Source organism: Ramlibacter aurantiacus, from assembly GCF_016722895.1.
Taxonomy (GTDB): Bacteria; Pseudomonadota; Gammaproteobacteria; order Burkholderiales; family Burkholderiaceae_C; genus Ramlibacter; species Ramlibacter aurantiacus.
In genome coordinates, this window is the sequence record NZ_JAEQNA010000008.1 from 110,788 (window position 1) to 167,325 (window position 56,538).

Below are 56,538 nucleotides of genomic sequence, written 5' to 3' on the forward strand. Positions count from 1 at the left end.
CGTTCCGTGCCCGCCGATCCAGGTGGGGGCGCAGGACGGCGGCTGCTGCGCCAAGTCGGGCGAGTGATTTCACAACCGCGACCCAAACAAGGTCGATGGGGTCTCTTATCTCAGCCCAGAAAGCTCTTGTCCTGCCGTCTGCTGGGACCTCATGAAAGCTGGGTGGTCGTTGTGAACGACCCCGAGCGGATGTAAGCCAGATCCTCCGAAGTGATTGCGGCTACAGAACTATTGTGATGGAATTCCACCACCACTAGTGGGGAAATAGCATGAAGAAACTCCTGATTGGTTTGTCTGTCGCCCTGGCATTTACTTTCGGCGCGCAGGCCCAAACCGCGCAGCAGACGAAGATGGCCACCTGCAACAAGGAGGCTGGCGACAAAAAGGGCGATGAGCGCAAGGCGTTCATGAAGGAATGCCTGAGTGCCAAGAAGGAAACCCCTCAACAGGCCAAGATGAAATCCTGCAACGTCGAGGCCAAAGGCATGAAGGGCGATGAACGCAAGAAGTTCATGTCCGAGTGCCTAAAGAAAGGCTGAGGTCGCGAGTCAATCGTTCGCGGTGTTGACCGCGTACGGCCCGCGATCAGTGCCTGCTGCGGCCAGTCGCTGCGGCGCGACCGCTTCACGCTGCGGGAGGCTCAGCGCTGCCACGTCCTTTCACCAACGATATTGGAGAAGAAAAGAGCTTCGCCTCTGAATTCAAAGAGTTTGCCCTGAAGGGCAACGTGATGGATCTGGCCGTGGGCGTCATCATCGGCGCGGCATTCGCCAAGATTGTTGATTCGCTGGTCGCTGACATCATCATGCCGATCGTCAGCAAGGTGTTCGGTGGCCTGGACTTCAGCAACTACTTCGTGCCGCTCGCGGGGCAGACGGCAACAACGCTGGTGGAAGCAAAGAAGGCCGGCGCCGTCCTGGCCTACGGCAACTTCATCACAGTCGCCTTGAACTTCGTCATCTTGGCGTTCGTGATCTTCCTGATGGTCCCTCTGTGTCAGGCTAGTTGTCGCTCTTGAATCTCAACCTTGGCGGGAGATCTGGAGCGGCAAGAGATGCCACCGAAGCGATACACACCTGAGCAGAAGAGATGGGCCCTGGAGCAGCTGGGGCCGCCGCACAATCGGCAGTTGAACGACGTTGCACGCGAACTGGGCACCACCGCGGTGAGCATTCGCACTTGGCGCAATGAGCTGGCCGAAGGAGAGGACGCCATTCGAAGCAAGGACAAGAGCAGTGCTCGCAAATTTCACGCCGTGCTGGAGACGGCGCACCTGAGCGAAGCGGAGGTGTCGGAGTACTGCAGGAAGAAGGGCATCGAGCCACAGCAGCTGGCGCAGTGGCGATTGGCCTGCGAGCAGGCCAATCGCACCGCCCCTGCCAAGCCCGCAGACTCAAGCGGCGATGCAGCGTCAAAGGATCGAATCCGGCAGCTCGAGCGCGAACTGCGTCGCAAGGAAGCGGCTCTGGCCGAGACGGCAGCGCTGTTGGTGCTACGAAAAAAAGCCACTGCGATCTGGGGCAAGGACGAGGAAGAATGATCAACACCTCGGATCGCACGTTGGCCATGACGTTGATCGATGAGGCGGTCGCAGCTGGGGCGCGGCAGGAGCGCGCCTGCCGTGAGCTGGGGCTCCAAGTGCGGACGCTGCAGCGCTGGCGCAAGCGCCCGCAGGACGGCAGACCAGCGGCTGTGCGGCCCAGGCCTGCCAACAAGCTTGACGAGGACGAGCGCCAGGCGGTACTGATGGCGGTGAATCGACCGGACTGCGCCAGCCTCACGCCGCACCAGATCGTGCCCAAGCTGGCCGACGAGGGCATCTACCTGGCCTCTGAATCGACCTTCTACCGGGTCATGCGCGCTGCCGGCCAGGCTCACCGGCGCAGCCGGGCGCGCGCTCCGCGCAAACGGGTGCTGACTACCCACATGGCCAGTGGCCCCAACGAGGTCTGGTGCTGGGACATCACCTGGATGCCCAGCATCATCAAGGGCCGCTTCTACTACTGGTACATGGTCAAGGACATCTACAGCCGCAAGGTGGTGGCCAGCGAGGTCCATGAGATCGAGGCGGCCCACCATGCAAGCCGCCTGCTCGCGCGGGCTTGCCTTGCCGAACGCACCGCAGGCAAGCCGCTGGTGCTGCACTCGGACAACGGCTCCGCGATGAAGGGGGCCACCCTGCTGCACACGATGCGCACACTGGGCGTGGTTCCGTCCTTCAGCAGGCCGCGCGTGAGCAACGACAACGCCTTCGCCGAAGCGCTGTTCCGCACCGCCAAGTACTGCCCCCTCTGGCCTGAACGGCCCTTCACATGCCTGCAGCACGCCCGTGAGTGGGTCATGCAGTTCGTACGTTGGTACAACGAGGTCAATCTGCACGGCAGCCTGCAGTACGTGACACCTGTGCACCGGCATCAAGGTGCCGAGGCTCCAATCCTCCAGAGCCGACGTGCCGTGTACGAACAGGCGCGCCAGCGCAGGCCTGAACGCTGGTCCGGTGAATGCAGGAGCTGGACGCTGCCGAAGTCTGTCTACCTGAATCCAGAGCGCGACACCTGATGGCCGGTCGCTGATCGGCGCAGGCGACAACTACCTTGACACAACCCGTGGTCAAGCAGATCAACCGCCTGAAGCGACGGGAGCCGGAAGTAGCGGCCGCCCCTGCCGCACCGGCCGAAGAAGTTGTGTTGCTGCGAGAAATTCGCAATGCGCTCGTGAAGAGCTGAGCACCCCTGGCGCACCGGCGTCGGTCGGCGCGATTGTTCGGCGACGCTACTTCAATGCGCCGAAGACTTTGCGCAGCACGGCGCTGCCGGCCGCTGCGGGATTGGAGCGGATCTTCTTTTCCTCTTCACCAATCATGAAGTACAGGCCATCGAGTGACTTGCCTGTCACGTAGTGCTCGAGATTGGCATCTTGTTTGCCGACTAAGCCGGTGCCAGCAATCTTGCCTGCTACGGCGTTGTACTTCTGCGCGAGCCCGACCTTCTGAATTGCGGTCTTCACCACCGGCAGGAATTTGATGGTCAAGGGCTCCCGTGTTTTGCCCGCAAAGAAATCTGTCACGGAGGTCTCTCCGCCGGTCAGGATGCCTCGCGCGTCGTTGACGGTGATCGACCGGGCGGCGTTGACCAACATCTCCTTGGCCATGGGCACGGCGGCCTCGGCCGCCCGGTTCATGGCGACTTCCAGCTCCTCGATCTGCTGGCCGCGCCCCATTGCTTTAAGAAGTCCGGCCCCTTGTTGCAGGATCCCCGGCAGGGGAATCCGAACCTTGGGGTTGCCCAGAAAGCCGTCAGGTCTGCCGAGCAGCCCCACAGCGGCAATGGCACCTTGCTCCAGCGCAGTCTTCACGCCCTGGTCAACCTCCCGGTTGGACAGGTCGGCCAGCCCGAAGGCATGACTGCTCGTGGGGGTGAGGCATGTGAAGATTCCAGCGCCGGCGAGCATGAGATTGAACTCGCGGCGATTCATGGGCGCTGCTGGATGACGTTCTTTCATGATGCGTGCCCTATGAGAATGCGCGCCAACCGACCGCGCCCAGCGGGCGCCGTGCCGACTTAGCGACTTGTCTTGCCCGCCATGCGCAGGATGTCGTCAAGCGCGTTGCCGTCCCCGTTTGCGTCGAGCATGGCACCGAGGCCCCCCAATGCCCCCATCGCGCCCCCTGCGCCTGGAGTGCCCGCTCCCCCGCCACCGAACAGGCCGCCCAGGCTGCCCACCAGGCCACCAAGCCCACCCGATCCGCTGCCCTCTGGCGCCTGCCCGGCGCCACCTGCCTGCTTGGCCATGTAGCCGGTCACCAACATCGCCAGCAGCGGCAACATCTTGCGCAGCAAGCCCGAATCGAGGCCCGATTGCGAAGCTGCGTTGTCGGCCACGGTGCGGCTCACGTCCTTGGAGCCGAAGATCTGCCCCAGCACGGCATTGCCCTGACTCGGGTCCGTCGGCTGCGGGCTCAGGACCTGGTCGAACAGGCCGCCGCCGCCAAGTTGGCCAAGTAGGCCCCCCAGACCTGCGAGACCGGCGGGCTGGGCCTGCGCCTGTTTCTTCATGCCGCCCATGATTGCGGGCAGCAAGGCTTCCGCGCCGGATGCTGCCTGCTCTTCGCTGATCCCCAGGTCGCGTGCGACCGATTGCAGGCCGCCGGCCTGCGCCAGGATATCGGTGAGGTTCATGGTTGTCTCCGTGCTCAATCGAGCAGTTCCTTGGGCACGTTGCCGCCGTTGGCGGCGAGCTTGGCCAGCACGGTCTTGTGCAGCCACATGTTCATCTGGGCCGAGTCGCCCATCAGGTTGGCCGGGCAACCCAGCTCGGTGGCAAGCTCCTTGCGCGCGGCCAAGCTGCTGTCGATATCCAGCAGTTTGAGCAAATCAACGATGGAGGTGCGCCAGTTCAGCTTCTGCGGGTTGGCGGCTGCCTTCTTTTCAAGTTGCGCCACGACATCGACCTCTTTCATCGGCGTGACGGCAGGAGCGCCACCAGGCGCTCCCATTGTGCCGGTGGCAGGTGCTGCCGGCGCCGCGGGGGCTGCCGGCGCGACCGGCGCCTTGAGCATTGCCTCAACCTTGCTGGCACCGGCATCGAAACCCAGCTTGTCCAAGATCTTGCTGAAAAAGCTCATGCTGATCCTCCTGAAGTGATGCACGCCATCGGCGTTGTCCGCGAACATGCCCCTATTGGCTGTGCGGATCACCTACTTTACGCCTTCAGGCCGACGCACCCACAACGCGAGCGAGGCCGGAATCCGGGAGGAGTGCTGTCCACTTGGCGGCCGGTAAGTCGACCCACAACAGCCGCAGCATCAGGGGGCAGATGAGTTGGGCTTCACAGCCTGCGGCAGGGCGCCGGCCGGCCTTTGGTCAAAACAGCCGGATCTCGCCTACATCCCCATGGTGGGCCAATTCGCGCAGGATGAGCAGATCGGCAGCGAACGCCCGTCTGCCTTCAAGCGCTGGACTGGCGATCCTGCCGGTCGCCAAGTCCACCATGCGCAGAAAGAGCTGCTCGAGGTCTGCAACGCTCCAGCTCGTTGCCGATTCCGACATAACGTCCATCAAGCCCGATGTGAGCCGCCCCGTGGTGTCGCTCACTTCAAGGACGTCGCCCCGGAGATGGCGCGCGTGTGGCATCAACCAGTTCTCTGCCACTTCGATGGCCATCTCCAGGCTGGCCTCATCCAGGGGGCGCATGGCGGGCAGAAGCGCGCTGGCGCCTCCATTGAGCACCGCCCGATCATTCCAACCCGCCTCAGACTCCTGCTGCAGGACGTACGTGGCCTCGGAAATGATCAAGCGCGCTGTCATATGCGGTCCCGGCGGTTCAGGGACGATGGGGTCCGTCAAGATACCCGATCGCCAGCCGCAGCGCGCGCGCGTCGATGCCGTGACCAAGCCCAGGCAGCAGATCCAGGGTCACATCGGCGCCGGCACCTTGCAACTCGCGCGCGGCCTCCACGGACGATCGGGTCGGCACGACAGCGTCCTGCTCTCCATGGATCAGGTGGAACTTCAGGCCTGCCGGTGCGCGGCGCACTGGTTGGGCAAAGCGCCCGGCCATGGCAACCACGCGCTGCGCCGGCGCCACTTGCGTCTCTCCTTGCGTCGATTCGAGCGCCATGATCGCTCCTTGGGAAAAGCCCACGAGCACCGTTGCTGCGGGGCCGATCGCGCTGGCCTTCTGCCAGTGGGCGACCGCCTCACGGAACAGCGGCATCGCCTTGGCGATCCGCTCGGGCCGGTTCTCTTCGGTGATCCCCACGACCGAGAACCATTCGCGGCCGCTGCCCAGGGTCGACGGATGCGGTCCATTGACGCTGACGACGAAGGCATCAGGACGCGCTTGCGCAATCGCGCCGCCAAGGGGTGCCAGGTTGTCGGCTGAGGAGCCCACGCCGTGGAACAGCAGCACCAGTTGCGCAGCCCGCGGCGGCCTGGCGATCACGATGGATCCGTCATGCATGGTTGGTCTCCTCGACTTGCAAGGACACGCTCTGGCCGAAGACGTACGACTCCATGGCCAGCACGCCGTGGCGGATGCCGCCATCGAGCACGGTCGACGGTGTGAGGTCGGACGCCGCACCGGCGGCCACCAGCAGCGGCAGGAAGTGCTCCGGGGTGGGGTGCGCACGCTGGGCGTGCGGCGCCTGCTGCAGGGCCTGCTCGAGGCGGCGGATGTCGCCCCGCGCGACCGCGTCACGGATCCACTCGGAGAACTCACGGGCGTAGCTCGCCTCCTTCGCATCCCCCATGCGGAATTCGTACAGGTTGTGCGTGAGGCTGCCGGAACCGACGATCAGCACGCCCTGCGCTGCCAGCGGGGCGAGCGCGCGTCCGAGTTCCAGTGCCTTGGCTTCGTCCGTATCGAACGGAATCGACACCTGCACCACGGGAACATCGGCGTCCGGGTACATGTGCAGCAGCGGCACCCAGGCGCCGTGGTCCAGGCCGCGCCGCGTGTCCAGCGAAGCGGTGATGCCGCGCGACTTCAGTACTTGCTGCGTGCGCGCCGCCAGTTCCGGGGATCCCGGTGCCGGGTATTGAATCGAATAGAGCGCACGCGGGAAGCCACCGAAGTCGTGGACGGTTTCCGGGTCCGCATTCGCCGTGATCTCCACGCCGCGCGTCATCCAGTGGGGCGACACGACCACGATGGCTTCGGGCTTGCCCAACGCGCGTCCGAGGGCGCGCAGTTGGGCCCCGGCCAGGCCGGGCTCGATCGCGAAGGTGGGCGCACCATGCGAGACAAAGACGGTAGGCATCGTGGTCATGAGGTTCTCCTTGAGTCTTGTTTCTGGTCAGGCCAGCCGGCGGCTGATCGTCCGGTCCAGCGAGGCGCGGCCGGCGCCGGCAAAGACGAGCGCCACCGTGACGGCGAGCAGTGCCAGTGCGAACTCGTAGCCGTTGTTGGCGACGAACAGGCCCTTGTCGATGTGGGCGCTGAAGATCGCGATCACCATCGCGAAGGCCAGTGCCGCAGAGGCAGGGCGCACCAGCAGGCCGGCGATCAGGGCCAGGCCACCGAAGAACTCGGCGGCGCCAGCCAGAAGCGCCATCAGGTAGCCCGGCGCCAGCCCAATGGAAGCCATCCACTGGCCGGTGCCTTCCAGGCCGTAGCCGCCGAACCAGCCGAACAGCTTTTGCGCGCCGTGAGCGGCAAAGATGATGCCCACGGGAATGCGCAGGGCCAGGGTTCCCCAGCCGGCGTCGGTGGCCAGCACGCGTTGGGCGATGTTGGTGTTGCTCATGATCGTTCCTTTCAGTTCTTGCGGATCCAGGTCGGCGCGATGCTGGTGCCCAGCCCGGCGCCGTAGCCCAAATAGATGTTCAGCCCCGCGACGGGCTCGAGGTAGCGAGCGTTCTTCAGACCGCCCACATCGATCACGTCGAAGCCCATGCTCTCGGCCAACGCCCGCGCAGTCTGCTTGGCTCGCTCGCTGTCGCTGGCCACGAACACCGTGACCTTCTGGCCGTTCAGCTTGGCGCCTTCGGCCAGCACCTGGGCGAAGACCGTGTTGAAGCCCTTGACGACCTCCGCACCGGGCACGGCCTGAGCGATCTGCTCGGCGGCCGACGTGTTGTGGCCCACCGTGAGGCCCATGTAGTCGGCCGTCAGCGGGTTGGTGATGTCGATCACCGGCTTGCCGTCGAGCTTGCCGACGCTGCGCAGGGCCTCGGCGGCCTGCTCATACGGGGTGGCGACCACGATGGCGTCCACGCCATCGGCTGCACCCGCCGTCGAGACGGCCTTGGCACCGTACTGCTGCGCGACCGCCTGGGCCTTGGCCGCATCGCGTGCCGTGACGCTGACCTGGTGGCCTGCGGCTCTGAGTTGCTTGACGAAGCCGGAGCCCATGTTGCCGGCGCCAATGACGAGTACTTTCATTTTTCATTCCTTTGAAGTGGATGACTGACTGTGGGATGCCGTCAGTGGCGGCATGGAAAGAAGTGTATTGACCCAGATCAAAGAGATAAACTGCCGTTCTTGTGATTGTTTGTTCAGAAAATCGGGACGATGGATAAGTGCCAGGAGATGCGGGTGTTCACGGCCGTTGTGGACGCCGGAAGCTTCGTGGCTGCTGCGGATGGGCTTGGGATGTCCAAGGCGGCTGTCTCGCGTTACGTGTCCGACCTGGAGCAGCGCCTGGGCGCGCGGCTGCTGCATCGCACCACGCGCAAGCTGTCGCTGACCGCGGAGGGTGAGGTCTTCCTGGCCCGCAGCCGCGACATCCTGGCGAGCATCGAAGACTCGGAGGCGGAGATTTCCACCCGCAGCCACACGGCCAGCGGACTCCTGAAAGTGAGCGTCCCGGTGAGCTTCGGCATCCAGCACCTGGCACCCCTGTGGAGTGACTTCGTGCGAGCGCACCCACGGGTGTCGCTGGATGTGCAATTGGCCGACCGGATCATGGACCTGGTCGACGAGGGGTTCGACCTGGCGGTGCGGATCGCGCGACTGCCAGACTCCACGCTCGTCTCGCGCAAGCTCGCCTCCACGCGGCTGGTGCTGTGCGCCTCGCCGAAGTACCTGCAGGCCAGGGGAGCGCCCCAGCTTCCGAACGAGCTCCCGGAGCACGACGTGATCGGCTACAGCCTGCTGGCCATGGGCGATCAATGGCAGTTCACCGGCCCCGCGGGCCCCCTCACCGTCAAGGTGCGGCCGCACATCTGGTCCAACAACGGTGACACCTGCGTGGCGGCTTGCTTGCGCGGAGCCGGCATTCAGCTGCAGCCGACGTTCCTGATCGCGCGCGAGCTGGCATCTGGCGATCTCGTCGAGATCCTTCCACAGTACCGCTCGATCGAGCTGGGGATCTACGCCGTCTATCCCAGCCGCAAGTTCGTCATGCCCAAGGTGCGTGCCGTGGTGGAGTTCCTCTCCGCGAGGTTGGCCGATGCGCCGTGGGCCGCGATGTAACAGCGGCTGCAGACCTCAAGACAAGGTCGCCACTGCGCTGCTGATCGCGGCTCCCATCACACCTGGCGCCAGTGCATAGGTGCCCGCCCGCTGATTCGTTTTCACGAGCGCCTTGTAGGCCCGCAGCGGTCCCTCGTAACGCTCGTTCCCCTTGTGCTGCGCCTTCACTTTGAAGACATCGATCGGCTTGTCGCTCGCGAGCCCAGCGCGGGACATGACGAGGTGCGCTTCTTGCGACTGGCCGCCAAACTCCCACAGCGCCTTGAGCACCGCGGCTTGTGCTTCGCTGAGTTCGATGGAAGCGCCCTCGCCCTGCAGCCGGACCCAACGGAAGTCAGCTGAGAACGGGCCGTAAACCGGATCTGCCGAAGCGATCGCCTCGTCACCGCGTGACGTGTCGGCGTCGATGAAACTGACGTTGCCGCCATACAAGGTGAATCGCTCCTCCATCGGCAACCAGCGGGCAGCACCGGCGACAGGATCGTCATCGCCCTCGCGCAGCCGCTTCGGCGTAATCAGCCACAGCACCGTCTCGCCTCGGCCGCGCGCCAGTACCGACGGTTGCTGTAGCAGCAGATCGAGTCGCCGCGCCAGCAGCACCGCTGTCCGCTGGTGCAGGCCGATACGCCAGACGCCCGCGGTGATCCGAACCACCTCCTGATGGGTGGGAACGCTGAACGCGGCGCGTAGCTTCCGAATCAGCCATTCCTCATCCACCACCCACGCCTTCAGGTCGCGCGCCGCGACGGCGACGGGCCCACACTCCGGGCATTGCATTCGCAGTGCCGCCTTGTCGCGAAAGATCGGCGCGGTGTGCAATCCGCAGTGGCCGCACAGCGCAAACTGCTGGTTCACCGCGACGGGCTTGACCGCCTTGAGTTCGACGAGATGCTCGTGCGCTGTCCTCTGCACGGGCGGGATCGCGTCGTCAAACCAGTGATGGCCGCTTTGCCAGCGTTGGCAGACGAGTTCCCACGCCGCGGCATTGCGCGACAGATTCATTCGACGGCGACACCCACCAGTTCCACAGGCGCCACCACCTGCGGCGACAGGCGCTGCTGCGGCTGCATGATGCCGAGCTCAATCAGATAGCCCTCGAGCTGTGCGCGCAACTTCTCGTCGTACTTGTGCAGGTTCAACCGCCCGCGCCGCGTGACCTCCACCGCGATGACCTTGCCACGGCTGCGCCCTGCCTCGGGCGGGTAGTACAGGTTGATCCGGGCGGCTTGGATCTCCCAACCTCGCTGCAGCGGATTGTCCGAAGGGAAGTGATCGGCGGCGAGCTCCGTGACGCAGGCGTGGTCGGCGGACGCCATCGCGGTGAGCTCCACCTTGAAACTGCGGTCCGGCGCCAGCATCGTCAGGCTCTTCACCTGCAGGGTCAGAAAGCCATCGTCCAACGCCTGCGGCACCTGAAACCCGAGACGCAGCCCCGTCAAATCCAGTGTCGGCTGCTTGATCCGCTCGGCATGCACCTGGTCGACTCCAAGCAGGTGGATCGCGAAGGCATCGACCAGCATCTGCTGGTACTTGGCACCGCCCTTAATGACGGTGCGCACTACGCCAGTCGTTTCGGAATACTCCAGAACCATGTGGATGGTGGGACTGCCGACGCGCCGCTGCAGCTCGGTGCCGTCGAACTCGACCCGCTGCGTGGCCAGATCCTTCGCGTGCACGCTCAGGAGCTGGGTGCCACTCGCGCGGTCCATCAGGTGGGCGATGCACACCTCGCCGCAGCCCAACTCCTGCTGGTAGAACGCCTTGATCGCAGCACAGAAGTCGGCGAGCGATTCGGCATCGCGACGCACCGGAAGCTGCACGCCCACATCATGCTGCTGCGCCTGCGGGATGTACTGGTCGGCGTACTCGATGTCGCCGGCCTGCTCGAACAGCAACGGCTGGTGCACGAACATCCAGAAAGCCCGGTGCATGTCGCTGCGGCACTGAATGAGCGCCAGCAGCACGGCGCTGTCCGCGCGCGCCGCCTGGAAAAGCGCCTGCTTGCCGGATTGCCCTGACAGCTGCGCGCTGGTGTGCAGGCCGGCGGCGATGCGGTCGCGCACGCCCTGATCCGGGCAGGCCTGGATGGCCGCGATCAGCCGCTTGGTGCAGGCCGCGTCGTCGCTCCAGGCGAAGCCCTCCGGCAACGGCAAGCCCGCGCGCGTGAGAAAGGTCGTGAGGGTCTCGTCTACGGGGAGGCCGAGCAGGATGTCGGGGTAGGAAAGCGGCTTCAGCACGGGAGTCTCCTTTGTGGTCGTGCGGGTTTCTTTCGATGTGGTTCGATACTGGTTATTTATCCAGTATTCTACGGCTAACCCTACCGTTCGCCACCACCTCCGCGCCAGCCCTGTTTGCCGCGCGGTGCGCCGCGCATGGCCGCCAAAACAAGTTACTCCGACCGGGGTCGGCTTCTAGCATCGACGGCGTTTTTCACCAGGAACGCCACCCCATGACAGATATCGAATCTCCCTCTGCCGCCCGCCGACCAGCGGCCGAGGTGTTGCCCCGGCACCCGCAACGGGAGATCGCCGAATTGCTCGCCGCTGCCATCCTGCGCATGCGCGCCAGGAAAGAGCCGGGCGTGCCCGCCACGGACAGCGAAGTTAGTGTTGGCTTTCCTGGCGACCAGCGCCTGAATGCGAACCCCGTCTACACACAAGGAGTTCGGATTTGACGACGCAACACGCCACGGTGGTCGCGCAGATGGCGCAGCTGCCGCACCTGCCGATGTCGCGCCTGTGGGCGCTCTGGGACGCGCTGTTCGACCAGCGGCCCGGCCATCACCACCGCACCTACCTGGAAAGCCGCATCGCTTACAAGCTGCAGGAGCGCGCCTTCGGCGGCCTGCCCGTCCACGTGCGCCGCAAGCTGGAGCTGATTGGCAAGACCGGCGAGGTGCCGAACCACAAGCGCCGTGCCGACGTGGGGCTGGTGCCCGGGACCACCCTGGTGCGCGAGTTCAACGGCATCACCTATCGCGTGCAGGTGCTGGAGGACGGCCGCTTCGAGCTGGAAGGCCGCCCGTTCAAGAGCCTGTCCGCGGTGGCGCGGGCGATCACCGGCTCGGTGTACTCCGGTCCGGTCTTCTTCGGCCTGAAGCCGACCAGCCGCGAAAGAAAGGCAGCCCAGGCATGAAGGCGGAAACCCCACGCACGCCCGCACTCACGCCGAAGAAGCGCTGCGCCATCTACACCCGCAAGTCCACCGACGAAGGCCTGGACCAGGAGTACAACAGCCTGGAGGCGCAGCGCGATTCCGCCTTGGCCTTCATCAGCAGCCAGCGGCATGAGGGCTGGCTCGCGATCGACGACGGCTACGACGACGGCGGATTCTCCGGCGGCAACATCAACCGCCCCTCGCTCAAGCGCCTGCTGGCCGACGTCGAGGACGGCTGCATCGACGTGGTGGTGGTCTACAAGATCGACCGGCTGTCCCGGTCCCTGGCGGACTTCGCCAAGATCATCGACCTGTTCGACCGGCACGGCGTCACCTTCGTGTCGGTCACGCAGCAGTTCAATACGACCACCAGCATGGGGCGGCTGACGCTGAACATCCTGCTGTCATTCGCGCAGTTCGAGCGTGAGGTGACCGGCGAGCGAATCCGCGACAAGATCGCCGCCAGCAAGGCCAAGGGGATGTGGATGGGCGGCACGCCGCCACTGGGGTATGACGTCCGCGACCGGAAGCTGGTCGTCAATGAGCGGGAGGCGGCGCTGGTGCGAGACATCTTTGCGCGCTACGCCGAGACCGGCTCGGCGGCGCAGCTGGTGCGGGAGCTGCAGATCGAGGGCCACACGACCAAGGTGTGGGTGGCGCAGAACGGCCGCCGGCATGAGGGCAAGGTGATCGATCAGCAGTGCCTGTTCACCATGCTGCGCAACCGTCTGTACCTGGGCGAGATGACGCACAAGGGGCAGACCTTCCCCGGCCAGCACGAGCCAATCGTCAGCCAGGAGCTCTGGGCGGCGGTGCAGGCGGTGGTCGACGAGCGCAAGCGCGGTCCGCGCACGCAGTACAAGAAGGAACCAGCGCTGCTCACCGGGCTGCTGTACGCACCGGACGGTCAGCGGATGCTGCCGACCTTCACGCAGAAAAAGAACGGAAAGCGCTACCGGTACTACGTGCCGTATCTGGAGAAGCGGCAGGCCGCCGGCGCCACTCGCGATTCGAGCCGACCCAGCATCGGACCGCTGCCTGCACTGGAGATCGAGGCCGCCGTGCTCGCGCAGGTGCACAAGGCGCTGCAGGAGCCGGAGATGATCGTCGGCGTCTGGCAGGCCGGGATGGCGCTGCGGGACAAGCAGGACCTGGACGAGCCCACGGTGCTGGTCGCGATGCGGCAAATGAGCCAAGTCTGGGAAAACCTGTTCCCCATCGAGCAGCACCGGATCATGCGGCTCCTGGTCGAGCGGGTCCAGCTGCATGAGGACGGGCTCGACATCATCTGGCGCGATGACAGCTGGCAGCGCTTCAGGCGGGAGCTGGAACGACAGGCCTTCGTGGCGGAGCAGCGCGAGGCCGAATTGGCGGCCCGTGACGAGGAGATGGTCTGATGGGCGATCCGAAGACTCACGGCGAAAAGGCAGCGGCGCGCAGTGTGGTCATCACGCCATCGGGCAAGTCGCGGCAGTTCGAGAGCGGCGGCCGATCCGTGACCTTCGTGCCGCTGTCCATCAAGCGGCGGCACCGGACGAAGTTGATTGTGCCGCCTGACGGCGAGACCGGCGCGAAGACCACCACCTCGATAGACCTGCCGCTGGTTCGGACGCTGGGCAAGGCGTTCTACTGGGAGCGGCTGATCGAGAGCGGCGAGGTCGCCAACGCTACCGAACTGGCGCGACTTTTCAAGCTGGAGGCTGGGTGGGTATCGGAGGTGCTGCGCATGACACTGCTGGCACCGGACATCGTTCGCGCCATCCTCGAGGGCCGGCAACCGCGGCATCTGAATCTACATGCGGTGCGGGGAAGGCAGAAGGAGGTGCCTCTGAACTGGCAGGAGCAGCGGAGGCTGTTTGGGTTTTGCAGCGCTGGCACGCGCTGCTGAAGTGCCCCAGCCGCACTGGAGCCGAGACTTAGGAGGCCAGTCAATCAGCGAGTCTGAGCTTCCGCAGCCGTTGACCTATGCAGAGAGATCTTCCGTGAACGCCGGGGTTCTACACGTGCTTGCGGGCTAGCGCGCTGCCGAGGCCGCGCTCTTGCAGTCAGTACTTCGCCACTTCCATCCCCCCCCCCGAAGCTGTCCACCACGTCATACATGACGTTCTCCGCGGCGAAGCGGCGGTTCATCTCCTCGAAGAACTGGCGGGCGGGTTACCTGATCTCGCACCCGCAGCCGCTTCTCGCTGCTGTCCGCGGCTTTCACGGCGACGGAATTGGTATTTGCCGCTGCTCGGGGACGCACTGACATTGTCGCGCGGTGAATTCGTGCTGCTGCCCTTTGCCGCCCGCACATCAACGCAACCGTTGGGCCATCGTCGCGCAGCAATCTTCACCCCGGTCGTGCTGCCGAAACCAATGGTGGGCACATCACCTTTGACCGGAAGCACCGCGCGGTCGGTGTAGCCCTCGTGCAGGATGATCCCGACCAGGGCTGCGGCGGACAGCGTCAGTCCGGCAACCGTCCTGGGGGCCGGGTCATCGGTGCGTCTCCGGTGACACTACGACGCCGGCGAACGCTTTGGCTCGGGCGCTCCAGATGTGCAGCAGTTCGTAGGCGCGTTCAAGCAATGAGTGACCGTGCCCTGGCCCAGCACGAGTACGACGCGCTGGTGAGCTTCTCCTACACGTCGGCAGCCGCGCACGTTACGCCAGTCCACGTCCAACCAAGCAGTATGATCTACGCTGTGCGATCGTGGCAAGGGCAAGCAACGATGAATCAAGATAGAAAATGGCCTCGAGTAGGCGACAGGCTTATCCACCAGTACCGGAAAAAACCTGGGCATGCTGAAGCAGAGGTGGTTTCTGTAGATAAAAAGAGTGGCGCAATCTCTCTGCGAGTCGGCGATAAAGTTTATCCCTCGCTGTCTTCTGCGGCACAAGCTTTATCTGGCGCGGCAGCCAATGGCTGGACCTATTGGGGCCTGAAAAAACAACGCCCTCGGAAATAGAATTCTGCAATTTCTCCAGCAGGGAATGGCGCGGACTGAGAAACCACAATTTTAATCATCAGGTTGACAGGACAGCCATCCTTTCCAACTACTTTGCACCAGGTTGAGGTGCATGCTTTAAGGGATGGCGTCAGTGAGCTATTATAAAACAAATGCTGTCTATAAATTACTAGAATCTGAACAGACGCATCCATTCGTTTGGGTGTCTGGAAACGCTTGGATGCTCATTTACGGTGATCAGTCTGCCACTCCAAGAGCTCTTGTTTTGGCATTCGGAAAGTCGTGGTCTCTTCAGAAGGATGTCATTCAAGCAGCAAAGAAGATATCCTCAAAATCTGGCACCCCCCTCTTTTTCGTCAAATTTGACGACGCAGCCAATTTCATTGATACAGTCGGCTTTGGCAAGCCAGGACAACAACCTTGCGAGCTCACCTTAGATCAGCTTAAAGATGAGTTCCAGAAGATAGGCTTACCGGTCAAAAGTGGAGCCTGCGGAAAAAGCGTCAACGACGCCACAAGTAGTGCTTATCATAACTGGCAGCGGAGCAGCCTCGGCTCCATCAAGGTGACTGACATTGACCTTATTCGATTGAGCGCTGAAGGGGAGCCGATTGAGGCTATCGAACTGAAACGGTCTTTCTATCCTTTGCAGGAATGGAATCCCTATCCCGTTGATTACGTGAATTTTAATTTGCTTTTGGCTGTATGCAATCAGTCGGCGATGAGGATGACCATCGCGTATAACGTAAGACAAACCAAGCCTGCATTTAATGATAATGCATCCCGGTTTGCGCTATTCTCCTATGCGGCCATTAACTCGCCCGTTAGGATTGGACAATTCAGCTACAGTGATTTTTTGACCGGGATTTATTGATTGATTGGCGCAAGGTTTGATTTGATTTGCGCCAGCCTCCATGAAGTAGGCAACTGTTATTGCCTAACCACTTCCATCAGCCGACCAAAGCTATCTACCACGTCGTACTTAACGTTTTCGGGTGCGAAGCGACGGTTCATCTCATCGAAGAACTTACGGGCGCATTTGATCTTGGTTTTCTCGATTTCGCGCAGATCCATCGACGACATCGATCCCTTGGTTTCAGCAACGAAGTAGATGTGCTTCACCGATCCTTCTTTGAATGAAATGGCCCAGTCTGGGTTGTAGTCACCGACAGGTGTTGGAATCAGAAAGCCGCGTGGCAACTTCGCATACACAACGACTTCAGCGCTGGCCTCCAACGCTATGGCAAATTCCCGCTCGGGCTTCGAGCCTGAGTCAGGCAATACGAAGTCATAGATATGGCGCTTGGGTGTCTTTACCGCGTTACTGAAGTCCTGCTTGGTTTGTCCGGCGGTGAAGATGTCGAGGTCGAACTTGTCTTCGACTGGATCGTAGGCCAGATGCTCGATGATGACGGTAGCCTTCTGCTCGTTGATCAGGCGAATCGCCTCGGCAATGAAGCTCTCCGGGTTGGTTTTGAACTGCGCGAATACTGCGGCGTTAAGTCCCTTCAGAATGTCGGTCACCGTGCGCCGTGTTAGCTGGGTGCCTTCTGCAAGCTTGCCGATCAGGTCGTACCTGATCGCTGAATGGATCGAGACGCGGTTATTTTCCGTTTCAGAGTCCTTCAATTCGAATGCAGTGCCGCCCTTAATCCCATCGTAGGTCACGGCAGCTGCCTGTTCACCGTGCTGGATGGTGTATTGCAACGGGGTCACACGAAGCCCGGCATCTTTGTCGTTGAGTGTCTTGACCGCTTTCTGCACCAGTTCGTCGTGGTCGAAGTCGACGCTGTATGCCGCCTTGCGGTTGATCCGATTCCAAAGTTCCGTGAACTCCTGCTTCTCGAAGTTGGCGTTGAGCGGGTTCTTTTTGGGCTTGCGGTCGTCGTCAATTTCGGGCAACTGGCTCTCGCTGAAAACGCTGTCGATCAGCTTGAAGACCTGCTCCGCGTGCCGCGCCAACTCGGGTGGCAACGCAGCCAGCGCACCGTCCTTCTTGGCCTCGTGGTATGTGCTGGTGATCCGATCAGCGTTGTCGGTGTAGTCGTGCTTAAGCAGGTACTTGTAGATCTGCTTCGCGAGCTGCGGTGTGATCGCGACATCGCCAGACTCCGTCTTCAGCACCTTGCCGGTGAAGTAGGCCTCGTCCGCTACCCGCGGACGCGCCGACAGCGACTCGCTGATGTCCTTCTGCAGCGCCGCGACAAAGTCCTTGTAACTTTCGCTTGCCACCACGGTCAGCACGTTCACATCGTGTACCGTGGCTGGGTGATCCATCCTGTCACCGCTTTGGTTGACAGACAGCCGCAAGCCACGTCCCACCTCCTGACGGCGGGAAATAGTGTTGTCACTGTGCTTGAGAGCGCAAATCACGAACACGTTCGGGTTGTCCCAGCCTTCACGCAGTGCCGAGTGGGAGAAGATGAAGCGCACCGGCTCGGCGAATGACAGCAGTCGCTCCTTGTCCTTCAGGATCAGGTCGTAGGCATCCACGTCGTCGGAAAGCCCCGCGTTCTCGCCACGCGCCGCGACCGTGGGGTCGGCCAGCCGTTTGCTTTTCTTGTCGATGGAGAAATAGCCGCTGTGAGTCTTTTCGGCAGAAATGCCTCTTAGGTACTTGACGTACGGCGTTTCATCCAGATCCAGCACCTCATTGAGGTAGAACTGATACTCCTCCTCGAAGATGCGGGCGTAAACGCCTTTCTCGTCCGGTGAATCGTAGTCGCGGTACTTGACCACTTCGTCAATGAAGTAGAGCGTGAGTACCTTCACGCCGTGTTGGAACAGCGCTTGTTCCTTGTCGAAGTGCGCCTTGATGGCCTCGCGGATCTGGATGCGACGCAGCGCGGCCTCGGTCACATCACCGGTCACATCCCCAACGGTTAGTTCGACCCCATTAGTGAAGCTCAGGGTGTCGGAGTTGGCGTTGATATCGGCCACGAAAAAGCCATCGCGGTACTGATCGAGCCCGTTCGACAGATCGAACAGGTTGTCGCCTTTGGAGAGCTTCCTCACCACCCGCTTGATGTTCCCACCTGCCAGCTTCTGCTCGAACTCCACACGCGCCTCGGGCGGCTTCTTGCTCGATATCTCGATGGACTGCAAGTACATATAGCCCGCCGTGCCCGCTAGCCCCTTCACCGCGATGCCACGCACGGCGATTTTTTTTACCAGCTTCTGGTTGTAAGCGTCCAACGCATCGAGGCGGTGGATCTTGTTGTGCGTGGTCTTATGGGTGGCCGAGTAGCGCAACACCATCAACGCCTTGAACTCCTCCAGCGACTTCAGCGTCGCCGCGCCTTCCATCTTCTGAGGCTCATCCAGGATCAGGATGGGGCGGTTGGCGCTTATCACGTCGATGGGCTTGCGCGACTGGAAGTCATCCAGCACGTCATAAATTCGGCGATTGTCGGCTCCTCGTGCGGCGAAGGCCTGTACGTTGATCACCATCACGTTGATCCCCGCGTCCGACGAAAAACTCTCCAGGTGGTGCAGCTGCTTCGAGTTGTAGATAAAGAAGCGTGCCTTCTTCTGATACGTTTCAAGGAAGTGCTCGGAGGTGATCTGCAGCGACTTGGCCACGCCTTCACGGATGGCGATGCTGGGCACCACGATGATGAACTTGCTCCATCCGTATTGCTTGTTCAACTCAAAGATGGTTTTGATGTAGCAGTAGGTCTTGCCGGTGCCTGTTTCCATCTCGACGTCGAGGTTAACCTTGGCCACTTTGGTCTTAACCAGTGCGTCCGATATCGGCAGGTTCTGGCCCTGCTGCACGGCTCTGATGTTTTCGAGCAGCGCCGTGTCCGACAAAGTGAAGTCGGCGTTGCGGAACGCCGCTTCCTTTTCCGCTGCGGCTTCATGCGTAGCGGCTTCCAGCGCGATCGCCCCTTGCGGGCCTGCTTGGGCTGCTTTCTGGCTGCCGGGATCGAGCCGGTAGCGAACGCCGCCGTGATGCGGAACCTGTCCCTTGAAGCAGTCGATTACTGCTTGCACGGCCGCTGTCTGGTAGGTCTGCGTCTTGAATTTCAGCTTCATTGCAGCCTCCTCAAATGCACTTCACTTCGGTGGCAGGCGACAAAAGCTTGAAGATCTGCTCCACGTTGATCTTGATAGCGCTGTCCTTGAAGCCAGCATCGCGGAACACCACTCGCAGTGGTTGGCTCTTGGCTAGTTCCTTCACGAAGGCTTCGTCTATGCCGCCGTGTGCGTCAAAGCAGGCGGCCAGCGCGTTGTCATCGACAAAGAAAACCTCCTTGCCCTGAATGGACTTCCTAGCAATTGGCAGCGCAAGATCAACGCCCCAGTCCATCATCACCTGGAACAGTAAGTCTTCCGCCGTGCGGTCAGGCTTGATATTGTCGACAAACAAGTCGAGATTGGCTTTGTCCAGCGCATCGGGGGCGTAGTAGACGTCAGCCATGTTCGATGTATCGACTTTAAGTAGGCGGAATCCCAAGTCAAGATCCGTATTTCTCGTAGGCAAGGTGTCTGAGAATTCTTCTCGAATTCTTTGTGCCGCTCTCCGAATGCGATTTTTTCCAATCTCAGAAACTACTGAGTATCCAAGTTTTCTGGCCTCGGACTTCTCGTCACATTCCTCGGGCAATTGAACCATTATGAATCGGCGATTTGTCCCATCTTCTGCATTCAAAAGCATAAGTGCATGCGCCGCCGTGCACGAGCCAGCGAAGAAGTCGATCAATATATCGTCATTCTTGCAAATTGATTGAATTATTCTCTTTGCTACATGAACCGGTTTTGGTGTATCAAAAGGAATACTGAGGTCAGCAAGCAAGGCGTCGTCACTGCCACCGTAGTAAAGCAGCGAAGGGATGTTTTCAAATAAATTATCTTTCAGCCGATATTTTCTCGTCGGCTGCGTCTTCTCGTCTGAGCCGAAAATAATCAACCCAGACTTCAGGAGTTCTTGCATTGTTGCAGGAGGGTTGCGCCATCCCCGTTCAGGAACAGGGCACTCCTTCCCTGTTACGGGATGAATTAGCGGGATGAAGTAATCTTCCGGTGCTTTTTTCTTGTTCGGCCACGCCATCGAAACCGGACGGAAGACGTCGCCATTGTCATCGATTTGGTTATATGCCTTTTCGCCCCCAGTGAGATCTTGCTGGTTTACCCAGTCTTTGTATTCTTTCCTTGCTTTTTCAGTGACCCCGCCTTCCTTGCCAAGAATCTGCTTGGCTTTTGCAAGCATTTTGCCCGCGTTCTCTTTGGGACGCTGGAACTCGCAGGTCGCCTTGAAGAATTCTCGATCTTTGCAGTAAATACAAATTAGTTCATGCTGCTGCGCGACGCCAGTGGCATCACCTTTTGGATTTCTTTTATCCCACACAATAGTTCCGAGATTATTCTTCTCGCCGTATATTTCGGCCAGAAGCTTCTCCAAGTTGGGATATTCATTCTCATCAATATGAATTACGATGAGTCCATCATCTCGCAGCAAGTTGCGCGACAACTTTAGTCTCGAGTACATCATGGACAGCCAGTCCGAGTGAAAGCGCCCGCTTGTTTCGGGATTGGCTGTCAAGCGATTTCCTTTGCTATCCACTTGATTTGAGCGGAGAAAAAATTCAGAGACTTCGTCTGCAAAGTCGTCGGCGTAAACAAAATCGTTGCCCGTGTTGTACGGCGGGTCGATATAGACCATCTTGATTTTGCCAAGATAAGTTTCCTGAAGCAGCTTCAGCGCGTCGAGATTATCGCCCTCGATAAAGATATTTTTGGTAGTGTCGAAGTTGACGCTCTCTTCAATTTGTTCGCCTTTTGAATTTTTTGTCGTGCGTACTGGACGGAGCGTCTTTGCAATCGGTGCATTTGCCGTGAGCAGTGCCTCGCGCTTGCCTGGCCAATTAAGGTGGTAGCGTTCCTGCGGACCCTCAACAATCGAATCGGCTAGCTCTTGGCGAAGCTGGTCAAAATCCACCGCCAGCTTCACGTTGCCGTCTTCACCCTTGGCTTCCGTCACGCAGCCCGGAAACAGATCGCGGATACGGGCAATGTTGTCTTGGGTGAGATTGGGCGAGTGCATTTTCAGTTTGTCCATGTTCGATCCTCTAGTCGCTGCGCTTCCGATATCGGGGTTCAGCGGCTCAAGTGTTCAAGTTCAGTTTTCAGTTGCCGTAAGGTCGCGTTGATCTCGACCTTGCGGTTAAATTGCTTTTCCTTAGCCAGTCTCGCCTGGGTTTTCTCGACTTCGCGGCGCTTGCTTGCCGCCTGCTCGATACGCGCAATCCAGTCGGGCAAGGCCTCCTGCGGACGTGCTGGCAGCGGCATTAAGCCTTGCAGCAGAACGGAGTACAGGTGGGCCATGTCGAGGGCCAGCGGCATAGCCGTGCGGGCACTTGCAGCTGGCATCCAGTTGCTGGTGAAGTAGCTGGAAAGCACCCAGCGACTGGCGTCGGCTTCGCTCGGGCGCTTGTAAGCCGCCACTACTCGCGTTTTCGCCTGATCGCCCTGGCCTTGGTTCAGTTCAAACAGGATAGGGAACTGCACCGCGCCATCAATGCAGCGGAGCACGTCTTCGTGCAGCTCGGTGGACTTGAGCTGGATGCTGAAGACCTGGATTTCCGGCACACCGGGCCGCGCAGGCAGGTTGATCGTCTCAGGGGCGAGCTTGTACTGCCAGACGATCTGCTCGACCTGCTCGACGAACAGTTCCTTCAGCCGGGTGTTGGCCCCGCTGTGCTCATAGATTTTGTTCTTGGGCAGAACGCGCCCGAAAGCAGCTTGCTTGGGGTAGGCGATCAGCGCCGGTTTTTGTGCGGTCGCTCCTTGACTCATCCAGCCTCCTGAATCACGAGAAAGCTAATGAGTTCAAAGTCGTCCAGGCCGGAGATGGTGTCTGTCAGTGCCGTGGTCTTGCCACCGCTGAACAGGCTGTCCAAATCCTTTTCTTCCTTTACCTCGATCATCGAACGGATGGACTTGCCCAACAGATCGGAGTAGGGCTGCATCTGGCGGCCATCTGCCGTTTCCTGATTGAAGCGCTGGCACACGTCGACGATGGGTTTGTCCTGGCCCTTGCAGCAGGTGCGCACCAGATCCAGTAGGCGCTTCACCTCGGTGTGGTCATGAATGACCTCTCCCTCGCGATTGATGTAGACGAGGTAGTACGGATGCAGGCGGTTGTGCTGGTTGAGGTTGATCCCGGCATTGCGATTGCGCAGCGTGAAGATCGCGCCCGGCCGTAGGCCCATCTCGGGTCTGGCGGGAACCACTGCGTGCATCCCGTTAGGCACATTGCTCAGTTCGCCGTGGGCTTTGACGTAGTTGAGCAAATCCATGCGGAAGTCGTTGAGGCCCAAGTCAGTGATAGAGACGCCGGTCTTCAAATCCTCCAGCTCGATGACTTCCTCCTGCAGGCGACGCAGTTGCTCCTTGCGGTACGACACGTCGTTGGCCTGCGCAGACAACACGTTGTCGTCACCTGTGGCGGTCACGTCAGCGATCATCATTCGGCTCTCGACGCGCTCCTTGAGGTTGATGTACTCGTCGAGCGAAATGTCGGGCCAGTAATTGACTAGCTGGATGCTGCTGTTGGGCGAGCCAATGCGATCTACCCGGCCAAAGCGCTGGATGATGCGTACTGGGTTCCAGTGGATGTCGTAGTTGATCAGGTAGTCGCAGTCCTGCAGGTTCTGGCCTTCGGAGATGCAATCGGTGCCGATCAGCAGATCCACCTCGTGCGGCTCGTCCGGCAGTACCACCGCCTTCTCTTTAGAGCGAGGGGAGAACAGGGTGAGCAGCTCCTGGAAGTCATAGCTGCGCTTCTGAGTTTTGCTCTTGATGGTGGACTGCGGCGCTCCCTTGCCGGTGACCTTGGCGGTGTGGATGGCGAGCGTGGCCAGCAGCTCCGGCGCAAGGTTGGCGTACAGGTAATCAGCGGTGTCGGCAAAGGCTGTGAAGATCAGCACCTTCCTGTTGCCGGGGTTAATTGGGTTTGCAATCTTGTCGAGCAGTTGTGCTTTGAGGTGCTGCAACTTGGCGTCATCCTGCGGCGTGATCTTGTTCATCGAAGCCAGCAAGGCATCGATGACCTGTAAGTCCACCTTCAGTTCGTGCTCCCAGGACGGCAAGTCCATGTCGGCGAGGCTGATCTTGATCTTGCTGCCGATCTCGCCGCCCTCGTCGCCGGGCATGGGCAGCTCATCGTCCTCTGCATCCAGCCCTTCCAGCACTTCGGTGAGGTCGCCCACCGTGACTGCGCCGCCGGATTGATTGAACGCGGCGATCTTTGCGAGGGTGGCTTCGTTGTTGGCCCGCAGCGATTGCAGCGTTAGCCTGAACGACTGCACCGAACTTTCAAGCCGTTTCAGCAGGTTGACCGTCATCAGCGCCTGCAGGCTCTTTTCGCGGTCGGCTTGGCGCAGCGTGCCCTTGCCACCGACCTTGGTGTCGTAGATCTCCTCGTACTTCTTCAGACGGCTGGGCAGGATGTAGCTGATGGGCGCATACACAGCCAGCTTGAGCAGGGAGAGTTGCTCAAAGATTTCATTGAAGCCCAATACGTCCGACCGATCGGTCAACGGGCAGTGAAACGACAGCGGTTTGCGGCGCTCCGGAAATTGACCGATGTCCTTGGTGTCGTAGAAGGTCTGGATGTGCTTACGCGAGCGTGCGATGGTGACGCTGTCGAGCAGCTCGAAGAAGTCGAAGTCCAGTGAGTCGAGGATCGCACGCGCGGTACGTTCTTCCGGGGGGAGCTTCGACCACGCATTGAAAGCTGCTTGTGCGCCTCGGAAGATCTCCTCAACGCTTCTGTCCGTGCGCAGTTTTTTTGTCAGGTTTTCGGAGTCGCCTTCGTAGGCCAGCGCCAGTTGGTTGCGCAAGTCAGTAAAGCGGTTGTTGACTGGCGTGGCCGACAACATCAGCACCTTGGTCTTGACCCCTTCCTGGATCACCTTGCGCATCAGCTTCTGGTAGCGGGTTTCCTTATCCTTGTAGGCGTCGTTGTTGCGGAAGTTGTGCGACTCATCGATGACGACGAGGTCGTAGTTGCCCCAGTTGATCCGGTTCAGCGGCGTACCGAAGGACTCGCCGCTGGTGCGGGACAGATCCGTGTGGCAGAGGACGTCGTAGTTGAACCGGTCGCGGGCGAAGATGTTGGTCTTGAGGTTGCGGTTGTAGTTCAGCCAGTTATCCGCCAGCTTCTTGGGGCAGAGCACCAGCACTGACCGGTTGCGCAGCTCGTAATACTTGATGACGGCCAGTGCGGTAAAGGTCTTGCCCAAGCCGACGCTGTCGGCAAGGATGCAGCCGCTGTAGGTTTCCAGCTTGTTGATGATCCCGGTGGCAGCATCTTTCTGGTAGTTGAACAGCTTGTTCCAGATCAGGGTGTCCTGGTAGCCCGTGCGGTCGTTGGGCAGGACGTCTTCGTCGATGTCGTCGAGGAACTCATTGAAGATGTTGTAAAGCATCAGGAAATAGATGCTCTCGGGTGAGTTCTCTTGGTAGACCGAGGCGATGTGCTCGCAAATCTGCGCGGTCACGTCCTCCAGCTTTTCGGGGTCGTTCCAGATCTGATCGAATAGGCTCAGGTACGTGGCAGCAAAGGGTGCCTCGTCCATCTTGGTGACGAGGTTGGAAACCGCATTGCCTTGCTGGTACCCAAGATCGACAGCGGTGAACCCGTGCAGGGGCATGTAAGCCGTGTCGGTGCCGCCTGCCTGCACGCAGGCGAACTGCTGCATCGGCGCTTTAGTGCGGTTGCTCTTGAATTTGGCCTTGCGCCGTATCCACTCTGCGCACTCCTTGGCCACCGCCCGCTGGGTCAGCTTGTTGCGCAGTTGGATTTCAAACTCGCTGCCGTAGAGGCTGCGCTCCCGGTCGAGCTTGGGGATGTGGAATTCCTTTCGCTCTTTGCGAATCTTGTCGGTGACCTCGTTGGCAACAAAGGTGGGCGAGGTGAAGATGAAGTCCAGCTCGTCGATCTTTTCCAGCTCGGCTTTCAGCGCCTCGAAGGCGTACATCGAAAAGCACGAGGCCGCGACCTTCAGGCGCGCGCCTGGCCAGAGGGTCTTCTTGAGATCGTCGCCAAGCAACCGGCTGATGTTGTCGATCAGTTCCATCAGTCGCTTGCCCCCGAATCCTTGTTGGTCAGATTGGCGGCAATCCACTCATCCAGGTCGCTGCGGCGGAAGCGCCACGTGCCGCCCAGCTTGAAAGCGGGAAGCTTGCCTTCGGCCGCGAGGCGGTAGACGGTGCGCTTGCCAGCCTTCAAGTAGGCTGCAACCTCATCTAAGGTCAGGATGTCGTCTTTTGAATCCGCCATTGATCGCCGCCGAGGAGTGGAAGTTGCCAAGAGCTGCCAATTCTTCCATACCGAGACGCGGCAGACCACAGGTACTGCCCAGGTGGGTGGATTCGATCCGCGCCGGTCAGCGGGGCATCACTACGCGGGGGGTATCGATCTGTTCCGCCCACCCGTCGCAGCGTCGAACAGCGCTTCGCGACACACGCGCAACATGTTGAGCCGCAAGACGTTCTGCGTGTGCCAAGTCGGCAGGGTTCTCCGATATTTTTGAGAGCAGAGAGCGGAAGAGGGGCAAACGGCCGCGCGAACACGCCCGTTTTCCGCCCTCGCGCCGGGCGTGGTGGCACACGGAGAACGGACCTCTGCCCCGCGTGACCTGGGGGAACGCCACAAATGGAAAAGGCCAACCGAGAACGGTTGGCCTTGAATTCTGGTGGTGTAGACCCAAGAACAGCCCAACCGCCCTTCCTAACGGATACGCCGCCTCAAGGAGATGATGAGCTCACTGCGGAAGCCGTAAACCGGACGCGATTTCCCGCTGATCCACGCGGATGCTCCGAGAGACTTTGGCCGCTCTCCGAGGCGACTCGGTCGCCCAAGGCCACTCTGCATGGGGCATCTACGTCAGAATGCATCGACTATGAAGGTAAAAAACTCGAGCGGAAGCAATCCGCAAGTTGCTCTGTTCGGTCGGCTGCCCGCAGGCAAGTTCGGTGTACGTTGCATGCCGGAAGACGCAGTTCCCTACACCAAGTGTTGGGACGATGCGCTGGAGCAGGTGATGGTCTACATAGAGCCGGAAGCCGAGCAGCTGAAATCGATACTGACCGCCCTCGAATCTGGACGGCTGGACTTTGGAGCCCTTCAAGACTACGGGGGCACGGCCGGCGGTTACTCAGAGGTGCCGGTATAACCACAGGCCCGGCGCATTGGCGACCCGGTCGCTCATCAGGCGTACCCATAGCCTCCTTCGAAGTTGTTGGCGGGCGCAGGCAATTTGCGTTGTGCTCTTACCGGTCGGCGTCCGCTGCGGGCCGGGCGCGAACCTGTCCTACAGGACGGCGCCCTGGACCTCCATAGCGTCTGGACTCGGCATCCTCACGGGCGTCCCGTCAGACCAGACCCGTAAACCCACCGGAGATTCACCGTGCCCCATGAGAAGTACACCAGCTGCATCGAGGCCTGCTACGACTGTGCCGAAGCCTGCAACCACTGCGCCGCTGCCTGCCTGAAAGAGGACGACGTCAAGATGATGGCCCGCTGCATCGCTTTGGACGTGGATTGCGCGCAGATCTGCGAGTTGGCGGCGGCGGTGATGAGCCGCGCCAGCGAGTCCAGCAAGGCGGTTTGCACCGCCTGTGCGGAGATCTGCCGCCTTTGCGGCGAGGAGTGCGCCAAGCACCGGACGGATCACTGCCAGGAGTGCGCCCAGGCGTGCAAACGCTGCGAGGAAGAATGCCGGAAGATGGCCGCAGCGGCATAAACCCGGTGCGCGGCGTGCCTATACACGCGCCATCATCCCTGGAACCGGCTTCGCACGCCTCTGGCGTGGACCTGAATGTCGCAAGCGCAGCGGAGATCGCCCAGCTTTGCGAGCTAGGGTTCGACCGGGCGCAAAGCATCAAGCGGGCCCGGCCCTTGGATGGGTGGGACGACGTGGTCAGGTTGCCGGGCCTCACCCCTGACATCGTGCGGCAGCTGCAGCACGCAGGGGCGCGAATCGGCGGCCCGCAGGGTGGGGGAGACCGCCCCGGGCGCGAGCACGCCGAGTGACCGGTCAAGCAGCCCGGATCAGGCCAGCCGACGCGGCGAAGCTGTCCCAGGGCTTCTCACCAGCGTCACTGTTCTTGTTTGAGCGAAGGCGCCGCCGTGCGGCACTCGAGGAAACCGCCATAGCCGACCTTCAGCTCTTGACCGACCTCGAAGATCATGTCGGCCTCGACGCGTTGCGCGCCGGCGTGCTCGGAAGCTGAAGCATTCGGAAGCGGTCGCACGCTCACCCGGACCGGTTCGCTGCTCAGGACGAACCCGGCCGCAGCCTGGCCGGACGTCGACGGCTCCGGCTGAAGCGGCACAAGCTGGTTGTTCAGCTTGATCACCCCGAGCTCCGCGCTGCCGTCCTGGCGCAGGCCAGCCACCACCACAGGGTGCCCCGAGCCGGTGTACCGGAAGGTGCAGTGCGGACGCGCTCCGATGACCTTGCGGACCTCCGCTCCGCGGAGCGTGGTGGGATCAAGTGTGCGGACATGCGCTCCCTGCAGCGCCTCCTTCGCGCTGGCAGCGCGGGCTACTGCCGGGGGCGGAGTGGAAGCATCGTCCGGCAGCTCGCTCTGACCGCAAGCCGCCAGAAAAGCCACTGCCACACCTGCAGCGACGAAGCGGTAAGCAGAGGTGCGGCGCCGCATCAGTCGCGCCTCTCGAGGTTCCGCACCAGATAGCGCATCTCAGCGATCTCGCGCTCCTGGGCCTCGACGATTTCATCGGCAAGCTTGCGCACCCGCGGATCTGTGATTTGCGCGCGGGTGCTGGTCAGGATGGCGATGGAGTGGTGCGGGATCATCGCCTTCATGTACTCGATGTCGTCCACGCTGGCCTGACTGCGCACCAGCCAGAGGGACGCCGCAAAAACGGCAATCGCGCCGCCGAAAATAGCGTAATTGACGCCCTTCTTGTTGTACATGTTCAGCATGAACGCCAGCATGATCACCGCCATCGTCGAGCCCATGACGAGGGCCATCCAGGCGCGGGTCTCGCTCCAGAACACCTGCTCCCATGCCCACGTATTCAGGTACATAAGGCCGTACATCACCACGGTGGACGTGGCAATCATCGCGGCGAAGCGCCAGTAGGACATCTGCATTGCGTGCTCCTACTGCTTCGGGGTTTCGGAAGGGGGTTGCTGGCTTGCCCCTGGGCCGTGATGGTCGCCGGAGGCTGCTGGTCCAGTCGAGTCGCCTTTTTGCCCCCCCGAACTGCCCAATTGCCCTCCCGAGCCATGGTGGTTCGCGCCGCCCTTTTGGCCACCAGCGCCCGATCCCGAATCGGACCCCAAGGCCGCGTATCGCTCCGGCGTCATCGCAGGCAATTCGGCAACGAACGCGACGATGCTGCGCAGTGTCTCGTCATCGTGAGTGGGACCAAACGCCGGCATGCCGGTCATCTTGATGCCGTGCTTGACGATCCAGAGGATTTCGCCAGGCTTCCAGTCGGATGCGGCTTCGGCCAAGTGAGGCGGCTGCGGCCGCATGCCGTCAGCCCATTTCTCGCGCTTGGCGCCAGGACCTCCGTGGCAGTGCTGACAGCTGGCCTTGTACTGGCTCGCGCCGCTCGCGAGCATCGCGGGGGTAACGCTTTCGGCGCGGGGCACCTCTTCCGCTCGCCGCCGGACCGACCGATGCATCGTGGTGTCGAACGCCCATCGGGTGATGGACATGTGCTGCTCTGTGGCAGCCACGTTGTAGGCGCCGGTATAAACCACTGTCAGTCCGATTAGGCCGAGCAGCACAAGCGTGGCAATGCAGCCGACCGCCAGTCCTAAAGCAAGCTTTTTTCGATTCTTGTCCATAGCACCAAATCTCCCGTTATCAGCACCACGCCGCTTCAGAAGCCGGCTAATTCTTGCCGGCAAGAATGTTGCCCTCGAACCAGGCACACGAAAACTCACAACTTCATCGTGGTTGCGCCCCAAGGCAGCATTCCGGAGCGTTTCCGGGGCTCAGATCCACCTGCTATGAGGCTCTAATCGGCTCCCCAGGGGACTAGCGATCAGTTCTTCTGTCGGACCCAGTTAACCAATACGCTCGAGTCCCGCTGAGACAAGCACGAAAAGCACGAAACCGCCCGTAAATGCCAGCATTGACCACTTGGTGTCTTCCCCGCTCTCGTGCGCCTCACTAATCATGTCTTCAACTGCTGCAAGGGCGAGCAGTCCTGCAACGAATGCAAGCGCCCCCATTTTCCATGCCTCAGCCACGCCGCGAAGCAGAAAGTACGACACCATGGCCATCCCCCATGCAAAGCGATACTCACGATGCGGCTGCTGGTTGGAAGAAACTCAGCCAGCATGCCCCCGCCGAAATTTCCAATGGCTGGCAGGAGCGCCAATCCGAGCACAAGCCAGGTATCCACGCGTATCTCCTTGACGTTCTTGTTCGCACGCGAGAACGCTCAAGGATAGGGCGTGAGACACCTCCGTAACGTAGGAGGTTGCGAGTGCGCAGGGTAGACGGCGTCCGGCCCCGACGTTCGATCGAAGGCAACTCCTGTCCTATCCGATTCTCCGGCGAGCTCCACGGAGACGAACGAGTTGCTCAACTGGCGCATCAGCCGACGTGTTGTCCAGCGAAGCCTTGTTCAGGCCCTTAAGGATGCCGCAAGACGCCGCCTCGCGCGACACCCCGCACTGAGCTCGCAGCGTCCTGAGCTCAGCCCGAAGCGCTTGAAGCTCCTTGATCCGTTCAGTCACTTGTTCGATGTGCTCATCCAGCAAGTCGTTGACGCGTTCGCAGTTCTCACGTGGCTCGTCTTTGAACCGAAGCAACGTGCGAATCTCCTCGAGCGTCATGTCCAGGGATCGGCAGTGCCGAATGAATGCGAGCCTCAACACGTGCGCGGGCCCATAAACCCGGTAGTTGGAACTAGTGCGCGCCGCCTGAGCAAGTAGCCCTTCTCGTTCGTAGTAGCGAATCGTCTCAGGTTGACACCCGGTTGCCTGCGCCAGCTCTCCAATCTTCATGATCTGCTCCTGACGTTGACTCTGTAGCGACTAGAGGGTTTGTAATTTAGCCATGAGCGAAGAAACCCTGCACGAGCCCAACTCGGACCCCTGCTGTTCATCTGCCTGCTCAGGTCCGCCTGCCCCCGCCAAATCCGCGAGCCGCCCCGGGCAGGGTCAGTTCTACCGCATCGCCACGATGGACTGTAGTGCTGAGGAGGCAGAGATCCGCCGCGCCCTGGACGCCGTGCCCGGCATCAAGTCCCTTGGGTTCCAGCTTGGCACCAGGTCGCTTCGCATCGATGCCGATGCAAGCTCTTTTGCGCCCGCCCTTGAAGCAATCCGCAAGGCCGGGTTCGATCCGCAGCCGCTAGAACCTGCGGACCTGGCGGCCCGCGCTGGGCCTGGCGCTCAGCCAGGCGGGCCGGAAGACGAGCACGGGCCGGGCACCGGTCTGACCCGCATGGGTTGTGCCCTCCTATTTGCGATCGCTGCCGAAGCCGTATCGTTCCTTGCGCCGGACGTGTCCATTTGGAATGCAGCGGGCATGGCTTTGGCTGCCATCGCGATCTGGCTGGCTGGACTCGACGTTTACAAGAAGGGGGTCACCGCGCTGCTACGCGGCAAGCTCAACATCAATGCCCTGATGTCGGTTGCCGTGACAGGCGCTTTCCTCATCGGCGAGTGGCCGGAAGCGGCAATGGTGATGGCCCTGTACGCGCTTGCGGAGCTCATCGAGGCGCGGGCGGTCGACCGCGCGCGCAACTCGATCAAGGGTCTGCTCGAGATGGCGCCAGAGACGGCCCTGGTCCGCGCGGCCGGTGCGAGCTGGTCCGAGATGGCCGTTTCTCAGGTGCCCCTAGGCGCCACGATCCGGGTGAAGCCAGGCGAGCGAATGCCGCTCGATGGCGTAATCACGCGAGGCGAGAGTGCGGTCAACCAGGCGCCGATCACGGGTGAGAGCATTCCGGTGGACAAGGCCCCGGGTGCCCCGGTGTTTGCGGGCACCATCAATGAGACAGGTGAGTTGGAAGTGCGTGTGACCGCCGCCTCCGCCAACACGACACTGGCCAGAATCATCCATGCTGTGGAACAGGCGCAGGGCACGCGAGCTCCGACGCAGCGTTTCGTCGACCGTTTCGCGGCTATCTACACGCCTGCCGTTTTCGCACTCGCGATCGCCACGGCTGCCTTGTTGCCCATCCTGGCGGACTCCACCTGGCTCGACGCGATGTACAAGGCTCTGGTACTGCTGGTGATCGCTTGCCCCTGCGCACTGGTCATTTCCACACCCGTCACGGTGGTGAGCGGCCTTTCGGCGGCGGCACGACGCGGCATCCTCGTCAAGGGCGGTACCTTCCTGGAGCAGGCGCGCCTGCTCAAAGCGGTCGCCCTGGACAAGACCGGAACGATTACCGAAGGCAAGCCCAGGCTGGTGGAGTTCCGTGTCTGGAACTCGCACGACGAGAGCCGCGCCAAGCGCCTGGCCAGCGCCCTTGCGTCTCGCTCCGATCACCCCGTGTCCATGGCCATCGCGCAGGGGCTCGCAGCACAAGGCCCCGACGTACAGGACTTCAAGGCCCTGCCAGGCAGGGGGGTGCAGGGAGTGGTCGAGGGTGAAGAGACCCTCCTTGGCAACCACCGGTTGATGCACGAGCGAGGCCTGTGCGGAGTCGAGCTCGAATCAGAGCTCGCGCGCCACGAGGCCCAGGGCCGCACGATTACCTTGCTGGCGAGCCCGGCGGGCGTGGTTGCGCTTTTCGCTGTCGCCGACACGATCAAGGAGACATCCAGGGCGGCCGTAGCGGACCTGCGCCGCCTGGGCGTGGAGCCGATCATGCTGACCGGGGACAACCCGGCCACGGCCAGGTCGATCGCCGCGCAGGCCGGTATTTCTCAAGCGCAAGGAGACCTGCTGCCGGAAGCCAAGATGCAGGCCATCGACGATCTACGAGCCCGCTACGGTGCTGTCGGTATGACCGGCGACGGCATCAACGATGCTCCGGCGCTTGCGCAAGCAGACATTGGATTCGCGATGGGCGCGGCCGGAACCGATACAGCGATGGAAGCTGCGGACGTCGTAATCATGAATGATGATCTGCGGCGCGTGGCCGAGACCGTTCACCTCTCCCGAAGGACACACGGCGTGCTTTGGCAAAACATTGCCATCGCACTCGGGATCAAATCCGTTTTTCTGGTGTGGGCGGTTGCCGGCAGCGCGAGCATGTGGATGGCCGTTTTCGCGGACATGGGCGCGAGCCTTATCGTCGTCGCAAACGGACTGCGGCTACTTCGACCGGCCGCGCCGCCATCGAAGGAAGGATAAGCGTGGCGTACTCTGAAGATCACCTCGGTGTCGATTGCGGCGCCGATGCGGGACCACTCACCTGGCGGGAACGCCTGGCAACCGCTCTTCCCTGGTGGTCGGCGGGCGGCGCCGTACTCCTGCTGGACTTCGGCTCGAAGCACCTGGTGCGCGAGCGTCTCGTCGAAGGAGACATCCTGGCACTGGCGCCATTTTTCAATCTCGTATTTTTCAGGAACTCCGGAGCTGCTTTCAGCCTTCTTGCAGATGCCGGGGGTTGGCAGCGCTATTTTTTTGTCTGTCTGGCGGCTCTTGTAGCGTTAACTCTCAGTTATCTTCTCACCCTGAAACACGATCGAACTGAATCCTTTGCATACAGCATGATCTTGGGCGGTGCACTCGGAAATGCGCTGGACCGCTTGGCGTTCGGTCCGGTCACCGATTTTCTTGATCTTCACTGGGCTGGTTGGCATTGGCCGGCGTTCAACATTGCAGATATTGGCATCGTCGTTGGTGCGGCCTGTTTGTTCGCCCGCGCACTTCGCGCGTCCGCTAATGATGCTTGACGAGCCGGGCAGTGCATCATGGTGCGCCGGTTTCTTGGTGTTTCAGCTCGATAGGTCTGTCAGACACCTCGATTCGTCCGAGCGACGCACACTGGCCGTATGGGACGCCCACGTTTTGAAGACCGGCTTGGCCGAGGCCTGAGAGCGGGTCGAGGTAACGCGCGATGATCTGGGTTTGGGCGGCTGTGCTGCTTGGCGCTGTGTGGCTCGCTCATTGGGGCGCGGAGCACCTCGCCGATCCCTTGAAAAAGCTCCGCAAGCAATGGGGCTTTTCAGTCGCGGCGGGCGGCTCGTTTGTCGGCTTGGCGGCGGCTTCGCCGGAGATCGGAATCAACGCAACCAGCGCGATCCGAGGTGTTGGCGACATCGGATTGGGTGCGCTGCTCGGCTCCAACGTGCTGGCCATCCCCCTCATGATCGTGACGATGTATGTGGCAACCCGTAAGCGGGACCTCGGTGGGCAAGCGGGGGGGCACAAGAATCACGAGCAGCACCGGCGTGAACAGCTGGTGCAGGTCAACCGGCAGGCCGTGACGGTCCAGGCGCTCCCCTATCTGGGGATCATTGCGCTTTTTGCCGTGCTGACGCTCCCGCCCGCATGGCGGGGCCTGCAGCCTATCGACGGGTGGATTCTCTTGCTGGGGTATGCGGCTTACCTGGCCCAGGCGCTGCTCCGGGGGAAGCAGGGCGGCGAGGACGTCGAGTGGAGTCGCAAGGAGCGATGGCTGGCCATGGCCAGTGTTGGCGCGCTCGCACTTGGGGCATTCTTCACCGTCTTCTCCACCGAGAAAATCGTTGCTCAGTTGGGCCTGTCTCGCATTGTCGGGGGCCTGTTCATCACAGCTCCCATCGCGGCATTGCCGGAGGTCTTCGCCACCTGGTATGTGGCCCGCAGCGGACAGGTGACATCGGGGGCGACCAGTGTGCTCGGCGATCACGTGGTGACCATGACACTGGCGTTCATCCCTCTGACGATCGTCGGAATGCCGATCGAGAACCTGACGCTCTTCTGGACTACCCTCAGCTTCGTGGCCTTAATGCCAGCGCTGTACGCGTGCTTCCTTTGGTGGGGCGGCGAGCCTACCGGCTTCAGGCTCTGGCAGGTCGTCGCCTTGCCCTTGGTGTATCTGGCCTTTGTCGCCCTGATCGTGTTCTGGATCCAGCCTTTCAGTTCAGGCGGCAATACGCAGGACTCCGAGGGTTCGACGCGCACCAGCCTGATCGCCGGTCCAGCGGCCATGACATGAGGCCCGCAGCGTCAACAGCGGAAGCCACTGAGGCGGTGCCGATCAGCGGGTCAGCAGCAGCGCTGCGGCCAAGCGAGCTCAGCACGTCAACCTTCAGCGCCGCTCACACGCGTTCCTCTATGACCGCCGCCCTCGGGCTCCTCGCCCGCAAGTTCAATTTCTATCGTCACATGCTCGAAAGCCTTCGCACCCAGTAGCCGCCTCACTGCTGCTTTCGCTGCGACGATCTCCTGTCGATCAACGCCTGGGTTCATGACCAGATGGGTCGTGAGCACATGACTTTCACCGTCAATCGACCAGCCATGCGTGTGCTGCACACTGGACACCGCAGGTATGGACCGCACATCCTGTTCGAAGCGATCGATTTCGAAGCCCGGCGGTGTGTGCTGGAGGAATACGGACAAGAACTGACGGAGCGTTCGGAACACGTTCCAGAGCACGAACAGCGCGATCCCGATGGAAAGCAGCGGGTCGATGATGGGCAGGTCCCAAATGGACATCGCCGCTGCACCCAGAAGCACCGCGACCCAGCCCATCGTGTCTTCGAGCAGGTGCCAGCTGACCACGCGCTCGGTCAGCGATGTGCCTCGCCTCACGCGAAGCACTGCAGCGCCATTGAATAAGACCCCAACGACCGCCAGCACCATCATTCCGGGCGCATTCACCGGCTCGGGGGCGAAGAGCCGTGAAACGGCATGCCACAGAACAAATGACAACCCCACCACCAGGACTGCGGCCGTGATCAAGCCGCCCAGCAACGAGTAGCGTCGCATCCCATAGGTGTCGCGCGGCGTACGCCCGCGGCGAGAGCGCCGGTCGAAGTACAAGGCCGCGCCAAGGGACATGGAGTCTCCCAGGTCGTGCACAGCATCGCTCAGGATTGCAATGCTGTTGGTCCACAGCCCGCCGATCACCTCGATGATGGTGAAACTCAAGTTCAAGGCAAAGGCGGCCTTCAGGTTTGCGCCGCCGCCATGCGCGTGGGCATGCCCATGCCCATGCCCATGCCCATGCCCATGCCCATGCCCATGCCCGTGCCCGCGGCCGTGCTCCGCATCTCCTTCATGACCGGTCTCACCGTGGCCAGCGCCATGGCCGTTTCCGTGGCTTCGCTTGGATGCACCACTCATTTCCATGTCCCCCTTCAATCCCAAGTGCCGATGGCCAACCCGCTCTTCACTTCTTTAACTTGGCAACTTCTTCCGCTACCAATGCGGATAGCTGCTCAGGACCGAAGCTCGGAAGGGTGCGGCCATTGACGAAAAAAGTAGGAGTCTTGTTGACCTTCAGCGCCTGCAGGTCTTCAACGTCCTGCGCCACGATCGCCTGGAGTTCAGGGCGTTGCACGTCCTGCGCAGCACGCTCGATATCGAGTCCCGCCTGCTCGGCGGCCTTGAAGGCCAGCGCTGGATTCGGCTTCGCGTGATCCGCCCAGGCGGGCTGGGATGCAAGCACTGCTTCCAGGACCGCTTGGTACTTGTCCTGGAGCCGCGCCGCTTCGAGCAGCTTCACGACCTCGTCAGAGCCCTCGTGCAGCGGTGCATAGCGGATTACGAGGCGAACGTCGTCTGGGTACTGCGCCAACAATCGCTTTACGTAGGGGTAGAACGCACGACACGCCTCGCATGCAGGATCGAAGAATTCGACGATGGTGACGGGTGCTCGCTGCGCCCCAAGCACGGGCGAGTGCATGCGCACCAAACGCGCTTGTTCGGATCGGACCTGTTCTGCCTGCTCCGTTTGCACCCGTGTGCGATAGGCGCCGATCCCGAGGAAAAAGGCCGCAGCCACGAGGACCAACAGCAGAACGACCGTAATCTTCTTGGTATTCATGAAGAGGTCTTTCGAAGAAACGCCAGAAGCAGGAGGACGACTGCCACGAAGGCTCCCAGCGAGAGCCAAGGAAGCTGGATCCCTGCGAGGATGGCAAGGCTTTGGTCGCCGCACGACGGCCCGGTCCCGCAGGGTATCCACCACGGTGGAACCCAGCCTGCGACCAAGGCGGTGTGATAGCCGGCAAGCAAGGCGCCGCCGACCGCGAGAGGCAGGGCGTACACAGCACCACGCCTGTCTTCGCTGAATGTCGCCATCCCCAGGATGAGGGCCAGGGGGAACATCAGGATCCGTTGGTACCAGCACAGCAGGCACGGAGTCATGCCCATCACCTCGCCGACGAAAAGCGCGCCGGCTGTGGATACCAGGGCAACAATCCACGCCGACAGCAGTAAGGTCCAACTCTTCCCGAACGTTCCGCATGGGCGCATCAGGTCCCCGAGGATCCGGAGGTACTGCGCGTCAGAAGACCGCTTGCATTGCAGGTTCGAACGTTCGCGTAGACGAGGTCTCCCGATGCTGGTTCGGGCGAGCCTGCCGCGAGCGGCACGACGGCGCGCGTTGTACGGCCAGCGCCCCGTACCGCCACGACGGCGAACCGGGTCCCGGCCAGCTCCTGCGGACCCATCTTGTAGCGGCAGTCCATGGCGTGGCGGCCGCCCAGTTGCGAGGCCTCGGCAACCCTGACCACCTTGCCTTTGCGCCATCCGTCGTGCCAGGCGTATTTGCCCTCGTATACGGATGACGCACAGCCACTGACGGCCAGGGCTGCCGTCAGCAGCGCGCCAAGGGGCGCGCGCATCACTTCACATCGAATCGGGCGGTGGCCGCGGACTTGCCGGCGAGCGAAACGGAGGCAATCCCCTTGGTGCCCTTGGCAACCTTGAAGGAGCCTTTGCCCTCCAGCTTGTCACCGACGGGTGCGAGATCGACTTCGGTCTTCTCGCTGCCGTTGAGCAGCGTCACCTTGCCCTTTGCTCCCTCGAGCTTGACCGGCTTGCCGTGATCGGAGACGTACACCTGGATCACGTCGGCCTTGGGGACGATCTCAAAGTCCAGGGCTTTGGTTTCCACGAAGATGCCGCCGTGCTTGGCCGCATGATCGTCCTTCTGGGCGATTGCGGCGCCGGAGAAGCCAAAGGCGAGGGTAGAAGCGACAGCGATGTGTTTGATGAACATGGGACGTCCTTTCGTAGGTGGGGGAGGAAACTGGATCAGAAGGCTTCGGAGCCCGACTGGTTGACCAGGTTTTCGATCGGCTTGCGGCCAAACAGCTTGACCATCGCCGGGGTGAGGAACGAGTCCAGCAGGGTGGAGGTGATAAGCCCGGAGAAGATCACCACGGCCACCGGATGCAGGATTTCGGTGCCGGGCTGGTCGGCCTCGAAGAGCAGAGGCGAGAGCGCCAGCGCAGCAACCAGCGCCGTCATGAGCACCGGTGTGAGTCGCTCCAGCGATCCGCGCGCGAGCATGTGGTCGCCGAAGTTCTCGTTTTCGAACGCGCACAGGTTCACGTAGTGCGAGACCTTCATGATCCCGTTGCGGATCGCGATACCTGCCAACGTGATGAAGCCCACGAGCGCCGCCACCGACAGCGGCTGGCCGGACAGCCACAACCCGAATACCGCGCCAACAAGCGCGAGCGGAATGTTCGCCATGATGATCGTCGCCAGCACGGCGGACTTGTAGCGCGAGTACAGGATCAGGAAGATCAAAGCCACCGAGGCGATGGAGAGCAGTCCTATCAGCCGGCTTGCGTCCTCCTGCGCCTGGAACTGCCCGCCGATCGTGATGAAGTAGCCCTCGGGCAGCTTCGTCTCGTCGGCGACTTCGCGGATGTCTGCGACGACGTCACTCAATGCGCGCCCGGCTGCGTTGGCCGAGATCACGATGCGCCGCCGCCCGTCGTCGCGGCTGATCTGGTTTGGCCCATCGTCCTCCTCCACGACCGCCAGCTGCGACAGGGGCACACGCCCCCCGGGTGTATCGATGACAATGTTTCGAAGACCCGCGACGCCACGCGCAGACTCCGGCAGGCGCAGCACCAGGTCGAAGCGGCGGCTGCCCTCCACGATCTGGGCCACCTTCTCGCCATCGATGATCATCTGCAGCTCGCGCAGCAGCTTGGCTGGCGGAAGGCCATAGCTCAAGGCCTTGTCGTAGTCCGCGCGCACCTTGATTTGGGGCGTGAGGACCTGCTTTTCCACTTCCAGGTCCACCACGCCCTCCACCCGCGAGAGCCGCTGGCGCAGGGCCTCGGCCTGACCGCGCAGCACGTCCAGGTCATCCCCGAAGAGCTTGATGGCAATTTGCGTACGCACGCCCGAGAGCATGTGGTCGATTCGGTGGCTGATTGGCTGCCCGATGCCGATGGCCGCGGGCAGCGACGACACGCGCGAGCGCAGATCGGCGTAGACCTCCTCCACGCTGCGATCGCTGCGCTGCAGCTTCACATCGAGCTCGGAAACATGCACGCCTTCGGCATGCTCATCCAGCTCGGCGCGGCCGGATCGCCGTCCGACATGCTCGACCTCGGGCACAGCCTGCAGGTTCCTCTCGGCGACGGCGCCTATCCGGATGCTCTCGGCCAGTGTCGTTCCGGGGTTCAGGCGCAGGCCGACGAGCGCCACGCCTTCGTTAAATGGCGGCAGGAACGTGGTGGGAAAGAACGGCACCGCGGCCGCAGCGGCCAGGGTCGCCACGGCGCCAGCGCCGATCCAGAGCTTCGGCCGGGCCAGCACCCCCATCAGTCCGCGCTCGTAACGGCGTTTGATCCAGGTCTGCACCTTCGAGTCACCGTGATCGAGCGACTTCATGTTGGGCAGCAGGTAGTAGCACATCACCGGCGTCACCGTGACCGACACCAGCATGGAGGCCAGCAGCGAGACGATGTAGGCCACCGCCAGCGGCTGCATCAAACGACCTTCGATGCCTGGCAGGAAGAACAGCGGCAGCAGCACCAGCACGATGATCACCGTCGCATACACGATGGCCGACCGCACTTCCAGCGTCGACTTGGCGATCAGCTCCAGCGGGCCCATGCTGTGTCCGGGGTGCGCCTGTCGGTCGATCTTCAATCGCCGGAGCACGTTCTCCACGCCGACCACGGCATCATCAACGAGCCCGCCGATGGCAATCGTCAAGCCGCCCAAGGTCATCGTGTTGATGGAGAAGCCGAAGTACTTGAAGACGAGCACCGTGATCATCACGGACAGCGGGATCGCCGTGAGTGCGATGACGGTCGTCCTGATGTTCATCAGGAACAGGTACAGCACCGCCGCCACCACCACGCCCGCAGCGAGGAACTTGCCTTGCAGGGTGCTGACGGAGGCCTCGATGAAGCTCGCCTGGCGCATGGTCACGATCGGCTCGCCCATGCCAGGCGGAAGGCTTTTCTTGAAGCCGGCCAGCGCTTCCTCGACCGCGAGCGTGAGCTTCACCGTGTCGGCGTCTGGTTGTTTCTGCACGCCCAGAAGCACCGCCGGCTTGCCGTTGTAGCCGGCGTCGCCGCGTTTGATCGCGGGGGCGAAGGCCACCGATGCCACCTGGCGCAGGCTGATCGGCTGGTTGTTGCGGAACGCCACCGGCAGCCGCTCCAGATCCTCGATGCGGGTGGTCCGCCCGATGTTGCGAATGAGGTACTCGCGCGAGTTGAGCTCCAGGAAGCCCCCGCTCGTGTTCGCCGAAAACCCCTTGAGCGCGTCTTCGATGTCTTCCACGCTGACCTGCAAGGCCGACATGCGGGCGGTGTCGGGCTGCACCTGGTACTGGCGCACCTCGCCGCCAATGGGCACCACCTGGGCGACACCGGGAATCGTCAGCAGCCGGGGGCGGACCACGAAATCGGCGTACTCCCTCACGGCCATCGGGCTGATCTTCGCCGGATCGATCGGCAGCGCCACCGACATGATCTCGCCCATGATCGAACTCACCGGCCCCATGCCCACGTGCTCGACGCCCGGTGGCAATTGCTCGCGTGCGGTGGACAGGCGTTCGCCCACCATCTGACGCGCGCGGTAGATGTCCGTGTCCCAGTTGAAGGTCACGTAGACGAACGCCAGGCCCACGCTGGAGACCGAGCGGATGCTTTCCACGCCGGGGATGCCGCCCATCGCGGTTTCCAGCGGAATGGTGATGAGCTGCTCTACCTCCTCGGGCGCCATGCCGCCAGCTTCCGCCTGCAGCGTGACGGTGGGTTTGTTCAGGTCGGGAAACACATCCACCGGCATGCGCACCAGCGTCATGGCCCCGTAGGCCATCAGAACCAGTGCGCCGACGAGAACGATGAGACGGTTGTGCAGTGAAAATTTAACGAGCTTGTCGAACATTCCCGTCCTCACCTGACCTGGTTGATCAGGGCTGCGCCCTGTGTCACCACGCGCTCGCCGGGTTTGAGCCCGTCAACGACCGAGACGGTGGACCCATCCACCGCGGTGGCACGAATTGGGCGGGGTGCAAACTGCTCGGCCCCGGTATGGACCCACACCATGTCCTGGTTGCTGGGGCTCTTGACAACGGCCGCCGCCGGCACGGGCACACCCTTGACCATCGTTTTCGTCTGCACCAGCACCTTGACGGGCTGGTTGACCGCCAGCGGAACGGCCTGGGAACCGCTGGTTCGGAACTGCAGCGGGATGGCACCTTCGCGTTGGGTGCGCCCTGCGCCCATGAATCGAAGCGGCACGCTCACGCCCGGCGTCGGTGTCGCGCTGGCGGTGCCGATGTTGGACAGCAGCTCCACGTCGAATGCCAGCGCCTCGACGATGAGCCTGTTCGGATCCACGATCTCGAACAGGACTTCGCGCGCATCGACGACCTGGCCAGCCACCACATTGGTGGCCGCGATCACGCCGTCGACAGGCGCTGTCAAGCGTTCGACCGCAGCCAGGGATCCGCCCACCGCGGCCGCGCGCTGCTGAAGGCTTTGCACATCGGCCTGCGCCGCCTCGATTTCCTTCTGTGGGACGGTTCCCTCGAGCTGCGCGAGGCGGGCGGCGCGTCGGCGCGCCAGATCGAGCTGCGAACGCAGTTCGGCGGTCTGAGCCTGCTGGTTAGCGCGCTCGATCGCCGAAGCCGACGAGCGCACAACGGCCAGCGTTTCGCCTTTTCGAACGGCTTGTCCGAGCTGCGGCAGCCCGCGTGGGCCTGCCTCGACCCGGCCGGCCTGGGTCGGCTGGACGCGGCCACCGGCATTGGCGTCCATCAGGACGCGGCCTGTGAGCTCGACGGTCTGTGGCGTAAGCTTCTCTTCGGTCACCAGGGTGCGCACCTCCAGCTGGCGCTGTGAGTTCTTCGGCAGGAACACGCTGCCATCCGGCTGCCGCTTGGGGGAGTTGCTGGTCGCGGCCGGCGCGGCCTCGCCGTGGTTGTGGTCAGCGCCGGCGAACGAGGGAAGTGCGATCGCTCCTGCCAGGAGCGCGCATCCGGCCAGGGTGAGCAGGCGGTTTTTCATTGAACGTCCTTTCGCGCGCTGCGTGCAGTGCGCTTGCGCATGGCGATGGCGACGACGGTGAGAAGGGCAAGTGCGGCCAGTCCAGCGGCGGCAAGCACGCCCCAGCGCTGCCAGGGGGTGGCTGACTCTTCCTCATGCGCATGGCTATCTGCGATGTCGAGCTCGCCCGCGAGCAGATCGGTATCAGTGCCGGAGGTCACCGTGAACGAGAAGGGCACATGTCCGGGCTTGGACAACGCGTCGAGCTTGATGATGTAGGTGCCGTCAGCTTGAGGCGCAGCGACGCCCTTCGCCTCGCCGGACTCAAACTCCAGCTTGGCGTCCACCACCGGTTCATTGGTTGCGTACCGGTCCAGGTAAATAGTCAGCTGGCCGTTTTCGGCGATGCCGACCAGTTCGAAGAGGTCCGAATGCGCTTCAAAGCGCGGGCTGGCGGTTCCTTGCTCGCCAGCCGCTTCGTTTCCGTGGTCATGGCCTTCGTCGGCAAGCACCGGAAACGTGATGTGAAAGTAGAGCGCCGCCGCAAAAAGCGCCTGGAGCAGCAAGTGCCGCCAGACGGGGCGCACGTGTTTTCTTGTCATTGAACGGATCCGTTGGATTGATTGAGTCGGGTGATGGCGCGGCGTGCCTCAAGGGCAGCCTTGGCGCGTGCGAGTTCGGCTTCGAAGCGCTCAGCGTCCGCGCGTAGCCGGGTTGGCAGGTCGCTCTCACCGAGGCGGTGTGAAGTGGCGACGAGCTCCTGGGCCTCTCGTGCAAGCCGCTCGCGCTCAAGAGCGAGTTGGTGCGCCCGCTGAGCGGCAGCAAGCTCGGCATTGGCAGCTTGGCGATCTGCCTCAACCAGCCGCCGTGCAGCATCCAGCTCGGCCTCAGCCGCATCCAGTTCGGCCCGCGCTGCGGCGATCCGTGCGCCGTTGCGGATATCCCCGCCAAATGGAATGCGAAGTGAGACTTGGATTGCGTTCTCGTCCGCAGCCCCGGGCCCTGGACGCTCCCGAACGATGCCGACGCCGACCTCCATCGGATCGCGCCGGTCAGCGTCTGCGACTCGAAGACCTGCCCGCGCCGCATTCCACTGGGCCTCGGCCGCCGAAACGAGCGGGTGTGTTGTCGCTGGGACAGGAGCCTCGGGCAAGGCCGCAACCTGGCCCAACCCGGTAAGTCCTTGCCAGCTCGACATTGCCCGAGCCAAGGCTCCTTCGGCCACGACTCGCATGGCTTCGGCCTCTCGCACTGCACCTTGGGCGCGAAGGAGGTCGATGCGTGCGGTGTCACCCGCGCGCACGCGCCGTTCGACGTCAGCGGCCAGGGCCGCCGCTTCCGCCAACTTGCGCTCGGCCGCATCGCGCTCGACCTGCGCGAGCGCCACCGCGGCCGCAAGCTCGCGAGCCTCGGCAGCCAGCTTTAGCTTTGTGGCGTCAATCTGGGTGGCCAGGAGTTGCCGGTCCGCATCGATCTGGAAGTTCGTCGCCGTTCTCAGGCGCGGCTGCCAGAGTGGCGCGGAGATTTCCGCCTCCGTTTCCCGAGCACCGCTCGCTTGCCCGCGACCAGCCCGATGCGATAGTGACAGCGCTGGCGGCCCGGCCAAAAATGCGCCCGCCGCGCGAGCCCTGGCGTTCAGCTCGGCCTGACGGCTTAACAATGAGCGAGCTTGGGGGCTCAGCTCCCAGGCGGCTTCAACCGCTTCTCTGAGGGTCGGTTGCGGCTGCGCCCAGACCGAGCAGGCGAGCGCAAACATTCCAAACAGCACGGCCTGCCGCGGCCGCGGAAAAGACAAAAACATCGAGTTCTCCGAGAGTCGAAAAGGGACGACTTCGGCGAACCGCGAGAACGGGACTAAAAGGGGAAGGGTGTGTCGCGGCCCGCCGTCAGGCGGCGAGCCATTTCGGGCGTTCCACTCGTGCCGAGAGTTGGAACAGGGCCGACGCCGGCCCGGAAGTCAGGTTGATCTGACTGGATACTTGCGCCGTGAACTCCGGTGCAGCATGGCCCATCAGATGGTGTAGACCGTGGCAGGCGTGGGCTGCGCCACAGCAGGCGTCGGAGAACTGCTTCCCGTCTTCAATTTCGACGTTCGACACATCAAGGGCGATCGCACGGTCGGATCCCGAGGTCTGCGCGTGCGCAGTAGCTGTCGCAAGCTCATCGTGGCAAACGTGCACGGCCGCCCAGCTCATTTGCAGAGGCAGCACGAATGCGAGCAGCAATAACAACCAGCGTCTCATAGGCTGCGCGATCCTACCATCTACCGGATATACAGACCCCGCGGATGGGCAGCCTTTGGATGCTTTAGTCCCCCCACGAGGTCAGGCCCGGCAAGCTATTGCAGGGTTTCCAGCCGGCTGCGCCCCGTGCAAGGCGTAGCACGGCCACAGGCGTCACCGCTGCCTAGGCGGCCGAGCGCGGACCGAACATGATGATCCCCATGCCGACGAGGCTGACCGCGACACCGATGAAGTCAGTGACTGGTTGGCCCAATGCCATCGACGAACCAAAGTTCAGAGCGGCCACTCCAATGTAGACGCCTCCGTACGCGGCGTATACCCGGCCGGCTGCGGTGGGATGCATGGAACGCAGCCAGGAAAAAAGCGCCAAGCTCAGTGCAGCAGAAAGCAAGTTGTGATGTGCAGCCGGGGCACTGGTTGACCAATGGCAAGCGGTATCCAGTGCATCCTGTCACGCCAAATCCGGGCAGCAAGCTTCGCCCTCTCCGCTCCGTGCGAGCCATACTGAGGCCTCGTCACCCTGGAACGCATGAGACATGCCTGAATCAGTTTCCGAACCCTCGGGATCCCTCGCGCCGAAGGCATTCGGCGGCGGCTCCGGTGCCTGCTTTTGCACGACCCTTGACGAACAGCAGTTGGGGGCGGCGGCTGTCGAAGTGCTTGGCGACACCCAGCTTGCCCAGGCGGTGCGGTCCCGCTGGTCCAGCGCTTTCGCAAGCTGGCCCGTTTTCGTGTCGCTTGCCGATTGGCGCCGCATGTCCAGGGCGGTTGAGGCCGTCGAGCAAGTTGTCGCCCTGCCGGGCTGGAAAGAGGAGGCCTTGCGGCACGCTCCCTCAATCGCCAGGCATCCACCGCAAGGCGCCGCCGGGGCTTTCTTCGGCTTCGACTTCCACGTGGACCAGGAAAGCGTCGGGCTGATTGAGATCAACACCAACGCCGGAGGCGCCTTGGTGAACACCTTGCTCGCACGGGCCCAGCGCAGCTGTTGTGCGTTCATCCAGCGCCTGCACCCCGGCGGGGCCGAGGCAAACGCCTTCGAGACGGCCATGGTGGAGATGTTCCGGACCGAGTGGCGCCTTTCCAAGGGTCAACAGCCGCTGCGGACGATCGCAATCATCGACGAATCCCCTGAGTCGCAGTACCTCTATCCGGAGTTCCTGTTGCTGCAGCGCTTGCTGGAGCGCCACCAGATCCGCGCCATGATTGCCGATCCGGGCCAGCTCTCGTTCGAGTCCGGCACCTTGCGATGCGACGGCACCGCAGTCGATCTCGTCTACAACCGCCTGACCGACTTCTACCTCGAGGATCCAAAATGCGCGGCGCTGCGCGCGGCCTACCTGGAAGATGGGGTGGTAGTCACACCGCATCCACAGGCCCATGCTCTCTACGCCGATAAACGGCGGCTGGCAACGCTGTGCAACGACACGACCCTGGAGCAGTTGGGTGTTCCGGCTCACACGCGTGCGCTGCTGCGGGAAGCCGTTCCCTGGACCACGGTCGTCACGGCGCAGAACGCGGATGAACTGTGGAGCCAACGGCGTGACCTGTTCTTCAAGCCCTTCTCGGGCTTCGGCAGTCGCGGCGCCTATCGTGGGGACAAGGTGACCAAGCGCGTGTGGGCGGAGATCGCCACCGGCGGATACGTGGCCCAAAGGGCCATTGCTCCCGGTACACGGCTTGTCTCCGCCGCCGTCGGCCACGCACCGCTCAAGTTCGACCTGCGCCTCTATGCGTATCGCGGTGTGGTGCAGTGGACGGCCGCTCGCCTGTACCAAGGGCAGACCACCAACTTTCGCACCTCAGGCGGCGGCTTTGCCCCGGTCTACACGTTGCCGCCGGGCGAGAGCGGCTTGCACTGTGGGAGCAGCCTTCGGCAGGGCCATGCGTCCTTCGTGTTCCTGGTCGACGACGCAGGGCAGATTCACCCGCTTCCGCACGAGCTGTATGTGGCGCTCGCCCGTGGTGAGGCACTCAGCCCCACACTGGCCGGCCAACGCTTCCGGATCGCGGACTGGTACGTTCGCGTCGATGGGCAGACACCGCACGAGATCGTCAGCGAGTGGTACGGCTGGGTTCAGTTCGACGCGTCAGGGAAGTTCGATGCGACCGGAACGCGCCCCCGCGATGCGGCCCGGGACATCATGCCCGGTAATGTGGATACGTCGGCCCTGCCGACGCGTGAAGAGCGTTCGGCGATGTGCCAGTCCGTGTTCGGACCACCGCGGGGCGTGGGGCATGCGCGAATTGAGTCGTAGCCGCCTACAGCCCCGAAATAGCTGCAGGCGACAAAGTGCGCGGCAGTATCTCGGGCTAGCGAGCTGAAGACACCGGCGCCTGACAGTACCCACTGCCAGGGCCGATCTTCCCAGCGGGGCGCTACGGAGGTGGTTCTCGCTCCCCGGCAACACTTCCAACACTTCCGTTAGATGCCCCTCAGCACGTCCAGCCCCCCATCATGGTGAAGTGCATTCCGGCCATGCCGGCCATGGCCAGTAGAGAGACTGCGCCGACGGCGGCCAGCACGCCAACCGCTACTTTCGAAATCGTACTCATGCCTCAGTCCTTCTTTCGAGAAACAGCCGTGGCGGCAGTTTCGCCTTCGTTCGCGACGCGAGTCCAGGTCCCGCCCCCGTCTGCGCTGACGAACACGCTCTTCTTGAAGGTAGCAACTGCCATTTCCTGCGTGCGCGCCGGGTTTTGGGCGATGTAGCTCACCGCGTCTTCGCCCATCGCAGGGAGAACGACACGGCGCGGCTTAGCTCCCTCCTGCAGGGGCAGTGCAGTAAGCGTAGGCCGACCTTCGAAGCCGCTCCACCAGAGTTCTTTGCCGTCCAGCGTGAACGCGGCGGCCAACGCGCGCTGGCCGGTGGCAAGAGGCTTGAAGCTCGCACCCGCATCCTTGGACAGATAAAGGCCCTGTTCGGTCGCTGCAGCCAGTGTGGAAGCGTCGGTGGGATGCACCGCCAGCGCGAGAGGTCGTCCAACGAGTCCCCGCGCCTCGGCGCGCTCCCACTTGAGACCGTCATTCATGGTGAAGTAGATGCCTGCCGTGCGCATGCGCGAGTTCGGCTGCGGATTGACCACGTAGACGGCGTTGGTGCCGTGGCTGGCAGCCATTGTGTGGAAGTCGGACTCTCCTTCCAAACCCAACTGCTTCCAGCTTGCTCCGCCATCCGTGCTCTTGATGAGTCCGAAGGGATTCTTCAGCCCTGAACCTGGCGCAGGGTGCCCCGAGCTATAGAGCGCGCTCTTGGTACCGGCAAAACCCATGTAGTCATGTTCCGGCCCCGACGCTTTGCTCCACTGCCCCGAACTGAAGACGGCCAAGCCATGATGGCTGGGCACCATCAGCTTGGAGCCGTCCGCGCTGTAGGTCAGCCCGTGCACGTGGGTGAGCGACACACTGGCCGCAGCGCTGACGCTCCACCAAGCCATCGGGGCCACGGCGACCGCGAACGCTACTGCGTAGAAGGTCTTGCGATTCATGTGGACTCCTTGGCGAGTTGGACCGGCTCAGCTGCCGGCGGCGTTGCGCTTTCGGGCTTGGCTGCGCACTGGCTTTCCTTGGAACCGGAATGCATCATTTTCATCATCACGAGCATCGAGATCGGGCACAACAGCGCGGCCAACACGGGAAGGCTGGCGACGATCCCGACCCGGGCCTCCTCAAACGTGAGGTACGCAAACCCAGCCGCTGCGGCCATCACCGCAGCCACCGACAGCATCACTTTCAAATTGCACTTCATCTATAGCTCCAATTTCTACGGGTACCGCGCGCACGGCGATTCGAACTCGCGCTGCGTCGGCAAACAAAGAGGGGAAGAAAAGGGGGAGTCGGGCCGCACAGCTGAAACGCTGCCGGCGCGGCTCAAGGCAGAATAGATCGAGGTGGCCTGTCCGGGCCGCCGGTCAGGAACACAGTGGCGCAGGCACCCGGAGCGACGACAACGCCCGCAGACGCGCCAACGGAAAGCGAGTCGGGCAGGAAAGGCGGCAAGGCCGCGGCAGTACAGCCGGCACTCGCAAGAGTGCCGCAGCCCTGCATTGCGGTGTACTGCTGGTCAACGTGGCTGGTCTCATCGATCACGCCTGCAGCCTCAGGCTGGCTAACGTGCTGCACCTGCTGCTCGCCGGAACATGCAAACACATCAGCCCAGGCGCCCTGGACTGAAAGCCCGGCTAGCAAAAGGGATAGCAATGCAATGCGAAGCAGACGAGCCATGTTGCTGGGTTGGACGAGGCGGCGCTGAGAAAGTTCGATTTTTGCATCCTGCTTCCCTTCTGTCAGGCCGGGCCCGGCAAGATCCCACGGGAGTGGCGCCAAAGCTCTGACGCCGGCCTCGGGCACTGCAGTGAAGGTGTACGAGCTGATATGTGTCGCCTGTTGGGTTCGATACTGCAGCCGCCGATCTCGGCGGAGCAGGCCACATCCCGGCGTTGAACCCCGCACGAGCCGCTGAGTTGATGGAGTACCCAGTGACAGACGCTTCGCACACCGTTAAACCCGCACGCCAGGCTCGCGAGCCAAAAAACGGAATCACCTACTGGCCAGAGTTCAACGTCGCGCTGTTCGCCGTGCTGCTGAACTGGCCGTGGGAGTTCATGCAAGTTCCCTTGTATGAGGGCATGCCTGGCGCCCAGCACTGGCAAGGCATCAAAGTCTGCACCCAGGCGACCTTCGGAGATGCGGTCATCATGCTCGCGGCTTACTCGGCCGTAGCGATGGGGTCTGGACGCTACTGGCTCCTCCAGCCCACTCCTGTGCGGCTCCTGGCCTTTGTCGCATTGGGACTGGCAGTGACTGCTGTCATCGAAACCCTGGCACTGTCTGGCACGTGGTTCGTTCAATGGACGTACTCGGATGAGATGCCCCGCGTCCCACTTCTCGGCATCGGACTCGCACCCTTTTTGCAGTGGATCCTCATTCCGCTTCTCGTGATCTGGTTCTGCAGACGGCAAATCGGCGACGCGTTCCAGCACACCGTCAAAGACTGATCCGCTGCAGGCTGGCGAGGAACTGCTCCGGGTCCTGGAAGCCGATCACGCGCGTTGGCGTCACGCGCCCCTGCTCGTCGAAGAAAATGATTCCGGGCGGCCCGAACAGGGAGAACCGACGCAGCAACTCTCGGTGCGCCCCGGTATTGGCCGTCACGTCCGCACGGAGGAGGACGAAATCGCTCAAGCGCGCCTGGACACGCGGATCGCTGAACGTGAAGCGGTCCATTTCGAGGCAGGACACGCACCACTCGGCCCAGAAGTCGAGCATCACCGGGCGACCACGCGCGGCCCCGACCTGTTCATCCAGTTCGGCAACAGTGCTCACCGGAATGAACTGGAGCTCCCGCAGGCCAGCACCGGGCGCCGGCACTGCCCCAATGCGCAGGGCCGACAGAGGCTGCAGGATGTCCCGGCTGCCGGAAAGCGCACCCAGCATCAGCGCCACCCCCGCAACGAGAGCCAACAAGCCTACGCCTTTGAAAAGGCGCCAGTGTCCTGGGGCGCTCGGTGGAAGCGAGTCCACCGCGCGTAGATAGACGGCTGAAATCACAAGCAGCGCCGCCCAGAGCAGGTGCAGAACCGAAGCGGGCACAACGGGCGTGAGCACGTAGATGGCGACGGCCAGCATGAGGATGCCGGAGACGCGCTTGATCGCACCCATCCACGCCCCGGCCTTGGGCAGTAGCGTGCCGGCACTGGCCGCCACCAACAGCAGCGGGACGCCCATACCGATCGCCATCGAAAAAAGCGCTGTGCCACCCAGCACAACATCCCGGGTTTGCGCGATGTAGAGCAGCGCGCCCGCGAGGGGGGCCGCTACGCAGGGGCCCATGATGACGGCCGACAGGGCTCCCATGGCGAACACGCCCGCGATCCGGCCGCCCCGAAGCCGATTACCGGCCACAGCGAGCCGCGTCTGCAACCACCCGGGTATCTGCAACTCGTACAGCCCGAACATCGACAGCGCCAGCAGCACGAACGTGGCGGCGAAGAACCCGAGTACCCACGGGTTCTGCAGATAAGCGGATACCAGCGTGCCCGCCAGCCCTGCCATCAACCCGGCAGCGGCATAGGCCAAGGCCATCCCAAGCACATAAGCGCAGGACAACACAAGCGCATGGGAGCGGCCAGTCGGGCGCCCGCTCCCCACGACGATTCCGGAAAGAATCGGAACCATTGGTAGCATGCACGGCGTGAACGCCAGCAGCAGTCCGAATCCAAAGAATGCCGCCAGCAGCCCCCAGGTGTTGGCGCTTGAGAAGATCTCGCGGACTTGCCTGTCGTCCAGGTTCAAAGTCCACCGGGGCGGGGCGGCCGGCGTGAGTGCAGCTGAAGAGGCAGTCGCATGGGCCGCCGGCAGCACGATGGTGACCGACTTCTCGATCGGGGGATAACAAACCCCCGTGGGCTCGTTGCAGCCCTGGTAGCTGGCTTGCAACTGGAGCCTCTGCTCCCCGGCCGCGGATCGGTTAAGTGCGAGGACGGCATCGACACGGTTCTGGAACACCTCCACCGTTCCAAACGTGGGATCGGCCTTCGGCTTGCCTGCAGGAAGCGTTACGCCGGCCAGTTGAACGGAATCAGGGGCCACAACCTTGAAGCTGATTCGATCCTTGTACAAGTAGTAGTTCGGCGCGGGCGTCAGTGTGGCGACGACCGACTCGGGGCCCTGCACACGCACCTCCATCTGGAATGCGGCCTCGGGGTCCAGCAGGTCGGGCTCCGAGCCGCCGGGCAGCCAGCTGCGGATCGCCTGCAAGGCCGACTCTGCTGCGGGAACTCTCGACTGGGCGCCTGCGCCGAACTGCTGCTGCGGCACCTCTGCGCGCACCAGTCCCGCCGCGAGCCCGAGAAGGAATATCAGAACCGCCCGGATGAACCGGTCCCTGACAGTGGAGTGCAAGGTCGCCACCTCAGGCCTTGACGAGGTAATTGCGCATAAGCCCAGAATCCTCGTGCTCCAGCATGTGACAGTGGTACAGGAACAGACCGGGATAGTCTTCAAAGCCCACAAGCACCCGCACCCGCTCGCCGGGCATGACGAGCACCGTGTCTTTCCAGCCTTCGTCCATGAGGCCGGGCTGGACCGTCCGGTAGGCGGCGGCAAAGCGGTCGGCGATCTCGCGTCCGATCACCCGGAACTGCAGGCCGTGAATATGCATCGAGTGCGCCATGACCATCCCCATCATGGAATTGCGGCCTTCGTTTCGAAATTCCCACACCTCGTGCGTCCCCAGCTTCACGGTCTCCTGCGCAGTGGCCTGGAGCATCTCGAACGGCCGTCCGTTGATCCCCCAGACCATCATCCCCATGGTGAGGTCGAACACCTTCGGATGCTCGGCATTGATCGCCACGGAAGCCTGCACCGGGGGCAGCTGCGCCAGTCGGTCCGGCAGCCGCGCCGGCTCCACAGGCCCCGACCCCACGATCCGAAACTGCAGGACCGGGAATTGCGATCCGTCGGGCAGCGGGCCGCTCCCCATCGTCATGCCCCCCTCAAACGGGAGACTTTGCAGCGAAGGACTCTCGCCCTCTTTCCAGTTCGCGAAGTCCGTCCAGATATCTGCTCGCTCCGCTGGACCGAGCACAAGGAACTTGCGGTGCGCAGGTGCGGCGAGAAGCCCCCCATCGGTCCCGATTACGGTCAGGGGCGAGCCGTCGTTCCAGGCCAGCTTGTAGGTGCGGGTGTTCGAGCCATTGAGCAGTCGCAGCCGGCGAGCCCGCCGGTCCACGTCCAGAGCCTGAACCTGCCTTCCGTTGACGAGGATTCGGTCACCCAGCACGCCCATCATGCTTGCCATCATCGACCCCATCCCACGTCCGCCCCCTCCGCGGCTCATCATGCTGGCCCCCATCCCATGGCCGGCCGCCGGATAAACGAACTGGTTGTCATCGTCGAACGTCCGGTCCTGAATCACGAGCGGCATGTCCTGATCGCCACCGGGCAGCCGCAGCGCGGCTTCTTCCTCGTCGGATACGAGCAGCAAGCCTGCCAGCCCGTGGTAGACCTGATGACCGGTGCGCCCGTGTGGATGCGCGTGATACCAGTACGTCCCCGCCCGGTTGAGGACACGGAAGGCATACACATAGCGCTGGCCAGGGCCGATGGCGTGGCGCGGATGACCATCCATGTCGTCCGGCACATGCAGCCCGTGCCAATGGATGATGGTCGGCTCGGGCAGTTCATTGATCAGCTCGATACGTACACGCTGCCCACGCCGCAGGCGGATCACCGGGCCGAGATAGCTGTCGGAGGGCTGCAAGCTCCCAGCCTCCCCCTTGAGGAGCTTTCCCTTGTATCGCCACACCTCGGTCGGGCGTCCCGGGCGCACTGCCACCTGGTCCCGAGCCGCTCGAAGCTCGATGTGGACGTCTACGTCGGAATCCCTGTCGGCTCCGCCCGCTACTGCGGGTCGCACCAGCGTCAGCGCCACCATTGCCGATCCCGCCTGCCGCAAGACGCGCCGCCTATCTTTCCTCATGACCTGACTCCTTCGCAAACACCAAATTCGAGCCTGAATGACCGCGAGTTCTCAAAAACATCATTCCCGCAGCAGCCGATTCAGGTCCGCCGCTATTTCGTCCACCGTGCGACCGCTTGTGATCAGCAGCGTGAGCTTCCCCTTGCGGTCGAAGACATACACCGCACGGGTGTGGTCGACCATGTACGGCGCAGTGTCTCCATGCCGATGTTCGCTATCCGGTGCAGGCGCCGGACGACGAGCTGCGTAGAACGCCTTGAACTCGTCGGCGAGCGCCTGTGTCGATTGCTCATTGGCGCGCAAGCCGAGAAAGCTCGGATGGAACCCCGTCACGTACTTGGCAAGCACCTCGGGCGTGTCTCGCGCCGGATCCACCGTCACGAACAGTCCCTGCACCTCGGCGGCCGATCCACCAAGCTGGTTCACGGCTTGCGCCATGTCGGCCATGGTGGAGGGGCAGATATCCGGGCACTGCGTGAACCCGAAGAACATCATCACGACCTTGCCCTTGAAGTCGCGCAGACTTCGCACTTGGCCTGCATGGTCGGTCATCCGAAAGTCACGTCCCCAGTCGACCGCACGGATATCCACTGCGTGGTACCCGGCGGCAGGCGTGCCAGGCGGCTCGCCGCATGCGGCTAGAAGCAAGGCGAGCGCGATCGCCGTGCCGGTTCTGGTGATCAACCGATGGCGCGGCAAATTCGTCATAAGGCTGGCTTTGGGAAAGAACATGGAAACGATCCCCTGTCGCTCAGGTAGGGGCCGCCTGGGGGCCGATACTTGGCACGGCACCTTCTTCGATTCGTGCCTTGGCGCGGGACCGCGGCCTTCGCATCAACAGATAGGCTGCTGGAACGACGAACATCGACAGCAGTGGCGCCGTGATCATTCCGCCGACCATCGGGGCCGCGATGCGCTGCATCACCTCCGAGCCCGTGCCGCTGCCCCACATGATTGGAAACAGGCCTCCGAGGATCACTGCCACCGTCATCGCCTTGGGGCGCACGCGCAGCACGGCTCCTTCGCGGATGGCGTCGAGCAGGCTCCGTTCGTCATCGTTACCTTCGTCCAGGCGCTCTTGCCAGGCCTGCTTCAGGTACAGCAGCATGATCACGCCGAACTCGGCGGCCACTCCTGCCAGTGCGATGAAGCCGACGGCGCCAGCGACAGAAAGGTTGTAGCCCAGCAGGTACAGCAGCCAGATCCCGCCCACCAGCGCGAAGGGGAGCGTCGCCATGATCAGCAGGGCCTCACCGAAGCTCTTGAAGGTGAGATAGAGCAGCACGAAGATGATCAGGAGCGTGAACGGCACGGCAACCTTCAGCTTGGCGGTGGCACGCTCGAGAAATTCGAACTGTCCAGACCACGAGATGGAGTAGCCGGGCGGCAGCTTGACCTGGGCCGCCACGGCCTTTTGCATGTCGAGCACGGCTGAACGCAGGTCGCGATCTCGGATGTCCACGTACACCCAGCCGGACAGGCGCGCGTTCTCGCTGCGCAGCATCGGCGGTCCGTCCGTGACCCGGACTTCGGCCAAGTCGCCAAGGACCACGCGTTGTCCGGTGGGCGTCACGACGGGGAGTGCTCGGAGCTTCTGAACCGAGTCTCGCATCTCCCTCGGGTAGCGGATGCTGATCGGAAACCGTTGCAGACCCTCAATCGTTTCGCCGACGTTCTCCCCACCTATCGCCGAGCTAACCACGGACTGCACGTCGGCGACGTTGAGACCGAAGCGGGACGCCGCATCGCGCCGTATGTTCACGTCGATGTAGCGGCCACCGGTCAGGCGCTCGGCGAGCGCGCTGGTCACCCCGGGCACGTCCTTGAGCACGCGTTCGATCTCGGCAGTGGCGCGGTCGATTGCTGCCAGGTCCGGCCCGGCCACCTTCACGCCCACGGCGCTCTTGATCCCGGTTGCCAGCATGTCGATGCGGTTGCGAATCGGCGGCACCCAGATGTTCGCCAGACCAGGCACGCGCACGGTCCGGTCCAACTCCTCGATGAGCTTTTCCGTGGTCATCCCAGGACGCCACTGGTCGCGCGGCTTGAACTGGATGGTGGTCTCAAACATTTCGAGCGGCGCCGGATCGGTGGCGGTTTCGGCGCGCCCCGCCTTGCCATAGACGCTCGCTACTTCCGGAATGGTTTTGATCAAACGGTCCGTCTGCTGGAGCAACTCACCGGCTTTGGCTGCGGACAAGCCAGGCAAGGCCGTGGGCATGTACAGCAAGTCGCCTTCGTCCAGGCGCGGCATGAACTCGCTGCCGATGTGCCGCAGCGGCCAGATGCTCGTCGCCAGGATCAGGAGCGCGACACCAAGCGTCAAGCGGGGAGCCCTGAGGACGGCGTTCAGCAGCGGCTGGTAGGCGGCAATCAATGCCCGGTTCAGAGGGTTAGAGGTCTCTGCCGGTATACGTCCCCGAATCAGGTAACCCATCAGCACCGGGATGACGGTCACCGACAGGCCGGCTGCCGCGGCCATGGCATAGGTCTTCGTGAAAGCAAGCGGCGAGAACAACCGCCCCTCCTGCGCCTCCAGCGTGAACACCGGAATGAAGGACAAGGTGATGATCAGCAGGGAGAAGAACAGCGCGGGACCCACTTCGGCGGCGGAGTTGCCGATCACACGCCAGCGCGCCTCACCTTCCAGCGATTTCCCGGGATGCTCGTGATCCCACTGCTCGAGGTGCTTGTGCGCGTTCTCGATCATCACCACGGCGGCGTCCACCATGGCACCGATCGCGATGGCGATCCCGCCCAAGGACATGATGTTGGCATTCACCCCCTGGTAGTACATGACGGTGAAGGCCGCCAGGATGCCCAGAGGCAGCGAGACGATGGCCACCAGCGCCGAACGCATGTGGAACAGGAAGACGAAGCAAACCAGCGCTACGACGAGGAATTCCTCCAGGAGCTTGAAACTGAGGTTGTCTACGGCGCGTTCGATCAGGCCGGAACGGTCGTAGACCGGCACGATCTCCACCCCTTCGGGCAGGCTGCCCCGCAGCGAGGCGAGCTTCGCCTTCACGGCGGCAATCGTGTCCAGGGCGTTCTTGCCGGACCGCATGACGATGATGCCGCCGGGCGCCTCACCCTCTCCATCAAGCTCGCCGATGCCCCGGCGCATCTCCGGGCCGAGCTGCACGCGCGAGACGTCGCCCAACCTGACGGAAACACCGCCCGGCGTCGTGGTGAGCGGAATCTGGCGAAAGTCGTCGAGCGACTGCAGATAGCCTGATGCCCGGACCATGTACTCCGCCTCGCCCAGTTCCAGAACCGAGCCCCCGGTTTCCTGGTTTGACCGTTGCAGCGCTTCCACGACCTTCGTGTGTGGAATGGAGTAGGCGGCGAGCTTGTCCGGATCCAGCACGATCTGGTACTGGCGAACCATGCCGCCGATCGAGGCCACCTCCGCCACGTTGGGAACCGTCTTGAGTTCGAACTTGAGGAACCAGTCCTGCAGGGCTCTGAGCTGTCCGATGTCGTGCTTGCCCGTGCGGTCGACCAGCGCGTACTGATAGATCCAGCCGACGCCGGTCGCGTCCGGTCCCAGCGATGCCGTGGCCTGGGCTGGCAGCCTCGCCTGCACCTGGTTCAGGTACTCCAGCACCCGGGAGCGGGCCCAGTAGAGGTCCGTGCCGTCCTCGAACAGCACATACACGAACGAGTCGCCGAAGAAGGAGTACCCCCGCACCGTCTTGGCGCCGGGCACGGACATCATCGTGGTCGTCAGCGGATAGGTGATCTGGTTTTCAACGATCTGCGGCGCCTGCCCCGGGTAGGTGGTGCGGATGATCACCTGCACATCCGACAGGTCGGGCAACGCGTCCAACGGAGTCTTGGCCACGGCGAACAGGCCCCATGCAGCCAGGAACAAGGTGGCCAGCAAGACCAGGAAGCGGTTCTGGATGGACCAGCGGATAACGCCTGCGATCATCAGTTGCCTCGCTGGGTCGCTCGCGGTGCCGTGGGTTCAGCAGCCGTAGACGCTGCAGCCTTCTTCAGCATCGTCAGGCTGGTCACCTGCGGTGGCCCTTCCTTTTCCATGTAGAACTCGAACGCCACGGGGTCACCCACCTTCAAGCCGGGCGGGCGCTTGTCGCGAGGAGGCATCTTGAACTCCATCGTCATCGACCCCCACTTCAGCTCTGCGATCGGGCCATGCGCTAGCGTGACGGTGTCCTGGCTCAACTCTTCGATCGTCGCTTGCGACCGGTACGTCTGCTGCGCAGCAGCGGCGTTCGTAGCGGCCGCTTCAGTCGGCTCGTTCAGCCGGGCTTCCACGCCCTTGAGGCTGGCTTCGGAGTCGATGAGAAACTGCGAGGAGACCACCACCCGCTGACCGGATTGCAGGCCCCGCAGCACCTCTGTCTGATTGCCCGATTCGATGCCGGTTTGAACCTCCACGGGCCTGAACCTTCCGCTC

At 62.6% G+C, this 56,538-nt stretch carries 56 protein-coding genes and 2 pseudogenes (2 of these 58 cut by a window edge); 19 read left to right on the plus strand and 39 right to left on the minus strand.

Annotated elements, in window-relative coordinates:
• The 5 genes and pseudogenes from JI739_RS19255 to mscL (JI739_RS19275) all read left to right on the plus strand — a co-directional run.
• Positions 1–67: the 3' end of a GDCCVxC domain-containing (seleno)protein gene (locus tag JI739_RS19255; RefSeq protein WP_201685568.1), read on the plus strand. It extends 167 nt beyond the left edge of the window; the window shows 67 of its 234 coding nt (coding positions 168–234); its start codon lies beyond the left edge, outside the window; its stop codon occupies positions 65–67.
• A gap of 202 nt (positions 68–269) precedes the next feature.
• Complete coding sequence (locus tag JI739_RS19260; RefSeq protein ID WP_201685569.1) at positions 270–539, plus strand: PsiF family protein; 270 nt, start codon at positions 270–272, stop codon at positions 537–539.
• A 131-nt stretch (positions 540–670) separates the two neighbouring features.
• Positions 671–988: pseudogene (mscL, locus tag JI739_RS19265) on the plus strand (large conductance mechanosensitive channel protein MscL); the annotation flags it as partial.
• A gap of 66 nt (positions 989–1,054) precedes the next feature.
• A protein-coding gene (locus JI739_RS19270; RefSeq protein ID WP_236589878.1) for an IS3 family transposase occupies positions 1,055–2,559 on the plus strand; the annotation gives its coding sequence in 2 pieces (ribosomal slippage) (positions 1,055–1,508 and positions 1,508–2,559; 1,506 coding nt in all).
• 47 nt (positions 2,560–2,606) lie between these two features.
• Positions 2,607–2,726 (plus strand): annotated as a pseudogene (mscL, locus tag JI739_RS19275) (large conductance mechanosensitive channel protein MscL); the annotation flags it as partial.
• 46 nt (positions 2,727–2,772) lie between these two features.
• Here the strand turns inward: mscL (JI739_RS19275) and JI739_RS19280 are convergent.
• The 8 genes from JI739_RS19280 to JI739_RS19315 all read right to left on the minus strand — a co-directional run bounded on the left by JI739_RS19280 (position 2,773) and on the right by JI739_RS19315 (position 7,884).
• A complete protein-coding gene (locus tag JI739_RS19280; RefSeq protein ID WP_201685571.1) occupies positions 2,773–3,474 on the minus strand; it encodes a DUF4197 domain-containing protein in 702 nt (233 codons plus the stop codon).
• An 86-nt stretch (positions 3,475–3,560) separates the two neighbouring features.
• Positions 3,561–4,178 carry a DUF937 domain-containing protein gene (locus tag JI739_RS19285; protein ID WP_201685572.1) on the minus strand — a complete coding sequence of 206 codons (618 nt, stop codon included), beginning with the start codon at positions 4,176–4,178 and terminating at the stop codon, positions 3,561–3,563.
• A gap of 14 nt (positions 4,179–4,192) precedes the next feature.
• Positions 4,193–4,624, minus strand: coding sequence for a DUF3597 domain-containing protein (locus tag JI739_RS19290; protein ID WP_201685573.1), 432 nt, complete (start codon positions 4,622–4,624; stop codon positions 4,193–4,195).
• 238 nt (positions 4,625–4,862) lie between these two features.
• Positions 4,863–5,294, minus strand: a complete 432-nt coding sequence (locus JI739_RS19295) for a hypothetical protein (RefSeq protein WP_201685574.1) — start codon at positions 5,292–5,294, stop codon at positions 4,863–4,865.
• 28 nt (positions 5,295–5,322) lie between these two features.
• The gene (ypfH, locus tag JI739_RS19300) at positions 5,323–5,961 is read right to left on the minus strand and encodes an esterase (RefSeq protein WP_201685575.1); all 639 of its coding nucleotides are present in this window, start codon (positions 5,959–5,961) and stop codon (positions 5,323–5,325) included.
• Positions 5,954–6,769, minus strand: coding sequence for a DODA-type extradiol aromatic ring-opening family dioxygenase (locus JI739_RS19305; RefSeq protein ID WP_201685576.1), 816 nt, complete (start codon positions 6,767–6,769; stop codon positions 5,954–5,956). The genes ypfH and JI739_RS19305 overlap by 8 nt, the downstream gene beginning before the upstream one ends.
• 27 nt (positions 6,770–6,796) lie before the next feature.
• Positions 6,797–7,246, minus strand: coding sequence for a DoxX family protein (locus JI739_RS19310; RefSeq protein WP_201685577.1), 450 nt, complete (start codon positions 7,244–7,246; stop codon positions 6,797–6,799).
• An 11-nt stretch (positions 7,247–7,257) separates the two neighbouring features.
• Positions 7,258–7,884: an NADPH-dependent F420 reductase gene (locus JI739_RS19315; RefSeq protein ID WP_201685578.1), complete on the minus strand. Its 627-nt coding sequence runs from the start codon at positions 7,882–7,884 to the stop codon at positions 7,258–7,260.
• 129 nt (positions 7,885–8,013) lie between these two features.
• Between JI739_RS19315 and JI739_RS19320 the strand changes: the two genes are divergently transcribed.
• Entirely contained in the window at positions 8,014–8,916 is a 903-nt protein-coding gene (locus JI739_RS19320; protein ID WP_201685579.1) for a LysR family transcriptional regulator, read from the plus strand.
• A 15-nt stretch (positions 8,917–8,931) separates the two neighbouring features.
• Here the strand turns inward: JI739_RS19320 and JI739_RS19325 are convergent, their stop codons facing one another.
• Together JI739_RS19325 and JI739_RS19330 are read right to left on the minus strand one after the other, a co-directional pair.
• Positions 8,932–9,918 (minus strand): hypothetical protein, encoded by a 987-nt coding sequence (locus JI739_RS19325; RefSeq protein WP_201685580.1) that lies wholly within the window; start codon positions 9,916–9,918, stop codon positions 8,932–8,934.
• A complete protein-coding gene (locus JI739_RS19330; RefSeq protein ID WP_354003762.1) occupies positions 9,915–11,153 on the minus strand; it encodes a hypothetical protein in 1,239 nt (412 codons plus the stop codon). The genes JI739_RS19325 and JI739_RS19330 overlap by 4 nt, the downstream gene beginning before the upstream one ends.
• A 212-nt stretch (positions 11,154–11,365) precedes the next feature.
• Between JI739_RS19330 and JI739_RS19335 the strand changes: the two genes are divergently transcribed.
• The 6 genes from JI739_RS19335 (at position 11,366) to JI739_RS19360 (ending at position 15,897) form a co-directional block, all read left to right on the plus strand.
• Positions 11,366–11,590, plus strand: coding sequence for a hypothetical protein (locus tag JI739_RS19335; RefSeq protein ID WP_201685581.1), 225 nt, complete (start codon positions 11,366–11,368; stop codon positions 11,588–11,590).
• Positions 11,587–12,051, plus strand: a complete 465-nt coding sequence (locus tag JI739_RS19340; protein WP_236589879.1) for a DUF2924 domain-containing protein — start codon at positions 11,587–11,589, stop codon at positions 12,049–12,051. Before JI739_RS19335 ends, JI739_RS19340 begins: the two co-directional genes overlap by 4 nt.
• On the plus strand, positions 12,048–13,469 hold the full coding sequence (locus tag JI739_RS19345) for a recombinase family protein (protein ID WP_201685582.1): 1,422 nt from the start codon (positions 12,048–12,050) through the stop codon (positions 13,467–13,469). Before JI739_RS19340 ends, JI739_RS19345 begins: the two co-directional genes overlap by 4 nt.
• On the plus strand, positions 13,469–13,960 hold the full coding sequence (locus JI739_RS19350) for a hypothetical protein (protein ID WP_201685583.1): 492 nt from the start codon (positions 13,469–13,471) through the stop codon (positions 13,958–13,960). The genes JI739_RS19345 and JI739_RS19350 overlap by 1 nt, the downstream gene beginning before the upstream one ends.
• A gap of 682 nt (positions 13,961–14,642) precedes the next feature.
• Positions 14,643–15,023, plus strand: coding sequence for a hypothetical protein (locus tag JI739_RS24585; protein WP_236589880.1), 381 nt, complete (start codon positions 14,643–14,645; stop codon positions 15,021–15,023).
• Positions 15,024–15,156: 133 nt separating this feature from the next.
• On the plus strand, positions 15,157–15,897 hold the full coding sequence (locus JI739_RS19360) for a hypothetical protein (protein ID WP_201685585.1): 741 nt from the start codon (positions 15,157–15,159) through the stop codon (positions 15,895–15,897).
• A gap of 56 nt (positions 15,898–15,953) precedes the next feature.
• On the opposite strand, the gene JI739_RS19365 is transcribed toward JI739_RS19360, so the two are convergent.
• Genes JI739_RS19365 through mads1 form a run of 5 tightly spaced genes read right to left on the minus strand, consistent with a single transcriptional unit; the run spans position 15,954 to position 25,311 of the window.
• Complete coding sequence (locus JI739_RS19365) at positions 15,954–19,061, minus strand: type III restriction-modification system endonuclease (protein WP_201685586.1); 3,108 nt, start codon at positions 19,059–19,061, stop codon at positions 15,954–15,956.
• A 10-nt stretch (positions 19,062–19,071) separates the two neighbouring features.
• Positions 19,072–21,084, minus strand: coding sequence for a site-specific DNA-methyltransferase (locus tag JI739_RS19370; protein WP_236589881.1), 2,013 nt, complete (start codon positions 21,082–21,084; stop codon positions 19,072–19,074).
• Between the two features lie 38 nt (positions 21,085–21,122).
• Positions 21,123–21,821, minus strand: coding sequence for a DUF4391 domain-containing protein (locus tag JI739_RS19375; protein WP_201685587.1), 699 nt, complete (start codon positions 21,819–21,821; stop codon positions 21,123–21,125).
• Complete coding sequence (locus JI739_RS19380; protein ID WP_201685588.1) at positions 21,818–25,108, minus strand: helicase-related protein; 3,291 nt, start codon at positions 25,106–25,108, stop codon at positions 21,818–21,820. The genes JI739_RS19375 and JI739_RS19380 overlap by 4 nt, the downstream gene beginning before the upstream one ends.
• Positions 25,108–25,311 (minus strand): methylation-associated defense system helix-turn-helix domain-containing protein MAD1, encoded by a 204-nt coding sequence (mads1, locus tag JI739_RS19385; RefSeq protein ID WP_201685589.1) that lies wholly within the window; start codon positions 25,309–25,311, stop codon positions 25,108–25,110. The genes JI739_RS19380 and mads1 overlap by 1 nt, the downstream gene beginning before the upstream one ends.
• A 622-nt stretch (positions 25,312–25,933) precedes the next feature.
• Between mads1 and JI739_RS19390 the strand changes: the two genes are divergently transcribed.
• Positions 25,934–26,206, plus strand: a complete 273-nt coding sequence (locus tag JI739_RS19390; RefSeq protein ID WP_236589882.1) for a hypothetical protein — start codon at positions 25,934–25,936, stop codon at positions 26,204–26,206.
• Between the two features lie 234 nt (positions 26,207–26,440).
• On the plus strand, positions 26,441–26,776 hold the full coding sequence (locus tag JI739_RS19395) for a four-helix bundle copper-binding protein (RefSeq protein ID WP_201685590.1): 336 nt from the start codon (positions 26,441–26,443) through the stop codon (positions 26,774–26,776).
• 355 nt (positions 26,777–27,131) lie between these two features.
• On the opposite strand, the gene JI739_RS19400 is transcribed toward JI739_RS19395, so the two are convergent.
• From JI739_RS19400 to cadR, 5 genes are all read right to left on the minus strand, one after another.
• Positions 27,132–27,698: a DUF6692 family protein gene (locus JI739_RS19400; RefSeq protein WP_201685591.1), complete on the minus strand. Its 567-nt coding sequence runs from the start codon at positions 27,696–27,698 to the stop codon at positions 27,132–27,134.
• A complete protein-coding gene (locus JI739_RS19405) occupies positions 27,698–28,153 on the minus strand; it encodes a DUF305 domain-containing protein (RefSeq protein WP_201685592.1) in 456 nt (151 codons plus the stop codon). The genes JI739_RS19400 and JI739_RS19405 overlap by 1 nt, the downstream gene beginning before the upstream one ends.
• Before the next feature lie 9 nt (positions 28,154–28,162).
• The gene (locus JI739_RS19410; protein ID WP_201685593.1) at positions 28,163–28,858 is read right to left on the minus strand and encodes a c-type cytochrome; all 696 of its coding nucleotides are present in this window, start codon (positions 28,856–28,858) and stop codon (positions 28,163–28,165) included.
• 222 nt (positions 28,859–29,080) lie between these two features.
• Entirely contained in the window at positions 29,081–29,299 is a 219-nt protein-coding gene (locus tag JI739_RS19415; protein ID WP_236589883.1) for a hypothetical protein, read from the minus strand.
• A gap of 261 nt (positions 29,300–29,560) precedes the next feature.
• Positions 29,561–30,028, minus strand: a complete 468-nt coding sequence (gene cadR / locus JI739_RS19420) for a Cd(II)/Pb(II)-responsive transcriptional regulator (RefSeq protein ID WP_201685595.1) — start codon at positions 30,026–30,028, stop codon at positions 29,561–29,563.
• A gap of 52 nt (positions 30,029–30,080) precedes the next feature.
• Between cadR and JI739_RS19425 the strand changes: the two genes are divergently transcribed.
• From JI739_RS19425 to JI739_RS19435, 3 genes are all read left to right on the plus strand, one after another.
• Complete coding sequence (locus tag JI739_RS19425; protein ID WP_255520291.1) at positions 30,081–32,333, plus strand: heavy metal translocating P-type ATPase; 2,253 nt, start codon at positions 30,081–30,083, stop codon at positions 32,331–32,333.
• Positions 32,334–32,335: 2 nt separating this feature from the next.
• Positions 32,336–32,878 carry a signal peptidase II gene (gene lspA / locus JI739_RS19430; RefSeq protein ID WP_354003763.1) on the plus strand — a complete coding sequence of 181 codons (543 nt, stop codon included), beginning with the start codon at positions 32,336–32,338 and terminating at the stop codon, positions 32,876–32,878.
• A 164-nt stretch (positions 32,879–33,042) separates the two neighbouring features.
• Complete coding sequence (locus JI739_RS19435) at positions 33,043–34,125, plus strand: sodium:calcium antiporter (protein ID WP_201685596.1); 1,083 nt, start codon at positions 33,043–33,045, stop codon at positions 34,123–34,125.
• An 86-nt stretch (positions 34,126–34,211) separates the two neighbouring features.
• Here JI739_RS19435 and JI739_RS19440 read toward each other — a convergent pair whose 3' ends face one another.
• From JI739_RS19440 to JI739_RS24590, 12 genes are all read right to left on the minus strand, one after another.
• Positions 34,212–35,060, minus strand: a complete 849-nt coding sequence (locus tag JI739_RS19440; protein WP_201685597.1) for a cation diffusion facilitator family transporter — start codon at positions 35,058–35,060, stop codon at positions 34,212–34,214.
• A gap of 20 nt (positions 35,061–35,080) precedes the next feature.
• Entirely contained in the window at positions 35,081–35,248 is a 168-nt protein-coding gene (locus JI739_RS19445) for a hypothetical protein (protein WP_201685598.1), read from the minus strand.
• A 53-nt stretch (positions 35,249–35,301) separates the two neighbouring features.
• Positions 35,302–35,958, minus strand: coding sequence for a DsbA family protein (locus JI739_RS19450; RefSeq protein ID WP_201685599.1), 657 nt, complete (start codon positions 35,956–35,958; stop codon positions 35,302–35,304).
• Positions 35,955–36,389 carry a disulfide bond formation protein B gene (locus tag JI739_RS19455; protein WP_201685600.1) on the minus strand — a complete coding sequence of 145 codons (435 nt, stop codon included), beginning with the start codon at positions 36,387–36,389 and terminating at the stop codon, positions 35,955–35,957. Before JI739_RS19455 ends, JI739_RS19450 begins: the two co-directional genes overlap by 4 nt.
• The gene (locus JI739_RS19460) at positions 36,389–36,760 is read right to left on the minus strand and encodes a hypothetical protein (protein WP_201685601.1); all 372 of its coding nucleotides are present in this window, start codon (positions 36,758–36,760) and stop codon (positions 36,389–36,391) included. Before JI739_RS19460 ends, JI739_RS19455 begins: the two co-directional genes overlap by 1 nt.
• The gene (locus tag JI739_RS19465) at positions 36,760–37,137 is read right to left on the minus strand and encodes a hypothetical protein (RefSeq protein ID WP_236589884.1); all 378 of its coding nucleotides are present in this window, start codon (positions 37,135–37,137) and stop codon (positions 36,760–36,762) included. The genes JI739_RS19460 and JI739_RS19465 overlap by 1 nt, the downstream gene beginning before the upstream one ends.
• Positions 37,138–37,172: 35 nt before the next feature.
• Positions 37,173–40,286: an efflux RND transporter permease subunit gene (locus JI739_RS19470; RefSeq protein ID WP_201685602.1), complete on the minus strand. Its 3,114-nt coding sequence runs from the start codon at positions 40,284–40,286 to the stop codon at positions 37,173–37,175.
• 8 nt (positions 40,287–40,294) lie between these two features.
• The gene (locus tag JI739_RS19475; protein ID WP_201685603.1) at positions 40,295–41,410 is read right to left on the minus strand and encodes an efflux RND transporter periplasmic adaptor subunit; all 1,116 of its coding nucleotides are present in this window, start codon (positions 41,408–41,410) and stop codon (positions 40,295–40,297) included.
• Positions 41,407–41,976, minus strand: coding sequence for a hypothetical protein (locus tag JI739_RS19480; RefSeq protein ID WP_236589885.1), 570 nt, complete (start codon positions 41,974–41,976; stop codon positions 41,407–41,409). Before JI739_RS19480 ends, JI739_RS19475 begins: the two co-directional genes overlap by 4 nt.
• Positions 41,977–41,987: 11 nt before the next feature.
• Complete coding sequence (locus JI739_RS19485) at positions 41,988–43,190, minus strand: TolC family protein (RefSeq protein ID WP_201685605.1); 1,203 nt, start codon at positions 43,188–43,190, stop codon at positions 41,988–41,990.
• Between the two features lie 85 nt (positions 43,191–43,275).
• On the minus strand, positions 43,276–43,620 hold the full coding sequence (locus tag JI739_RS19490; RefSeq protein WP_201685606.1) for a hypothetical protein: 345 nt from the start codon (positions 43,618–43,620) through the stop codon (positions 43,276–43,278).
• A gap of 175 nt (positions 43,621–43,795) precedes the next feature.
• The gene (locus tag JI739_RS24590; RefSeq protein WP_255520292.1) at positions 43,796–44,023 is read right to left on the minus strand and encodes a YnfA family protein; all 228 of its coding nucleotides are present in this window, start codon (positions 44,021–44,023) and stop codon (positions 43,796–43,798) included.
• Positions 44,024–44,168: 145 nt separating this feature from the next.
• Between JI739_RS24590 and JI739_RS19500 the strand changes: the two genes are divergently transcribed.
• Positions 44,169–45,887, plus strand: a complete 1,719-nt coding sequence (locus JI739_RS19500) for a hypothetical protein (RefSeq protein ID WP_201685607.1) — start codon at positions 44,169–44,171, stop codon at positions 45,885–45,887.
• A 301-nt stretch (positions 45,888–46,188) separates the two neighbouring features.
• Here the strand turns inward: JI739_RS19500 and JI739_RS19505 are convergent, their stop codons facing one another.
• The gene (locus JI739_RS19505; protein ID WP_201685608.1) at positions 46,189–47,118 is read right to left on the minus strand and encodes a F510_1955 family glycosylhydrolase; all 930 of its coding nucleotides are present in this window, start codon (positions 47,116–47,118) and stop codon (positions 46,189–46,191) included.
• Positions 47,115–47,378 carry a DUF2933 domain-containing protein gene (locus tag JI739_RS19510; protein ID WP_201685609.1) on the minus strand — a complete coding sequence of 88 codons (264 nt, stop codon included), beginning with the start codon at positions 47,376–47,378 and terminating at the stop codon, positions 47,115–47,117. Before JI739_RS19510 ends, JI739_RS19505 begins: the two co-directional genes overlap by 4 nt.
• A 730-nt stretch (positions 47,379–48,108) precedes the next feature.
• On the opposite strand from JI739_RS19510, the gene JI739_RS19515 reads away from it, so the two are divergent.
• Positions 48,109–48,627, plus strand: coding sequence for a hypothetical protein (locus JI739_RS19515; protein WP_201685610.1), 519 nt, complete (start codon positions 48,109–48,111; stop codon positions 48,625–48,627).
• Here JI739_RS19515 and dsbD read toward each other — a convergent pair.
• From dsbD to JI739_RS19540, 5 genes are all read right to left on the minus strand, one after another.
• A complete protein-coding gene (gene dsbD, locus JI739_RS19520; protein WP_236589887.1) occupies positions 48,617–50,533 on the minus strand; it encodes a protein-disulfide reductase DsbD in 1,917 nt (638 codons plus the stop codon). The two genes, JI739_RS19515 and dsbD, sit on opposite strands and share 11 nt — an antisense overlap.
• Positions 50,534–50,543: 10 nt before the next feature.
• Positions 50,544–51,893, minus strand: a complete 1,350-nt coding sequence (locus JI739_RS19525; protein ID WP_236589888.1) for a multicopper oxidase family protein — start codon at positions 51,891–51,893, stop codon at positions 50,544–50,546.
• A 279-nt stretch (positions 51,894–52,172) separates the two neighbouring features.
• Positions 52,173–52,844 carry an SCO family protein gene (locus tag JI739_RS19530; protein WP_236589889.1) on the minus strand — a complete coding sequence of 224 codons (672 nt, stop codon included), beginning with the start codon at positions 52,842–52,844 and terminating at the stop codon, positions 52,173–52,175.
• A 19-nt stretch (positions 52,845–52,863) separates the two neighbouring features.
• Entirely contained in the window at positions 52,864–56,049 is a 3,186-nt protein-coding gene (locus tag JI739_RS19535) for an efflux RND transporter permease subunit (RefSeq protein WP_201685612.1), read from the minus strand.
• Positions 56,049–56,538: the 3' end of an efflux RND transporter periplasmic adaptor subunit gene (locus tag JI739_RS19540; protein ID WP_201685613.1), read on the minus strand. The gene runs 1,208 nt beyond the window's last position; the window shows 490 of its 1,698 coding nt (coding positions 1,209–1,698); its start codon lies off the right edge, out of view; its stop codon occupies positions 56,049–56,051. Before JI739_RS19540 ends, JI739_RS19535 begins: the two co-directional genes overlap by 1 nt.

What these genes read in the sequence shown, in the direction of transcription:
- JI739_RS19260 (WP_201685569.1), top strand. Translation starts at nt 270, where the DNA reads ATGAAGAAACTCCTGATTGGTTTGTCTGTCGCCCTGGCATTTACTTTC.
- JI739_RS19280 (WP_201685571.1), bottom strand. Translation starts at nt 3,474, where the DNA reads ATGAATCGCCGCGAGTTCAATCTCATGCTCGCCGGCGCTGGAATCTTC.
- JI739_RS19285 (WP_201685572.1), bottom strand. Translation starts at nt 4,178, where the DNA reads ATGAACCTCACCGATATCCTGGCGCAGGCCGGCGGCCTGCAATCGGTC.
- JI739_RS19290 (WP_201685573.1), bottom strand. Translation starts at nt 4,624, where the DNA reads ATGAGCTTTTTCAGCAAGATCTTGGACAAGCTGGGTTTCGATGCCGGT.
- ypfH (WP_201685575.1), bottom strand. Translation starts at nt 5,961, where the DNA reads ATGCATGACGGATCCATCGTGATCGCCAGGCCGCCGCGGGCTGCGCAA.
- JI739_RS19305 (WP_201685576.1), bottom strand. Translation starts at nt 6,769, where the DNA reads ATGACCACGATGCCTACCGTCTTTGTCTCGCATGGTGCGCCCACCTTC.
- JI739_RS19310 (WP_201685577.1), bottom strand. Translation starts at nt 7,246, where the DNA reads ATGAGCAACACCAACATCGCCCAACGCGTGCTGGCCACCGACGCCGGC.
- JI739_RS19315 (WP_201685578.1), bottom strand. Translation starts at nt 7,884, where the DNA reads ATGAAAGTACTCGTCATTGGCGCCGGCAACATGGGCTCCGGCTTCGTC.
- JI739_RS19320 (WP_201685579.1), top strand. Translation starts at nt 8,014, where the DNA reads ATGGATAAGTGCCAGGAGATGCGGGTGTTCACGGCCGTTGTGGACGCC.
- JI739_RS19325 (WP_201685580.1), bottom strand. Translation starts at nt 9,918, where the DNA reads ATGAATCTGTCGCGCAATGCCGCGGCGTGGGAACTCGTCTGCCAACGC.
- JI739_RS19335 (WP_201685581.1), top strand. Translation starts at nt 11,366, where the DNA reads ATGACAGATATCGAATCTCCCTCTGCCGCCCGCCGACCAGCGGCCGAG.
- JI739_RS19345 (WP_201685582.1), top strand. Translation starts at nt 12,048, where the DNA reads ATGAAGGCGGAAACCCCACGCACGCCCGCACTCACGCCGAAGAAGCGC.
- JI739_RS19350 (WP_201685583.1), top strand. Translation starts at nt 13,469, where the DNA reads ATGGGCGATCCGAAGACTCACGGCGAAAAGGCAGCGGCGCGCAGTGTG.
- JI739_RS24585 (WP_236589880.1), top strand. Translation starts at nt 14,643, where the DNA reads ATGAGTGACCGTGCCCTGGCCCAGCACGAGTACGACGCGCTGGTGAGC.
- JI739_RS19365 (WP_201685586.1), bottom strand. Translation starts at nt 19,061, where the DNA reads ATGAAGCTGAAATTCAAGACGCAGACCTACCAGACAGCGGCCGTGCAA.
- JI739_RS19370 (WP_236589881.1), bottom strand. Translation starts at nt 21,084, where the DNA reads ATGGACAAACTGAAAATGCACTCGCCCAATCTCACCCAAGACAACATT.
- JI739_RS19375 (WP_201685587.1), bottom strand. Translation starts at nt 21,821, where the DNA reads ATGAGTCAAGGAGCGACCGCACAAAAACCGGCGCTGATCGCCTACCCC.
- JI739_RS19380 (WP_201685588.1), bottom strand. Translation starts at nt 25,108, where the DNA reads ATGGAACTGATCGACAACATCAGCCGGTTGCTTGGCGACGATCTCAAG.
- mads1 (WP_201685589.1), bottom strand. Translation starts at nt 25,311, where the DNA reads ATGGCGGATTCAAAAGACGACATCCTGACCTTAGATGAGGTTGCAGCC.
- JI739_RS19390 (WP_236589882.1), top strand. Translation starts at nt 25,934, where the DNA reads ATGAAGGTAAAAAACTCGAGCGGAAGCAATCCGCAAGTTGCTCTGTTC.
- JI739_RS19400 (WP_201685591.1), bottom strand. Translation starts at nt 27,698, where the DNA reads ATGCGGCGCCGCACCTCTGCTTACCGCTTCGTCGCTGCAGGTGTGGCA.
- JI739_RS19405 (WP_201685592.1), bottom strand. Translation starts at nt 28,153, where the DNA reads ATGCAGATGTCCTACTGGCGCTTCGCCGCGATGATTGCCACGTCCACC.
- JI739_RS19410 (WP_201685593.1), bottom strand. Translation starts at nt 28,858, where the DNA reads ATGGACAAGAATCGAAAAAAGCTTGCTTTAGGACTGGCGGTCGGCTGC.
- JI739_RS19415 (WP_236589883.1), bottom strand. Translation starts at nt 29,299, where the DNA reads ATGGCCATGGTGTCGTACTTTCTGCTTCGCGGCGTGGCTGAGGCATGG.
- cadR (WP_201685595.1), bottom strand. Translation starts at nt 30,028, where the DNA reads ATGAAGATTGGAGAGCTGGCGCAGGCAACCGGGTGTCAACCTGAGACG.
- JI739_RS19425 (WP_255520291.1), top strand. Translation starts at nt 30,081, where the DNA reads ATGAGCGAAGAAACCCTGCACGAGCCCAACTCGGACCCCTGCTGTTCA.
- JI739_RS19435 (WP_201685596.1), top strand. Translation starts at nt 33,043, where the DNA reads ATGATCTGGGTTTGGGCGGCTGTGCTGCTTGGCGCTGTGTGGCTCGCT.
- JI739_RS19450 (WP_201685599.1), bottom strand. Translation starts at nt 35,958, where the DNA reads ATGAATACCAAGAAGATTACGGTCGTTCTGCTGTTGGTCCTCGTGGCT.
- JI739_RS19455 (WP_201685600.1), bottom strand. Translation starts at nt 36,389, where the DNA reads ATGCGCCCATGCGGAACGTTCGGGAAGAGTTGGACCTTACTGCTGTCG.
- JI739_RS19460 (WP_201685601.1), bottom strand. Translation starts at nt 36,760, where the DNA reads ATGCGCGCGCCCCTTGGCGCGCTGCTGACGGCAGCCCTGGCCGTCAGT.
- JI739_RS19465 (WP_236589884.1), bottom strand. Translation starts at nt 37,137, where the DNA reads ATGTTCATCAAACACATCGCTGTCGCTTCTACCCTCGCCTTTGGCTTC.
- JI739_RS19470 (WP_201685602.1), bottom strand. Translation starts at nt 40,286, where the DNA reads ATGTTCGACAAGCTCGTTAAATTTTCACTGCACAACCGTCTCATCGTT.
- JI739_RS19475 (WP_201685603.1), bottom strand. Translation starts at nt 41,410, where the DNA reads ATGAAAAACCGCCTGCTCACCCTGGCCGGATGCGCGCTCCTGGCAGGA.
- JI739_RS19485 (WP_201685605.1), bottom strand. Translation starts at nt 43,190, where the DNA reads ATGTTTTTGTCTTTTCCGCGGCCGCGGCAGGCCGTGCTGTTTGGAATG.
- JI739_RS19500 (WP_201685607.1), top strand. Translation starts at nt 44,169, where the DNA reads ATGCCTGAATCAGTTTCCGAACCCTCGGGATCCCTCGCGCCGAAGGCA.
- JI739_RS19505 (WP_201685608.1), bottom strand. Translation starts at nt 47,118, where the DNA reads ATGAATCGCAAGACCTTCTACGCAGTAGCGTTCGCGGTCGCCGTGGCC.
- JI739_RS19510 (WP_201685609.1), bottom strand. Translation starts at nt 47,378, where the DNA reads ATGAAGTGCAATTTGAAAGTGATGCTGTCGGTGGCTGCGGTGATGGCC.
- JI739_RS19530 (WP_236589889.1), bottom strand. Translation starts at nt 52,844, where the DNA reads ATGTTCTTTCCCAAAGCCAGCCTTATGACGAATTTGCCGCGCCATCGG.
- JI739_RS19535 (WP_201685612.1), bottom strand. Translation starts at nt 56,049, where the DNA reads ATGATCGCAGGCGTTATCCGCTGGTCCATCCAGAACCGCTTCCTGGTC.